This is a genomic window from Streptomyces olivochromogenes (genome assembly GCF_021538895.1).
GTDB classification, from domain to species: Bacteria; Actinomycetota; Actinomycetes; order Streptomycetales; family Streptomycetaceae; genus Streptomyces; species Streptomyces olivochromogenes_A.
Genome location: NZ_JADDRL010000034.1, coordinates 1 through 57,671 on the forward strand (window position 1 = coordinate 1; position 57,671 = coordinate 57,671).

45 protein-coding genes and 1 pseudogene (1 of these 46 running past the window's edge) are annotated in these 57,671 nt (G+C 73.4%); 32 read left to right on the forward strand and 14 right to left on the reverse strand.

All coding sequences use genetic code 11. The features are described 5' to 3' along the window. Both IPZ69_RS18860 and IPZ69_RS18865 read right to left on the reverse strand, forming a co-directional pair. Positions 1 to 672 (reverse strand): annotated as a pseudogene (locus IPZ69_RS18860) (hypothetical protein); the annotation flags it as partial. Positions 673 to 786: 114 nt separating this feature from the next. After that, positions 787 to 1,368: an Rv1733c family protein gene (locus tag IPZ69_RS18865; RefSeq protein ID WP_235455312.1), complete on the reverse strand. Its 582-nt coding sequence runs from the start codon at positions 1,366 to 1,368 to the stop codon at positions 787 to 789. Between the two features lie 328 nt (positions 1,369 to 1,696). On the opposite strand from IPZ69_RS18865, the gene IPZ69_RS18870 reads away from it, so the two are divergent. The 4 genes from IPZ69_RS18870 (at position 1,697) to IPZ69_RS18885 (ending at position 4,978) form a co-directional block, all read left to right on the forward strand. Further along, the gene (locus IPZ69_RS18870) at positions 1,697 to 2,764 is read left to right on the forward strand and encodes a zinc-dependent alcohol dehydrogenase family protein (RefSeq protein WP_235455313.1); all 1,068 of its coding nucleotides are present in this window, start codon (positions 1,697 to 1,699) and stop codon (positions 2,762 to 2,764) included. 19 nt (positions 2,765 to 2,783) lie between these two features. Next, a complete protein-coding gene (locus IPZ69_RS18875) occupies positions 2,784 to 3,500 on the forward strand; it encodes a helix-turn-helix domain-containing protein (protein ID WP_235455314.1) in 717 nt (238 codons plus the stop codon). A gap of 111 nt (positions 3,501 to 3,611) precedes the next feature. Next, positions 3,612 to 4,052 (forward strand): pyridoxamine 5'-phosphate oxidase family protein, encoded by a 441-nt coding sequence (locus tag IPZ69_RS18880; protein ID WP_235455315.1) that lies wholly within the window; start codon positions 3,612 to 3,614, stop codon positions 4,050 to 4,052. A gap of 188 nt (positions 4,053 to 4,240) precedes the next feature. Next, positions 4,241 to 4,978 (forward strand): universal stress protein, encoded by a 738-nt coding sequence (locus IPZ69_RS18885; protein ID WP_235455316.1) that lies wholly within the window; start codon positions 4,241 to 4,243, stop codon positions 4,976 to 4,978. 21 nt (positions 4,979 to 4,999) lie between these two features. On the opposite strand, the gene IPZ69_RS18890 is transcribed toward IPZ69_RS18885, so the two are convergent. Further along, positions 5,000 to 5,488: a pyridoxamine 5'-phosphate oxidase family protein gene (locus IPZ69_RS18890; protein WP_235455317.1), complete on the reverse strand. Its 489-nt coding sequence runs from the start codon at positions 5,486 to 5,488 to the stop codon at positions 5,000 to 5,002. A gap of 562 nt (positions 5,489 to 6,050) precedes the next feature. Then, positions 6,051 to 8,738, reverse strand: a complete 2,688-nt coding sequence (gene ppdK / locus IPZ69_RS18895) for a pyruvate, phosphate dikinase (protein ID WP_235455318.1) — start codon at positions 8,736 to 8,738, stop codon at positions 6,051 to 6,053. A 178-nt stretch (positions 8,739 to 8,916) separates the two neighbouring features. Here ppdK and IPZ69_RS18900 point away from each other — a divergent pair, with 178 nt between their 5' ends. The 3 genes from IPZ69_RS18900 to IPZ69_RS18910 all read left to right on the forward strand — a co-directional run bounded on the left by IPZ69_RS18900 (position 8,917) and on the right by IPZ69_RS18910 (position 12,165). Beyond that, complete coding sequence (locus IPZ69_RS18900) at positions 8,917 to 10,665, forward strand: sensor histidine kinase (RefSeq protein ID WP_235455319.1); 1,749 nt, start codon at positions 8,917 to 8,919, stop codon at positions 10,663 to 10,665. A 108-nt stretch (positions 10,666 to 10,773) separates the two neighbouring features. After that, the gene (locus IPZ69_RS18905) at positions 10,774 to 11,490 is read left to right on the forward strand and encodes a CBS domain-containing protein (RefSeq protein ID WP_235455320.1); all 717 of its coding nucleotides are present in this window, start codon (positions 10,774 to 10,776) and stop codon (positions 11,488 to 11,490) included. A 42-nt stretch (positions 11,491 to 11,532) separates the two neighbouring features. Then, positions 11,533 to 12,165: an Rv1733c family protein gene (locus tag IPZ69_RS18910; RefSeq protein WP_235455321.1), complete on the forward strand. Its 633-nt coding sequence runs from the start codon at positions 11,533 to 11,535 to the stop codon at positions 12,163 to 12,165. 221 nt (positions 12,166 to 12,386) lie between these two features. On the opposite strand, the gene IPZ69_RS18915 is transcribed toward IPZ69_RS18910, so the two are convergent. Then, on the reverse strand, positions 12,387 to 13,040 hold the full coding sequence (locus IPZ69_RS18915) for a CBS domain-containing protein (protein ID WP_235455322.1): 654 nt from the start codon (positions 13,038 to 13,040) through the stop codon (positions 12,387 to 12,389). A 432-nt stretch (positions 13,041 to 13,472) separates the two neighbouring features. Here IPZ69_RS18915 and IPZ69_RS18920 point away from each other — a divergent pair, with 432 nt between their 5' ends. Next, positions 13,473 to 15,866: a glycoside hydrolase family 65 protein gene (locus tag IPZ69_RS18920; RefSeq protein ID WP_235455323.1), complete on the forward strand. Its 2,394-nt coding sequence runs from the start codon at positions 13,473 to 13,475 to the stop codon at positions 15,864 to 15,866. A gap of 14 nt (positions 15,867 to 15,880) precedes the next feature. Here the strand turns inward: IPZ69_RS18920 and IPZ69_RS18925 are convergent, their stop codons facing one another. Continuing rightward, positions 15,881 to 16,138 carry a DUF1876 domain-containing protein gene (locus IPZ69_RS18925; protein WP_374293440.1) on the reverse strand — a complete coding sequence of 86 codons (258 nt, stop codon included), beginning with the start codon at positions 16,136 to 16,138 and terminating at the stop codon, positions 15,881 to 15,883. 148 nt (positions 16,139 to 16,286) lie between these two features. Here IPZ69_RS18925 and IPZ69_RS18930 point away from each other — a divergent pair, with 148 nt between their 5' ends. Continuing rightward, a complete protein-coding gene (locus IPZ69_RS18930; protein WP_235455325.1) occupies positions 16,287 to 16,730 on the forward strand; it encodes an RpiB/LacA/LacB family sugar-phosphate isomerase in 444 nt (147 codons plus the stop codon). Positions 16,731 to 16,777: 47 nt separating this feature from the next. Here IPZ69_RS18930 and IPZ69_RS18935 read toward each other — a convergent pair whose 3' ends face one another. Next, complete coding sequence (locus tag IPZ69_RS18935) at positions 16,778 to 17,146, reverse strand: DUF6479 family protein (RefSeq protein ID WP_235455326.1); 369 nt, start codon at positions 17,144 to 17,146, stop codon at positions 16,778 to 16,780. A gap of 121 nt (positions 17,147 to 17,267) precedes the next feature. Between IPZ69_RS18935 and IPZ69_RS18940 the strand changes: the two genes are divergently transcribed. The 7 genes from IPZ69_RS18940 to IPZ69_RS18970 all read left to right on the forward strand — a co-directional run bounded on the left by IPZ69_RS18940 (position 17,268) and on the right by IPZ69_RS18970 (position 25,723). Beyond that, a complete protein-coding gene (locus IPZ69_RS18940; protein ID WP_235455327.1) occupies positions 17,268 to 17,645 on the forward strand; it encodes a ferredoxin in 378 nt (125 codons plus the stop codon). Between the two features lie 87 nt (positions 17,646 to 17,732). Next, the gene (locus IPZ69_RS18945) at positions 17,733 to 18,911 is read left to right on the forward strand and encodes an acyl-CoA dehydrogenase family protein (protein ID WP_235455328.1); all 1,179 of its coding nucleotides are present in this window, start codon (positions 17,733 to 17,735) and stop codon (positions 18,909 to 18,911) included. A 9-nt stretch (positions 18,912 to 18,920) separates the two neighbouring features. Then, a complete protein-coding gene (locus IPZ69_RS18950; protein WP_235455329.1) occupies positions 18,921 to 19,790 on the forward strand; it encodes an oxygenase MpaB family protein in 870 nt (289 codons plus the stop codon). Between the two features lie 109 nt (positions 19,791 to 19,899). Then, positions 19,900 to 22,128 (forward strand): serine/threonine-protein kinase, encoded by a 2,229-nt coding sequence (locus IPZ69_RS18955; protein ID WP_235455330.1) that lies wholly within the window; start codon positions 19,900 to 19,902, stop codon positions 22,126 to 22,128. Between the two features lie 285 nt (positions 22,129 to 22,413). Beyond that, a complete protein-coding gene (locus tag IPZ69_RS18960; protein WP_235455365.1) occupies positions 22,414 to 23,757 on the forward strand; it encodes a S8 family serine peptidase in 1,344 nt (447 codons plus the stop codon). Between the two features lie 9 nt (positions 23,758 to 23,766). Then, positions 23,767 to 24,057, forward strand: coding sequence for a hypothetical protein (locus IPZ69_RS18965; RefSeq protein WP_235455331.1), 291 nt, complete (start codon positions 23,767 to 23,769; stop codon positions 24,055 to 24,057). A gap of 91 nt (positions 24,058 to 24,148) precedes the next feature. Continuing rightward, a complete protein-coding gene (locus IPZ69_RS18970) occupies positions 24,149 to 25,723 on the forward strand; it encodes a phytoene desaturase family protein (RefSeq protein WP_235455332.1) in 1,575 nt (524 codons plus the stop codon). A gap of 29 nt (positions 25,724 to 25,752) precedes the next feature. On the opposite strand, the gene IPZ69_RS18975 is transcribed toward IPZ69_RS18970, so the two are convergent. Beyond that, positions 25,753 to 27,555, reverse strand: coding sequence for a serine hydrolase domain-containing protein (locus tag IPZ69_RS18975; RefSeq protein ID WP_235455333.1), 1,803 nt, complete (start codon positions 27,553 to 27,555; stop codon positions 25,753 to 25,755). Between the two features lie 202 nt (positions 27,556 to 27,757). On the opposite strand from IPZ69_RS18975, the gene IPZ69_RS18980 reads away from it, so the two are divergent. The 6 genes from IPZ69_RS18980 (at position 27,758) to IPZ69_RS19005 (ending at position 35,771) form a co-directional block, all read left to right on the forward strand. Next, on the forward strand, positions 27,758 to 28,867 hold the full coding sequence (locus IPZ69_RS18980; RefSeq protein ID WP_235455334.1) for a nitronate monooxygenase: 1,110 nt from the start codon (positions 27,758 to 27,760) through the stop codon (positions 28,865 to 28,867). Beyond that, positions 28,864 to 30,414, forward strand: a complete 1,551-nt coding sequence (locus tag IPZ69_RS18985) for an acyl-CoA synthetase (RefSeq protein WP_235455335.1) — start codon at positions 28,864 to 28,866, stop codon at positions 30,412 to 30,414. Before IPZ69_RS18980 ends, IPZ69_RS18985 begins: the two co-directional genes overlap by 4 nt. A gap of 80 nt (positions 30,415 to 30,494) precedes the next feature. Then, on the forward strand, positions 30,495 to 31,991 hold the full coding sequence (locus IPZ69_RS18990; RefSeq protein ID WP_235455336.1) for an acyl-CoA synthetase: 1,497 nt from the start codon (positions 30,495 to 30,497) through the stop codon (positions 31,989 to 31,991). Between the two features lie 132 nt (positions 31,992 to 32,123). Further along, positions 32,124 to 33,359 (forward strand): MFS transporter, encoded by a 1,236-nt coding sequence (locus tag IPZ69_RS18995; RefSeq protein ID WP_235455337.1) that lies wholly within the window; start codon positions 32,124 to 32,126, stop codon positions 33,357 to 33,359. A 117-nt stretch (positions 33,360 to 33,476) separates the two neighbouring features. Further along, positions 33,477 to 35,042: a purple acid phosphatase family protein gene (locus tag IPZ69_RS19000; protein WP_235455338.1), complete on the forward strand. Its 1,566-nt coding sequence runs from the start codon at positions 33,477 to 33,479 to the stop codon at positions 35,040 to 35,042. A 9-nt stretch (positions 35,043 to 35,051) separates the two neighbouring features. Continuing rightward, on the forward strand, positions 35,052 to 35,771 hold the full coding sequence (locus tag IPZ69_RS19005; protein WP_235455339.1) for a class I SAM-dependent methyltransferase: 720 nt from the start codon (positions 35,052 to 35,054) through the stop codon (positions 35,769 to 35,771). Positions 35,772 to 35,782: 11 nt separating this feature from the next. On the opposite strand, the gene paaK is transcribed toward IPZ69_RS19005, so the two are convergent. Next, positions 35,783 to 37,081 carry a phenylacetate--CoA ligase PaaK gene (paaK, locus tag IPZ69_RS19010; protein WP_235455340.1) on the reverse strand — a complete coding sequence of 433 codons (1,299 nt, stop codon included), beginning with the start codon at positions 37,079 to 37,081 and terminating at the stop codon, positions 35,783 to 35,785. 200 nt (positions 37,082 to 37,281) lie between these two features. Between paaK and IPZ69_RS19015 the strand changes: the two genes are divergently transcribed. Continuing rightward, positions 37,282 to 38,118, forward strand: a complete 837-nt coding sequence (locus IPZ69_RS19015) for an alpha/beta fold hydrolase (RefSeq protein WP_235455341.1) — start codon at positions 37,282 to 37,284, stop codon at positions 38,116 to 38,118. Positions 38,119 to 38,128: 10 nt separating this feature from the next. On the opposite strand, the gene IPZ69_RS19020 is transcribed toward IPZ69_RS19015, so the two are convergent. After that, positions 38,129 to 40,015, reverse strand: a complete 1,887-nt coding sequence (locus tag IPZ69_RS19020) for a sulfatase (RefSeq protein WP_374293432.1) — start codon at positions 40,013 to 40,015, stop codon at positions 38,129 to 38,131. 151 nt (positions 40,016 to 40,166) lie between these two features. After that, complete coding sequence (locus tag IPZ69_RS19025; protein WP_235455342.1) at positions 40,167 to 41,786, reverse strand: acyl-CoA synthetase; 1,620 nt, start codon at positions 41,784 to 41,786, stop codon at positions 40,167 to 40,169. A 175-nt stretch (positions 41,787 to 41,961) separates the two neighbouring features. Between IPZ69_RS19025 and IPZ69_RS19030 the strand changes: the two genes are divergently transcribed. The 8 genes from IPZ69_RS19030 to IPZ69_RS19065 all read left to right on the forward strand — a co-directional run bounded on the left by IPZ69_RS19030 (position 41,962) and on the right by IPZ69_RS19065 (position 51,086). Then, positions 41,962 to 42,762: a crotonase/enoyl-CoA hydratase family protein gene (locus IPZ69_RS19030; protein WP_235455343.1), complete on the forward strand. Its 801-nt coding sequence runs from the start codon at positions 41,962 to 41,964 to the stop codon at positions 42,760 to 42,762. A gap of 22 nt (positions 42,763 to 42,784) precedes the next feature. Then, positions 42,785 to 43,774, forward strand: a complete 990-nt coding sequence (locus tag IPZ69_RS19035; RefSeq protein WP_235455344.1) for a Zn-ribbon domain-containing OB-fold protein — start codon at positions 42,785 to 42,787, stop codon at positions 43,772 to 43,774. Then, positions 43,771 to 44,841 (forward strand): thiolase domain-containing protein, encoded by a 1,071-nt coding sequence (locus IPZ69_RS19040; protein WP_235455345.1) that lies wholly within the window; start codon positions 43,771 to 43,773, stop codon positions 44,839 to 44,841. The genes IPZ69_RS19035 and IPZ69_RS19040 overlap by 4 nt, the downstream gene beginning before the upstream one ends. After that, the gene (locus IPZ69_RS19045) at positions 44,838 to 46,004 is read left to right on the forward strand and encodes a thiolase domain-containing protein (protein WP_235455346.1); all 1,167 of its coding nucleotides are present in this window, start codon (positions 44,838 to 44,840) and stop codon (positions 46,002 to 46,004) included. Before IPZ69_RS19040 ends, IPZ69_RS19045 begins: the two co-directional genes overlap by 4 nt. An 82-nt stretch (positions 46,005 to 46,086) precedes the next feature. Then, entirely contained in the window at positions 46,087 to 46,329 is a 243-nt protein-coding gene (locus IPZ69_RS19050) for a DUF397 domain-containing protein (RefSeq protein WP_235455347.1), read from the forward strand. 150 nt (positions 46,330 to 46,479) lie between these two features. Beyond that, positions 46,480 to 47,382 carry a universal stress protein gene (locus IPZ69_RS19055; protein ID WP_235455348.1) on the forward strand — a complete coding sequence of 301 codons (903 nt, stop codon included), beginning with the start codon at positions 46,480 to 46,482 and terminating at the stop codon, positions 47,380 to 47,382. Positions 47,383 to 47,582: 200 nt separating this feature from the next. Continuing rightward, the gene (locus tag IPZ69_RS19060; protein WP_235455349.1) at positions 47,583 to 50,504 is read left to right on the forward strand and encodes an ATP-binding protein; all 2,922 of its coding nucleotides are present in this window, start codon (positions 47,583 to 47,585) and stop codon (positions 50,502 to 50,504) included. 84 nt (positions 50,505 to 50,588) lie between these two features. Beyond that, positions 50,589 to 51,086, forward strand: coding sequence for a hypothetical protein (locus IPZ69_RS19065; RefSeq protein WP_235455350.1), 498 nt, complete (start codon positions 50,589 to 50,591; stop codon positions 51,084 to 51,086). A gap of 12 nt (positions 51,087 to 51,098) precedes the next feature. On the opposite strand, the gene IPZ69_RS19070 is transcribed toward IPZ69_RS19065, so the two are convergent. Together IPZ69_RS19070 and IPZ69_RS19075 are read right to left on the reverse strand one after the other, a co-directional pair. Continuing rightward, positions 51,099 to 53,069, reverse strand: coding sequence for an N-acetylmuramoyl-L-alanine amidase (locus tag IPZ69_RS19070; RefSeq protein ID WP_235455351.1), 1,971 nt, complete (start codon positions 53,067 to 53,069; stop codon positions 51,099 to 51,101). A 296-nt stretch (positions 53,070 to 53,365) separates the two neighbouring features. Next, a complete protein-coding gene (locus IPZ69_RS19075) occupies positions 53,366 to 54,505 on the reverse strand; it encodes an aminoglycoside phosphotransferase family protein (RefSeq protein WP_235455352.1) in 1,140 nt (379 codons plus the stop codon). Between the two features lie 257 nt (positions 54,506 to 54,762). On the opposite strand from IPZ69_RS19075, the gene IPZ69_RS19080 reads away from it, so the two are divergent. Continuing rightward, on the forward strand, positions 54,763 to 56,259 hold the full coding sequence (locus tag IPZ69_RS19080) for a DNA-binding protein NsdB (protein WP_235455353.1): 1,497 nt from the start codon (positions 54,763 to 54,765) through the stop codon (positions 56,257 to 56,259). Between the two features lie 74 nt (positions 56,260 to 56,333). On the opposite strand, the gene IPZ69_RS19085 is transcribed toward IPZ69_RS19080, so the two are convergent. Further along, positions 56,334 to 57,671: the 3' portion of a PP2C family protein-serine/threonine phosphatase gene (locus tag IPZ69_RS19085; RefSeq protein ID WP_235455354.1), read on the reverse strand. Its footprint extends 87 nt past the window's final position; 1,338 of the gene's 1,425 nt are visible here — the last part of the coding sequence; its start codon lies off the right edge, out of view; the stop codon is at positions 56,334 to 56,336.

Genomic DNA, 57,671 nt, shown 5'->3' on the forward strand with positions numbered 1-57,671 from the left:
CTGGGGTGCGTCGTGACGGTCGGGGTGGGTCTGGGCGTCGCTGTTGTGGCGGGTTGGGGTGTCGTTGTCCGGCTGTGTCGCGGGGTTGTTGTCCGGCCGAGGTACATCGTCACTGTCGGGCTGGGGTACGCGGTCGCTGTCCGGCCGGGTCAGGGCGTCGTTGTCCGGCCGTGGGACGGGGTAGTCGTCCGGCCGGGGCACGCCCTCACAATCTGGCCGGGACGGGGCCTCGCCATCGGGCTGGGGCGGGGTGTCGCCATCGGACCGGGTCACCCGGTCGTCGTCCGCCCGGCATACGCCCTGGTCGTCCGGCCAGGGCAGGTCCCCGGCGTCCGGCCAGGGCAGGTCCCCGGCGTCCGGCCAGGTCACGCCTCCGCCATCTGCCCGGCTTGCGCCGTGGCCCTCCGGGCGGCTTGCGCCCCGGCCCTCCGGGCGGCTCACGCCCCGGCCTTCCGCGCGGCTCACGCCCCGGCCCTCCGGGCGGCTCACGCCCCCGCCCTCCGCCCGGCTCACGCCGAGGACCACCGCCGCCGTCCCGTCCGGGTCCGGTGGCGAACCGTCGGTCAGTACCTGGAGGGGCAGACCGCGTAGGCGTGCCTCCAGCCTGGCCCAGTCCGCCGCCGCTCTGCCGTCCGTCGCCGGGCCGGCGCTTGCGAGCACCACTCGTTCCATGAACCTACGCCTCTCTGCCACGCGTCCTCGCCCCGCGGGAGCGAGCCCCCTCCAGCCCCGTCAGCCCTCCAGCCCCCGACCCCCTGCTTCCCGGCCGGTAGGCCAAGCGTCGAGTCAGCCCGTCCGGTGGCCCCAGCGGGGGCCGATCCGGTCCCACTCGCGGTCCCACCCGTCCAGGCGCCGTCGGTCGAGCCGTCGCCGCGCCACCGTGCCGGCGGCGAGGGCGGCGCCGGCCAGGGCGCAGGCGGCGCCGGTGCCGGCCAGTCCCGCTTCGACGGCCGCCTGCGTGCGGCCCGCCGGTTCGGGGACGAGCCCGCCGGTGTCGTCCTGCCAGACCCGGACCTCGGACCCCGCCTTCAGGCCGGTGTCCACCCGGGCCTCTCCGGTGCGAACGGTGCCGTCCGGCGCCGTCCAGCGCGCCGAGGCCGGGCTCCGGTCCTCCGCCCGCCGGGACGCGGCGGCGTTCCCGGCGGCGTCGGCGAGAAGTACCGCCCGCACGGGATGCCGCTCGGCACGCTGCCGGGCGAACGCCGCCTCCGTGGCCTGGGCCGTCACCAGTCCGGCCGCGGCGCCGCCCAGCAGGACGACCGCCCACACGACCAGCACGGTCCAGGCCTCGACGACGTCGTCGTGCCGTCGCAAGGGGTTGGTCCGCCACCGCCACAGCCGCTTCCTCGCGCACTGGCTGCCGCGCATGGGTCCGCCCTCCCCTTCGTCACCGTCGTCACCGTGCCGTCCTCACGTCCACGCTGACAGCCGGGGCGTCGGCGCGGCATGGGCCGACCAGGGGCCGCCGCAGGGCCGGTCGGGCTCCGGTCCCGAGCGCCGTACAGGGGGCCGTTCAGCCCTGGAACGGGACGGCAACCGGGTGTGCCTGGGCGGGGACAGATTCCGTCCGGTCGGTCATGGGGGCCGGTCGGCCCAAGCGCGATCCGCCGAGACCGGACAAGCTGGAAGAGCGCGGCAAAACGGGCAAGGCTCCCGCACGCGCGCGACGCAGGACCACGAGGAGGCTGAGGAGCGCATGAAAGGCTTTGTCTTCCACGGCCCCGGGCAGTCCGCCTGGGAGGAGGTTCCCGACCCCGCCCTCAAGGAACCCACCGACGTGATCGTGCGGGTCGACGCGGTCTCCATCTGCGGGACCGACCTGCACATCCTCAAGGGCGACGTCCCCGAGGTGCAGCCCGGCACCGTGCTCGGACACGAGGCCGTCGGCGAGATCGTCGAGGCCGGCGACGACGTTCGGTCCGTACGTCCCGGAGAGCGGGTCCTGATCTCCTGCATCAGCGCCTGCGGACGCTGCCACTACTGCAGAGAGGGTGTCTACGGCCAGTGCCGGGACGGCGGCGGCTGGATCCTCGGGCACCTGACCGACGGCACCCAGGCCGAGTACGTGCGCGTCCCGTACGCCGACCTGTCCGTGCACCCGCTGCCCGCCACCGTGGACAACAGGGACGCGGTCCTGCTCGCGGACATCTTCCCGACCGCCTACGAGGTCGGCGTGCTCAACGGGCGGGTCTGCCCCGGCGACACCGTGGCCGTCGTCGGAGCCGGCCCCGTCGGACTCGCGGCGATCGCCACCGCCCGCCTGTTCGCGCCCGAGCGGATCATCGCCGTGGACCTGGCCCCGGCCCGGCTGGAGGCGGCCCGGCGGCTGGGCGCCAACGCCGTGGCGGACGTCGAGGAGGCTCCGGCGCAGCTGGTCGCCGACCTCACGGACGGGCTCGGCGCGGACGTGGTCATCGAGGCGGTCGGCACACCGGAGAGCTTCGAGCTGTGCACCGAGATGGTCCGGCCCGGCGGCCACGTGGCCAACGTCGGCGTGCACGGCAGGCCCGCCACCCTGCACCTCGAAGACCTGTGGAACAAGAACGTCACCATCACCACCGGCCTGGTCGACACCCGCTCCACGCCCACCCTGCTGCGCATGACCGCCGCCGGCCGGCTGCCCACCGAGCGCATGGTCACCCACACCTTCCCGCTCGACCGCATGGAAGAGGCGTACGACGTCTTCGGCCGGGCCGCCGAGACCGGCGCGCTCAAGGTGGTACTCGGCGGGGAGCAGCACGAAGTGGCCGTCCGGGCGGCCTGACGAGAGGACGTGACGTGCCATGGCCGAGCGGACTCGGGCACACCCCGAACAGACGCGGGCGCACCCCGAACAGACTCCGACGCACAGGGTCGAGGGCGTTCCGCTGGGCGATCTCGGCCGCCGGCTGGCCACCCGGCGCTCCCAACTCGGCCTGACCCGGCGGGAGACGGCCACCCGCGCGGGCATGGCGCCCAGCTATCTCGCCTACCTGGAGGAGCACCCCGGCGCCGCGCCGGGCCCCGGCCCCCTGCTCCGGCTCGCCGAGGCGCTGGAGACGACCGTCAGCGAGCTCACCGGCGGCGAGATCGACCTGCCGCCCGGCCCCGCGCGCGCCGCCCGCACGCCGGAGTTCACGCAGCTGGAGCCGCCCGAGTGCCGGGCCCTGCTCGCGACACACGGCGTCGGCCGGCTCGCGGTGTCCACGGAGTCGGGGCTCGTGATCGTGCCGGTCAACTACAGCGTGATCGAGGGTTCCGTCGTCTTCCGCACCACGCTCGGCGCGACACCGGCGCTGGCGGCCGGCTCCCGGGTCGCCTTCGAGGTCGACCGCATCGACGACGCGTTCAGCCGCGGCTGGAGCGTGCTCGTGCGCGGGGACGCCCGCGCCGTGACCGACGCCGACGAGCAGCGCCTGCTCGACTCGCAGGCACACAGCACCCCGTGGCCGGGCGGCCGGCGCGATCTGTGGGTGCGCATCGGGCTCGACACCGTCACCGGCCGCCGGATCAGCCTCTGACGCGGGCCCTTCTCCGGCCCGACCGGGACCGATGGCCCTCGTCGCGGGGCCCCCGCCGCCGGAGGATGGAGGAGTCAGTGCCGCTGTACCCGGCGAGAGACGAGACGGCTGATGTACCCCAACGATGGTTTCCGCGAGCTGGACCGGGAGGAGTGCCTGCGCCTGCTGGCGAAGGTGCCCCTCGGCCGCATCGTGCACACGCGTCACGCCCTGCCCGCCGTGCTTCCGGTGAACTTCGGCCTGGACGAGGACGGCGCGGTGCTGCTGCGCACGTCGGCGGCCTCGGAGCTGGTGCGGGCGATCGACGGCGCGGTGGTCGCGTTCGAGGCCGATCAGGTCGACGCCGTCGCACAGTCCGGCTGGAGCGTCGTCGTCACCGGGCCCGCGACCGTCGTGACCGACCCCGCCGAGCACGAGCGGCTGGTGCGCAGCGGTCCGCGCTCCTGGGTGCCCGCGCCGCAGGAGGTCTTCGTCCGCATCGAGCCCGAGCTGGTCACCGGCCGGGAGCTGGTCGGCGGCCGCACCCTGTACGGCGTCGACCTGCGCACCTGACCCTGACCCCCGAACGACCCCCGAACGGCCCCGCCACAAGGGGCCGTTCGGCGTGTCCGGGGGGCTTTCGGCACCTCGGCCCGCCGTCGGCGGACGACGAACATCGTCCGCGTGAGCGCCGTCCCGGCCCGCCCCGGCCGGGATGCCGCCCCCGAGCGGTGCGGACGCCGACAGGAGGGACACGGGACATGACTGCCGATCACGTGGTCGTCGGAGTGGACGGCTCAGTGGTCTCCGTACAGGCCCTGGACTGGGCCGCCGAGGAGGCGGCCCGGCGTGGTGCCGGGCTGCGTGTGCTGTACGCCGTGCCGGACCGCGACGAGGCGGCACCGGTGCTCGGCTCGGCCGCGGCGCGGGTGTGCGCCCGGCATCCGGGGCTGCCGGTGGAGAGCGTGGCGGCGGAGTGCGGCGCCGTGCGGGCGCTGGCCCGCGCGAGCGAACGGGCCGCCCTGACCGTCGTGGGCACCCGGGGCCTCGGGCGGCTGTCCGGCGCGGTGTTCGGCTCGGTCGGCCGCCGGCTCGCCGCCCACGCGCGCGGCCCGCTGGCCGTGGTGCGCGGCGACCACCCGTGCGGCGGCGGGGCGGCGCGGGACGTACTGCTCGGTCTGGAGGGCGACACGGACGGCCGGGCGGCCGCCTACGCCGTCCAGGAGGCCGAGCGGCGCGGTGGCCGGTTGTGTGTCCTGCACCCCGTCACGCGCCTCGTCCTGGCCAGGCTGCGGGAACAGCATCCGTACGTCGCGTTGGAGTCCCGGGCGGTCCCCGTCCGCCCGCCGAACGCGCTCCTGGACGCGACCGGCGCGGCCGCGGTCGTGGTCATCGGCTCCCGGCGGCCCGCCGGACGCTCCGGCCGCCGGCCGGGCCCGGTCGCCCGGTCCCTGCTGCACCGCGCGCGCTGCCCGGTGGTCGTCGTGCCCGCCACGTGAACGGCGGCGGGTGAGCCGCTCTCAGCCGTCCCCGGGACAGTCGTCGGGCCCGTTGCCGGGGCCGTCGTCGGCCGTGAGGAGGACGCCGGTGACCAGGTCGGGGCGGATGCGCACCGCCAGGTCCATGGTCTGGTCGATCCAGGGGCGCAACAGCGCCTGGTAGCGGGCGAGTTCCTCCGGGTCGGTGACCAACTGCGCGAAGCCCGTCACCACCACGCTCCAGCCCAGGTGCGTGTCCGGGTCGATGACGTCGGCCTCATACGCGACGACCACCCCCGGGCCGTCGGAGCGCCGGGTGTGCGAGGTCAGGGCCGCGCCCTCGTGGGTGCGGATGACGATGTCGCCGCCGTCCAGGACGTGGTTGACCGGGCGGACGGTGGGCAGCGCCTGGCGGGTGAACACGATCCTGCCGAGGGACACGCTGCCCAGCAGGCGGAGGGCCTCGGCGCTGTCGAGGTCGATCCTGCGGCGCGGGCCTGGGCCGGCCGGTCGTTCGTCGTCGCGGGCCATGGGGGGAATCCGTACGGGTGTGACGGGTGTGTCGCTCACTGCTCTCGGTCTCCGGCCGGTACTCCGGGGTGGTCGTGTCGCACGCCGCCGGGTGCGGCCTCGGACGCTTCGATCAGACCATTGGAGCCGCGGCGGCCCGCTCGGCGCCAGGGCCGTTCGGCCCTGACTCGCGTCCGGCCGGTCCCGTGCCCGGTGTCCGGGCGGACGGGCTTCGGGCCGGGCCACGGCAATCCGGTGCCGTGCCGGGGCACGGACGCAGGACGGAGCGACACCGCGGGGGATCGGTGCCGCTCCTGACTCCACTGTCCCGCGATCCCGTCCCGGATCCAAGGGCCGATCGGTTCTCGCGCCGGTCCGGACGGCCCCGACCGGCCGAATCGGGGCGGTGCGCCGGTGGATCCGGCGCCGACGGGGACGTCCGCACGGGCTGGCCAGGGGATGACCGGCGCCGCGCGGCCGGGCCGGGCGGGGCGGCCGCTCGGTTGGCCGGTTCGCCCGCCGCTCGTGGGCCGGATCACCCGGTGATCGACCGGTCGTGTCACCGGCCGCCCGGCGGGCCGTGTCACCAACGAGCGCCTCCGCCGGTCCGTTCCAGCGCGGCCCGGCCCGCCTCCAGCCGGGCCACCGGGACCCGGAACGGCGAGCAGGAGACGTAGTCCAGGCCGGCCGCGTGGAAGAAGTGCACCGAGTCGGGGTCGCCGCCGTGCTCGCCGCAGACGCCGATCTTCAGGTCCGGGCGGGCCGCACGGCCCTCGTCCACGGCGATACGGACCAGCCGGCCCACGCCGTCGCGGTCGAGCGTCTCGAACGGGGAGATGGCGAAGACACCCTTGTCGAGATAGGCGGAGAAGAACTCCGCCTCGACGTCGTCCCGGGAGAAACCCCAGGTGGTCTGGGTCAGGTCGTTCGTACCGAAGGAGAAGAACTCCGCCTCCTGGGCGATCCGCCCCGCCGTGAGCGCCGCCCGCGGCAGCTCGATCATGGTGCCGACCGGGCAGGGCAGCGGCACACCCGTCTCCGCGGAGACCTCCGCCAGTACCCGCTCGACCTCCGCGCGCTCGATCCGCAGCTCCTCGACCGCGCCGACCAGCGGCACCATGATCTCCGCCCGCGGGGAGCCCCCGGCCCGCACGCGCGCCACGACCGCCTCGGCGATCGCCCGGACCTGCATCGCGACCAGCCCCGGCACCACCAGCCCCAGCCGCACGCCCCGCAGGCCGAGCATCGGGTTCTCCTCGTGCATGCGGCCCACGGCCTCCAGGAGCTCGGTGTCCCGCAGGGACGGCAGCTCCCCGCGGGCCTCGGTGGCGGCGACGCGGACGGCGAGCTCGGTGTGGTCGGGCAGGAACTCGTGCAGCGGCGGGTCCAGCAGCCGGACGGTGACCGGCAGGCCGTCCATCGCCGCCAGGATCCCGGTGAAGTCCACCCGCTGAAGCGGCAGCAGCGCCGCGAGGGCCCGGTCCCGCTCGCCGTCCGTGCGGGCCAGGATCATCTCCTCGACCAGGTGCCGCCGCTCGCCCAGGAACATGTGCTCGGTGCGGCACAGCCCGACGCCCTGGGCCCCGAACCGGCGGGCGCGCGCCGCGTCCTCGGGCGTGTCGGCGTTGGCCCGCACCTCCAGCCGCCGTACCGCGTCGGCCTGTTCGAGGGCGCGGGCGACCGCGGCGACGACGCCCGCCGACTGCTCGCCGGTCTCCAGGTACCGCATGACCGTCGACGGAACGAGCGGTGCCGCCCCCGGGTAGACGGCGCCGGTGGAGCCGTCCACCGAGATGACCGTGCCCTCCTGGACGACGGTGCCGTCCCGGGTGGCGAAGCAGCGGTTCTCGGTGTCCACGGTGAGTTCCTCCGCGCCGCACACGCAGACCCTGCCCATGCCGCGGGCGACGACGGCCGCGTGGCTGGTCTTGCCGCCCCGGCTGGTCAGCACCGCCTGCGCGGCCACCATGCCGGGCAGGTCGTCGGGCGTCGTCTCCTGCCGTACGAGGACGACCCGCTCCCCGGCGGCGGCGCGCCGTACGGCCTCCGCGGAGTCGAACACCGCCGCGCCGACGGCCGCCCCCGGTGAGGCCGGGATGCCGTGGGCGAGCGCGGCACCGGTCACCGAGGTGTCGAAGCGCGGGAACATCAGCCGCGCGAGCCCCTGCCCGCCGACCCGGATCAGGGCCTCGTCGGGAGTGATGAGCCCCTCCTCGGCCAGCTCGGCGGCGATGGCGAAGGCGGCCTCGGCGGTGCGCTTGCCGACCCGGGTCTGCAGCATCCACAGCCGCCCGCGCTCGATCGTGAACTCGATGTCGCACAGGTCGCGGTAGTGCCGCTCCAGGGTGAGCATGTGGTCGCGCAGCTGCCGGTACGACCGCGGGTCCAGCCGTTCCAGCTCGGCCAGCGGCACGGTGTTGCGGATGCCGGACACGACGTCCTCGCCCTGCGCGTCGGCCAGATAGTCGCCGTACAGGCCCGGCCGCCCGGTGGCCGGATCGCGGGTGAAGGCGACACCGCTGCCGGAGTCGGCGCCGAGGTTGCCGAACACCATGCGCTGCACGGTGACCGCCGTGCCCAGGTCGTCGGGAATGCCCTCGCGCCGCCGGTACAGGCGGGCGCGCGCGCCGTTCCAGGAGCGGAACACCGCGAGGACCGCCCGGCGCAGCTGCTCGGCGGGGGACTGCGGGAACTCCTCGCCCGTCCCGTCGAGGACCAGGTCCTTGTACGTGTCCGTCAGCCCGGCCAGGTCGCTCGCGTCCAGGTGCAGGTCGTCCGGGGCGCCGCGGGCCTCCTTGAGCCGCGTCATGGCCTCCTCGAACCGGGACGCGTCGACGCCCATGACCGTACTGCCGAACATCTGGACGAGCCGGCGGTACGAGTCCCAGGCGAAGCGCTCGCTGCCGGACGCCTTGGCCAGGCCCAGGACGGAGTCGTCGGTCAGGCCGACGTCCAGGACCGTCTCCATCATGCCGGGCATGGAGAACCGGGCGCCGGAGCGGACGGACAGCAGCAGCGGATCGTCCGGTGCCCCGAGCGGACGCCCGGCGGAGTCCTCCAGCGCGGACAGGTGCCGGGCGACCTCCTGCGCCATGCCCTCCGGCTCGGCACCGGTGGCCAGGAAAGCGCGGCAGGCCTCGGTGGTGACGGTGAACCCGGGCGGGACGGGCAGCCCCAGCCGGGTCATCTCGGCCAGGTTCGCGCCCTTGCCGCCGAGCAGGTCGGCCATGTCACGGCCGCCTTCCGCGAAGTCGTACACGTAACGGGCCATGGCGTCGGTCTCCTCGGTCCGGGGACTCGTTCCGCCTCCAGTGTCGAACGGGTGGGCCCGGCAGGTCAGATCCTGCGCGATCCGGTACCGTCCCTGCGCCCCGGCCATTACGGTGGCACATGACCGGACCGGTCGGGTTCTGTGAAGATCCGTGTAGAGGGGACCTGGAGGAGCGCGGGTGGGAAGCCCCGAGGAGGCGCGTGTACGGCTGCCACAACTGAGGCTGGACGAGCTGCTGGAAGAGCTGCAGGCCCGGCTGGACGCGGCCCGCGGCACGCGGGACCGGGTGCACAGCCTGCTGGAGGCGGTGCTCTCGGTCGGCCGGGAACTGGACCTGGAACAGGCCCTGCACAGCATCGTGGAGGCCGCCGCCGCACTGGTCGACGCCGAGTACGCCGCCCTCGGCGTGATCGGCCCCGACGGCAGACGGCTGTCGGCCTTCCACACGGTCGGCGTCGGCGAGGAACAGATCGCCGCGATCGGCCCGTTCCCGGAGGGCCACGGCATCCTGGGGGAGCTGATCCGGCACCCGGAGCCGCTGTGCCTGGCGAAGATCTCGGAGCACCCGGCCTCGTACGGCTTCCCGCCGCACCACCCGCCCATGAACACGTTCCTGGGCGTCCCGATCCGCGTGCGCGACCAGGTGTTCGGCAACCTGTACCTGACCGAGAAGCGCGGCGGCGGCGAGTTCGACGAGGAGGACGTCTCGGTCACGCTGACCCTGGCCGTGGCGGCCGGTGTCGCGATCGACAACGCCCGGCTGTACGCCGAGTCCCGGCTGCGCGAGCGCTGGCTGCGGGCCAACGCGGAGATCACCCACAGCCTGATGTCCGGAGCCGGCCACGCCGAGGTGCTCGGACTGATCGCCGAGCGCGCCAGGGAGATCACCGGCGCCGCTTTGGCCGTTGTCGCGATGCCCATGGCCGAGGACACCGGCCCGCTCAGCGTGGAACTGGCTCTCGGACAGGGCGCGGACGCCCTGCGCGGCCTGGTGCTGCCCGAGGACGGCAGCCTGGTCGGTGAGGCGTTCGCCCGCGCCGCCGCCGTCACCTGCGAGGACGTCACGGACGACGAACGCTTCGCGGCCGGTTTGCCGCAGCTCACCGGCCTCGGCCCGGCCGTGGCCGTCCCCATCGGCACGGTCGGCGGAGGCGTGCGCGGCGTGGTCCTGCTGGTCCGCGAGACCGGTCACACCCCGTTCACCGACAAGGAGACCGAGCCCCTTCAGGTCTTCGCGGCGCAGGCGGCCATCGCGATGGAGCTGGCCGAACGCCGCCGGGACGCGGAGGAGATCGCGGTGCTCAAGGACCGCGACCGGATCGCCCGGGACCTGCACGACCTGGCGATCCAGCGGCTGTTCGCCACCGGCATGACGCTGCAGAGCGCGGGCCGCTTCATCGAGCACCCCGAGGCGGGCGAGCGGGTGCTGCGGGCGGTGGACGACCTGGACGAGACCATCAAGATCATCCGGTCGACGATCTTCGGCCTGCGGGCCCGTGAGGGCACCGCCGGGACCGGCCTGCGGGCCCGCGTCGTCCGCGTGGCGGGCGAGGCGGCGCCGGTGCTGGGCTTCGCCCCCAGCGTGCGGATGGAGGGCCTGCTCGACACCGACGTGCCGCGCGAGATCGCCGACCACGTCGTCGCCGTCCTGTCCGAGGCCCTCACCAACGTCGCCCGGCACGCCCGCGCCGGCCGTGCCGACGTGGCCCTCGCCACCGACGGCCACGAGCTGAGACTGTCGGTCACCGACAACGGCGTGGGCATCCCGCCCGACGGCCGCCGCAGCGGACTGCGCAACATGGCCGAGCGCGCACAACAGCTCGGCGGCGAGCTGACGTTGGACACGCCCGACGAGGGCGGAACCGCGCTGGTCTGGCGCGTGCCGCTGCCCGAGCGGGAGGCCCCCGGCGCCGTCTTCGAGGCGTAGGCTCGGCAGCGCGCAGCGGTCTGGACCGTTCGGCCCATGCGATCACCGGACTCTTGACCGAGCCTGGAAGTGTCGGACGCAGGGACCTGAGCCCCCCCGGAGGTCGCCATGCACGACACCAGGTACCGCGACACGCGGTACATCGTGAGCGATGTGATGACCCACACCGTCGTGGCGCTGCGCCCAGGAGCGGCCTTCAAGGACATCGTGAAGACCATGCGGCAGTGGGACATCAGTGCCCTGCCGGTGGTGGACGACGATCAGCGGGTCGTCGGTGTCGTCTCCGAGGCGGACCTGCTGCGCAAGGAGGAGGTCTCCGACGGCGGTCTCGACGCCTACGTCGACCCGCTGCGCCGGCCCGACCTCGCCAAGGCCGCCGCCGTGACCGCGGGGGAGCTGATGACCACCCCGCCCGTCACGGTGCCACCGGACGCCACCCTCGCCCGGGCGGCACGCACGATGGCCCGCGGCGGCGTGAAGCGGCTGCCGGTGGTCGACGGCGACGGTGTGCTGAAGGGCATCGTCAGCCGGTCCGACCTGCTCAAGGTCTTCCTGCGGGAGGACCGGGGCATCGCCGAGGAGATCCGCCGCGAAGTTGTCGCCCACCTGTTCGACGGGCCGTACGACGCGGTCGAGGTCGAGGTGCGCGACGGCGTCGTGACCCTGACCGGCCGCATCCGCGACACCGCGCTCGTGCCCGTCGCCGTACGGCTGGTGCGCACCGTCGAGGGAGTGGTGGACGTGGACTGCGCGCTCGCCGGACCGCGCCGCCAGCCCAACCTCGACCCGGACCTTCCTCAGACCGAAGGAGCCCGGCCGGCCTGACACACCCGGACGGCCGGCGACGCGGGAAGGAGGCGACGGCCGATGGCGAGAACACGCCGAACGAAGCGAACGAAGCGGACGAAGACGGCCGGGCCAGGGCCGCGGCGATGGGCCTGGCGCTGGCGCAGCAACCCGCTGCGGCGCCGCAGCGACGCCGTCGAGGCCTGGATCGTGCTCGGCACCTGGGTGTTCACCGTGCTGGGCGCGGTGTTCGCCGGCGTGCTGGCGGCGGCGGTGGTGGACCACACCCTCGCCGAGCGCCGCGCGCAGGTGCACGCCGTCTCCGCCGTGCTCACCCGGTCCGCGGCGGACTCCGTGCCCGCGGCGAGCGGATACGACGACGGCCGGGTGTGGGCGACCGTGCGCTGGACCGACAAGGACGGCTCCGTGCACCAGGACCGGGTGAAGGTCGTCCCGGGGGTCGACAAGGGCAGCCGGATCACCGTGTGGGCGGACCGCGCGGACCGCGCCGTCTCCAAGCCGCTCACCCCGGCGGAATCCATGCTCCAGGCGGCCGTCACCGGTGTGCTCGTGGCGCCGGTCGCCGCGGTCGCGGTGTGGGCCGGGGGCCGGCTGGTGTGCGGGCGCCTGATGCGCCGGCGCATGGCCGAGTGGGACGAGGAGTGGAAGCGGATCGGCCCGCAGTGGCGCAACCTCAGCGGAGGAAGAGGGTGACCCACGGCCGGGGAACGACGTCATGACCATCAGGGTCCGGGGCCCGGAGGAGAAGACGGGTACCAGGACCAGTCCGGTGCGGCACGCCTGAACGGCGGTTCGGGCCGACGCGCACCCGTGTGCGCGGCCGGGGTTTCCCGGCCGCGCACACCGATGTCCGGCCCCGCACGCCCTGTCCCGCCCGCGCCCACCGCCGTCCGCGGCGCGGCGGTCCTCGTCGGTCACCCCACGCGCGCGACGGCGAGGTGGCAGTCGACGTTCACCACGCCTTCCACGCTCCGCACCAGACGGACGGCCAGCGGGATCCGCGCGACGTCCGGGACCCGTCCGGTGAGGGTCACCACGCCTCTGGCCACCGCGATCCGCACGGGTTCGAGAGGAGCCGGGAAGAGGACGTCGACGACGTCGCGCCGGACCTCCTCGGCGATCTCGTCGTCCGGCCGCAGGAACACCTTGAGCAGGTCGCCCCGGCTGACGAGCCCTTCGAGGGTCCCCTCGGCGTCGAGCACGGGCAGCCGCTTGACGTGGCACAGGGCCATGATCCGGGCGGCCTCGGCAAGGGTGGCCTCGGCGTGCACGGTGACGGCCGGCGAGGTCATCAGCTCCTCCGCGGTCAGCGCACCCGCCTTGGCCAGGTCGGCCATCCGCAGCCGCTGCGTGAGCCGGTCCGGGTCGCTGTCCCGGAACTCCTCCTTGGGCAGCAGGTCCGCCTCGGAGACCACACCGATCACCCGGCGCTCGCCCTCCAGCACCGGAACGGCGCTGATCCTCCACTGCCCCATGAGGCGGACGATGTCCTTGAACGCGGCCTCGCGTCCCACGGTGACGACGTTGCGTGTCATCACGTCGCTCACGATGTGCGGGCTGCCGTACACGGTGTCCTCCTCGGAGAAGTCCGGTGCGCTCGACGGTGACTCCCAGCCTCCGGCCGGCGGGCACCGGGCACCACAGGCCGCTCGGTCCCGACAAGGGGTCGTTCGGCCCTGTGACGGACGGTGCGAAGCGCGTACGGCGACGGCGGGGCCACGGGCGCCCACGGCACGGCGCGAGGAGCCGGGCGGCACGTACGGCGCGGCACGACAGGGCGGGAAGGATGCCATCCGCTTCTCGCGGATCCTGATTGCGCGGTGCGCGGCCGACGGCCGCTTCCCCGCGTCCGAAGCTGTCCTTCCCGCCACCTCCAGCACACCACGCCGACCGGCGCGGCGCCAGGGCCGACCGGACCCGATGTCGAAGCGCTCCGGTGGCGGCCGCGCCCGGCGTCGCCGTATCCGCCCCGGCGCCGACGCCCGGCAGAGGAGGCCACCGTGACGGGCTGGACCTGGGAGTACGAGGGATACGAGCCGGCGGACGAACGCCTCAGGGAGTCGCTGTGCAGCCTGGGCAACGGCTATGTCGCCATCCGCGGCGCGCTGCCCGAGTGCGCCGCGGACGACGTGCACTATCCGGGCACCTATGTGGCCGGCTGCTACAACCGGCTCACCTCTGATGTGGCGGGACGCCGGGTCGAGAACGAGGACATGGTCAACCTGCCGAACTGGCTGCCGCTGCGGTTCCGCCTCGCCGGGCGGGAGTGGCTCACCCCGGACACCGCGCCGGTGCTCGACCACCGGCAGACGCTGCGACTGGACAGGGGACTGCTGGAGCGCCGGACCCGCTACGGGCTCGGTGCGGGCCGCGCGCTGAGCGTGCGGCAGCGGCGCCTGGTGCACATGGGCGACCCCCATCTGGCCGCCCTGCGCACCGAGTTCACCGCCGAGGGCGTCACCGGCGACCTCGGCCTGGACGTCGAGGCCGCGCTCGACGGCGGTGTCACCAACGCCGGGGTCGCACGCTACCGCGACCTGGACGGCCACCACCTGGTCCATGTGCACACCGGCAGTGCCGCCCCGGACACGGTGTGGCTGCGCTGCCGCACCCGCACCTCCGACATGGGCGTCGGCATGGCGGCCCGGCTCACCGCCGACGCCCCGGTGACCGACCGGCACGAACCGCCCCGCGCCGTGCAGCAGACGTGCCTGCGGCTGGCCCCGGGCCGCACCGTCACCGTCGACAAGACCGCCGCCGTCCACACCTCGCGCGACCGGGCGATCGGCGACCCGCTGCGCGCCGCCGTCGACCGGGTGACGGCCGCGCCCGGCTTCGACGACCTGCTGGAGACCCATCGCACGGCCTGGGACCAGCTGTGGCGCCGGGCCGCACTGGACGTCCCCGGCGAGGCGGGCCGCATCCTGCGGCTGCACCTCTTCCACGTCCTGCAGACCCTCTCCCCGCACACCGCCGATCTGGACGTCGGAGTACCGGCCCGGGGGCTGAACGGCGAGGCGTACCGCGGCCACGTCTTCTGGGACGAACTGTTCGTCCTGCCCTACCTCAACCTGCACTTCCCGGAGGTGTCACGGGCGCTCCTGCGCTACCGGCACCGGCGCCTGGAGCGGGCCCGCGCGGCGGCCCGGGCGATCGGCCGGCGCGGCGCGCTGTACCCGTGGCAGAGCGGCAGCGACGGCCGCGAGGAGACGCAGGAACTGCACCTCAACCCCCGCTCGGGGCGCTGGCTGCCGGACCACTCCCGGCTCCAGCGGCACGTCGGCTCGGCCGTGGCCCACAACGTGTGGCGCTACTGGGAGGCGAGCGGCGACACCGAGTTCCTGCACACCCAGGGCGCGGAGATGCTGCTGCAGATCGCCCGCTTCTGGGCCGACTCGGCCGTCTACGACGACGGCCTGGGCCGGCATCGCCTGCGGGGCGTGGTCGGCCCCGACGAGTACCACGACGCCTACCCCGGCGCGGACGGGCCCGGCCTCGACGACAACGCGTACACCAACGTCACGGCGGCGTGGGTGCTCGCCCGCGCCCTGGAGCTGCTCCCCGTCCTGCCCGAGCCGCGCCGGCGTGAACTCGTCGAGCGGACCGGCCTGGAGGACGGCGAGCTCGGGCGCTGGGAGGAGGTCTCCCGCACCCTCCACGTGCCCTTCCACGACGGTGTCATCAGCCAGTTCGAGGGCTACGCCGACCTCGCCGAACTCGACTGGGACGCCTATCGCGCGCGGTACGGCGACATCCGGCGCCTCGACCGGATCCTGGAGGCCGAGGGCGACACGGTCAACCGCTACCGGGCGTCCAAGCAGGCGGACGTCCTGATGCTCGGCTACCTCTTCTCGCCCGCGGAACTCCGGTGCCTCTTCGAGCGGCTGGGCCACCGACTCGACGACCGGACCTGGCAGCGCACCGTCGACTACTACCTGCCGCGCACCAGCCACGGATCGACGCTCAGCGGCCTGGTCCACGGCTGGATCCTGGCACGGGCCCGACGCGCTCGGGCGTGGGAGTTCTGCCAGGAGGCCCTGCGGGGCGACATCGCCGACGTCCAGGGCGGCACCACCGGCGAGGGCATCCACCTGGGCGCCATGGCGGGCACCCTCGACCTGGTCCAGCGCGGACTGACCGGGCTGGAGACCAGGCAGGGGGCGCTGTGGCTCGATCCCGCGCCGCTGCCCGAACTCTCGTCGTTCGGGTTCTCCCTGCGCTACCGCGGGCACTGGGGCGTACGACTGCGGTGGGAGCACGGGCTGCTGGAGGTGACGGTGCCCCCGTCCGACCGTTCACCGATCGAGCTGAGGCTGCCGGACCGCACGCTCCACGTCCGGCCGGGCGGGACGTCCCGGCTGCGGCTCGGGGACCCGGCGCCGCCCGGCGCGTGACGCGAACCGCTCGGTCAGGCCTCTATCGGGCCGGTCAGCTGGACTATGTCGTCCGAGGCCACGTCGTGCAGGCGGACGGCGAGGTCCTCCAGGGCTCGGCTGGCGGCGAGTTCGTCACCGATCTCGGGGATCGGCCGGTCCAGCGGATTGCGCCGGGCGTGGCCCCGGCCGGTGACGGTCGCCGTGTCGCGGGTGGTCAGCACGGCACGCGCCTGCGTGTCGTCGCCGTCCTCGGTGATGAAGATCTGCACGGTCCACTGCTTGGCATCCACCGTGGTCACCTCCGTAGGCGAAACCCCCACTTACCAGGCTGCGCCCGCGCGCGGTCGCGGTCCAGAGCCGGCCGGCCCTTTCCGGCGCCGGGGCACCGGCGACGTTCCCGGCCCCCGCGACGGAACGGCAGGCCGTAGGCTCCGAGGCATGCGGATCTCCGTCTCCTCGGACATGGACGAACCCGTGGCGCGCTTCCTCGTCGAGGAACTGCGGCGCCGCGGCCACGAGGTGCGCACGTACGGCGCGCTGGAACCCGGGGTGGACCCGCAGTGGGCGGTCTGCTCCGAGGCGGCGGCCCGTGACGTGCCCGCCGGGGCGGCGGACCTGGCCGTCGTCTGCTGCTGGACCGGCACGGGTGCCTCGATCGCCGCGAACAAGGTGCCCGGCGTACGGGCGGCCCTGTGCGCCGACGCGTACACGGCGGACGGCGCCCGCCGCTGGAACGACGCCAACGTGCTCGCCCTCAGCCTGCGCCTGACCTCCGAGCCCGTCCTCAAGGAGATCCTCGACGCCTGGTTCGCGGCCGAGCCCAGCGCGGACACCGAGGACCGCGCGAACGTGGCCCACGTCGGACGTCTCGACGCCCGCTGACGGACCTTCGGCGGCGCGGCTCCCCGGCGGTGTTCGGTGAGCGGTGTTCAGTGAGCGCCGAGTCCGCCGCCGCCGAACGAGCCGCTCGTGCCCTTGCTCCAGCGCGGGCGGTCCTGCGACGTGCTGGGCTTGGTGCCGAAGTTGCCCACGTCGTACGGGGTGAGCGGGCGTTCGCCCTTGGGGATCAACGGAATCTCGTCGGGTTCCCGGTTCTCACGGATCTCGTGCACCGCGCCCTCCGGCGGCAGCTTCGGCTGCTCCTCGGGACGCGGCCGGAGCGACTCGCTGTACTTCACCCGGGAGGTCATCCAGTAACCCCCGGCGAGCACGGCCAGTACGGCGACGGCCACCACGAAGAAGAAGAGACCCATCAACCCGCCGCTCGCCGCGGCCAGCTGTATCGATTCGGTACTCATAGGACAGGAATACCCTACTCAGAACGGGGCGAACCGGACACTTTGTGTGGTCGGTCGTCGACACAGGGTCACCGGGAAAGAGGCGGCGTTTGGTCGCGGCGACTCCGGTTACTCGCCGGGTGTGACACCGACGACGACTTCCCAGCAGGAGCTGTACCGGTTCCTGGAGGACCGTTTCGCGTGCGCACAGGCATGTACGGAGTGCGCCCGGGCGTGCGCGCTGCGCGCGAGCCTGATGGACCCGGGTGAGGTCGACGGGCAGGAAGGGGTGCGGCGGCACGCCATCATGTGCGCCGAGGTGTGCGACGCGACCTGCCGCGTGCTGTCCGAGCAGAACTGCCAGGACGAGGCCGGCATCCGCATCCAGCTGGAGTGGTGCCGCACGGTCTGCGTCGAGTGCGCGCACGCCTTCGACGGACACTCCGGCGCCGAGGAGGCCGCCGCGGTGTGCCGGGCGTGCGCCAGGGCCTGCACGGACTTCATCGGGATCCTGTACTGAGCCACTGCCCCGTCGCCATTCCCAATTTCTGGAACACGTTCTACGGTGTGCGCCGTCAGGACCGGCCATCGGGAGCCTGGAGGCGCCGTGCATCTCGACCACACGCCCGAACAGCAGCGGCTGCGCACCGAACTGCGCGCCTACTTCGCGGACCTGGTACCGGACAACGCCTATGCCCGCTACGCCGACCCGGCGGCGCAGAAGCGCTTCTACCGCGACACCATCCGGCGGCTCGGCACCGACGGCTGGCTCGGCGTGGGCTGGCCGAAGGAGTACGGCGGGCGCGGCCTGACCCCCATGGAGCAGTTCATCTTCTTCGACGAGGCCGCGCAGGCCGGCGTACCGCTGCCGCTGATGGCGCTCAACACGGTCGGCCCGACACTCATGCGTTTCGGCACCGACGAGCAGAAGGCGTACTTCCTGCCGCGCGTCCTGTCCGGCGAGATCGACTTCGCGATCGGCTACAGCGAGCCCGACGCCGGTACCGACCTCGCCGCGCTGAAGACCCGGGCCGTACGCGACGGCGACGAGTACGTCGTCAACGGGCAGAAGATCTGGACGACCAACGGCGACACGGCGGACTGGGTGTGGCTCGCGGTGCGCACCGACCCCGCGGCGCCCCCGCACAAGGGCATCACCATGCTCCTCGTGCCGACCTCCGACCCCGGCTACTCCTGCACCGTCATCAACACCCTCGCCTCGCACGACACGACGGCCAGCTACTACGAGAACATCCGCGTCCCCGTCTCCCGCCGGGTCGGCGCCGAGAACCAGGGCTGGCGGCTGATCACCAACCAGCTCAACCACGAGCGCGTCACCCTCGCCGCCCACGGCACCATGGCGATCCGCGCCCTGCACGACGTCCAGCGCTGGGCGATGGAGACCAAGCTGGCCGACGGCCGCCGGGTCGTCGACCTGCCCTGGGTGCGCCGCCGCCTCGCCCAGACCCACACCAGGCTGGACGCGATGAAGCTCCTCAACTGGCAGATGGTCACCGCCGTCCAGGACGGCACCCTCACCCCGCACGACGCCTCCGCGGTCAAGGTCTACGGCTCCGAGGCCCGCCGCGAGGCCTACGCCTGGCTGATGGAGATCGTCGCTGCCGCCGGCCCGCTCAGGGAGGGCTCGGCGGGCGCCGTCCTGCACGGCGAACTGGAACGCGGCTATCGCTCCGCGGTGATCTTCACCTTCGGCGGCGGCAACAACGAGATCCAGCGCGAGATCATCTCGTGGATCGGCCTGGGGATGCCGCGGGTACGGCGCTAGCCTGCGGGTATGCCTGCGGCCATGGGTGACCACCACATACCTGACCCCGGGCTGTTCGGACCGTCCTCGGTGACCTGGCAGATGCACGGCGACCCGATGATGTGGGTCGCCGGGATCCGGGCGCTCTACCTCCAGGCGCTGCACCCGCGCGCGGTGCGCGGCGTGCTGCAGAACTCCGACTTCCGGCGGGACGCCTGGGGCCGGCTGCTGCGCACCGCGAACTTCGTCGGTACGGCGACGTACGGCACGACCGAGGCCGCCGAACGGGCCGGAGCCCGGGTACGGAAGATCCACAGCATGCTCCGGGTGACGGATCCGGACACGGGGGAGCGGTACGGCGTCGACGAACCCGAGCTGCTGCTGTGGGTGCACTGCGCCGAGATCGACTCCTATCTGCACGTCATGCGCCGCTCGGGCTTCGCGCTCACCGACGCGCAGGCCGACCGGTACATCGCCGAACACCGGGTCAGCGCCCGCCTGGTGGGCCTCGATCCCGACGCCGTGCCCGGTGACCGGCAGGAGATGGCCGGCTACTTCGACACGGTGCGCCCGCAACTGGCCGCGGGAGACGAGGCACGCGCGGTGGACGACTTCCTGCTCCGTCCGCCGACGCATCCCCTGCTGGTCCCGGCGCGGGAGGTGCTGTGGCGGCGTGTGGCGCAGCTGGCGTACGCCTCTCTGCCGCCGTACGCCCACGAGCTGTACGGCAGACCGGCCCCCGCACCCGCCACGGTCACCCGGCGACTGCGTGCCACCGGCACCGTCCTGCGCGGTGTTCCCGCACGTCTGCGCTGGCAACTCCCGCCCAAACACATCCTGCGCGCCATGGACCGACTCGGCCCAGGCGCACGCCCGGCACCGTACAAAGTCGGGCGATAGGCCGCCATACTGGACGAGCAGGGGGGTGTGTCACGGATCGGGCCGACCCGGCACGGCCGCGCCTGAAGCATCCCCCGGGGGCGGACGGCGACGGGGGCGACGGCGCGCGATGGCGGACACCAGGCTGATCCAGGGCCGGTACCGGCTGCTCGACCTGATCGGGCGGGGCGGAATGGGCGAGGTGTGGCGGGCCCGTGACGAGTCCCTGGGGCGGCACGTCGCCGTGAAATGCCTCAAGCCGCTGGGCCCGCAGCACGACCAGGCCTTCACCCGCGTGCTGCGCGAGCGGTTCCGGCGCGAGGCCCGGGTGGCCGCGGCCCTCTCCCACCGCGGGGTCACGGTCGTCCACGACTTCGGCGAGTACGAGGGCGTCCTCTACCTCGTCATGGAACTCCTGGAGGGCCGCAACCTCTGCCAGATGCTGGAGGACAACAAGCACCACCCGCTGACCGTGCCGGACGTCGTCGACATCGCCGAGCAGGTCGCCGCCGCCCTCGGCTACACCCACCAGCAGGGCATCGTGCACCGGGACCTGAAACCCGCGAACATCATGCGGCTGACCGACGGCACGGTGAAGATCTGCGACTTCGGCATCGCCCGGCTCGGCCACGACATCGGCTTCACCTCCCGGCTGACCGGCACCGGCATCGCGATGGGCACCCCGCACTACATGTCGCCGGAGCAGATCAGCGGCGGCGAGGTCGACCGGCGCAGCGACCTGTACTCGCTGGGCTGCGTGCTGTACGAGATCGCCACCGGGGTACCGCCGTTCGACCTGGACGACGCCTGGGCCATCCTCGTCGGCCACCGCGACACCCCGCCCCGCCCGCCACGCGGCCACCGCGCCGAGCTCCCCGAGTACCTGGAGCGGATCATCCTCGACCTGCTCGCCAAACGGCCGGAGCAACGCCCCGACGACGCGCGCGAGGTGGGCCGCCGGATCACGGCCGGCCGGACGGCACCCGCGTACGTGCCGACAGTGGTGACGCCCCAGCCGCGCCTCGTGCCCCCGGAGCCCACCGCCCGCGAGGTCCGGCTGCCGTCCTGGACCCGGGGCATGACCACCGGCCACAAGGCCACCGGCGCCGGGCTGCGCACCACCCCGCCGGACGCGGCGGCCGGACTGACCACCGAGTGGACGGCCCGCCCGGCCGGCGGCCCGGCCCCGGTGCCGGTACGTTCCGGCCCGTCGCCGCAGGCCGTCACCGCGCTCGTCGGCCGGCACAACGCGGCCCTCGCGCTGGGGCGGCTCGGCCGCTGGGCCGATGCGGGCGAGGCGCACCGCGCGGTCGCCGCCGACCGCGCCCGGCTGCTCGGCGCCGACCACCCCGACACCCTCGCCAGCCGCTACGAGCTCGCCTTCACGCTCAGCCGGACCGGCCGGGCCGCCGACGCCCTGCGCGAGTACACCGAGGTCGCCGCGGCGAGAGAGCGGGCGCTGGGCGCCGACCACCCCGACACGCTGGCCGCCCGCCAGGAAACGGCCTTCGTCCTCGGCCAGTTGGGCCGGCACTTCGACGCCCATCAGGCCTACACCGCGGTGCTGGCCGCCCGGGAACGCGCCATGGGCCCCGACCACCCCGACACCCTGCGCTGCCGCCACAACCTCGCCTTCAACCTCAGCAGACTCGGCCGCCTGGACGACTCGTACCGCATGGCCCGCGAGGTGGCCGTCGCCCGCGCCCGGGTGCTCGGCGCCAACCACCCCGACACCCTGGTCACCCGGTACGAAGTCGCCTACGCGCTCGGTCAGTTGGGCCGCTGGGAGGAAGCCCTGCGCAGCTACCGCGAGGTCGCCGAGGCCCGTGCCCAGGCCCTCGGCCCGGACCACGCCGACACGCTCGCCGCCCGCTACGAGGTCGGCATCAGCCTCGGCCGCCTCGGCCGCAGCGCCGAGGCGCTCACGCTCTACCGCCAACTGGTCGACGACCGCACCCGGGTGCACGGCCCGGCCCACCCCGAGACGCTGCGCGCCCGGCACGGCCTCGGCGTCAACCTCGGCCGGCTCGGCCGCTGGGAGGAAGCCCTCGCCGAGTCGCGTGACGTGTGCGCCATCCGCGGCCGGATCCTGGGCCCCGACCACCCCGACACCCTGGTCAGCCGGCGGGAGGTCGCGGTGGGCCTGGGCTGGCTCGGCCGCTGGCCGGACGCGCTCGCCGAGTACCGCCGCGTCGCCACCGCCCGTGAGCGCGTGCTCGGCGCCGACCACCCCGACACCCTCGCCAGCCGCAACGACGAGGCCCACTGCCTGGAACAGCTCGGCCGCGGCGCCGAGGCCGACGAGCTGTACCGCAGGGTGGCGGTACTGCGCCGGCAGCGGGCGTCCGGCGGCCGGTGAGACACCCGTCCCGACGGGTGCATCACGCGCCCTGACCCGCTTCCCCCGCACGGCGTCCGGGCTGCCGCTGGCATGTGCCCGGGGTATTTCGCCTGATTGGCGGTGCCCAGAGCCGTGCCCGGCCTGAGAGCGTGGCGCCTGTCCCGGTGGAGTCAGCCCCGGTGACCGGCCACTCGGCCACCGGTGAGATCCCTCCCCCCCACACACACAGGCGTCGCCCGCGCCGGTTTCCCCTCTTCGGCCCCGCGACCGCCCGCACAGCACCAGGAGTCAAACGTGCGTGTCATGATCCAGATGCGTCCCGCGCCCGATGTGGTCGAGGCCGTCATCGATCCCTCCGTCAGAACCACCGCCGCCGACGTCGCCGGCCCGATCCCCGGCGTCGCGCTGGACCCGGACTACGAGCCCGTGCCGGTGCCCCGGCCCCAGCCCGCCGCACCGGGCGGCGACCCCCTGTCCCTGGAGTCCATGACCTTCTCCATGACCCCGGAGCGGGCCACCGTCCTCGTGCGCGGCGAGATCCAGGACTACGACGTGGCCAGCCGCTACGCGATGCTCGGCCTCGCCCGCCCGGACATCGTCGCCATCTCCTCCGACCCGGTCATCGAGTCCATGCCGACCTGCGGCGGCGACGGCCCGGTGGGGGACTGGCACGACGTCCAGAACAAGCTGACCGACCACCTGAAGTCGGAGGGCATGGACGGCGAGGGCGTCGCCCTGGCCATCCTCGACACGGGCATCAACGTCGCCCACGTGTCCGAGGTGCTCGGCCAGCCGGTCACCGTCGACGAGAGCCGCAGCTGGAAGCCCTCCGGGGTCACCGGCAACTTCGGCCAGTTCCCGGTGGACCACGGCTCGATGTGCGCCTTCGACACCCGGATCACCGCCCCGCGGGCCACGCTCCTCGACCTGCCCGTGCTGCTGTCGACGAAGCCCGTCATCCTCGGGCTGCTCTCCGACGCCGTCGCGGCCTTCGCGCACCTGCGCAACGTGCTGGACGCGATGCCGCAGGAACAGCGCGCGCTCGTGGTCAGCAACAGCTGGGGCTCCTTCAAGCCCACCTGGGACTTCCCGCCCGGTCACCCCGGTAACTACTCGGACAACCCCGCGCACCCCTTCAACCTGTCCGTCAGCGCCCTCGAACAGGCCGGGGCGGACATCCTGTTCGCGGCCGGCAACTGCGGCCGGGAGTGCCCCGACGGCCGCTGCGGCTTCCCCGACCGCCCCATCAACGGGGCCAACTCGCACCCCCGCGTCCTGTCCGTGGGCGGCGTCGACACCCGGGGCGCCCGGGTCGGCTACTCCTCCCAGGGCCCCGGACGGCTCAGCCGACGCAAGCCGGACATCTGCACGTACACCCACTTCGCCGGATCCAAGGCGTTCGGCCCGAACGAGCCGGACTCCGGGACCTCGGCGGCCACCCCCGTCGCGGCCGGTGTCGTGGCCGCGATCCGCTCCCAGCTGCCGGTCGGCGAACTCTCCCCGGCCGAGATGCGCACGCTGCTCCGCCGAACGGCCGACGACCTCGGGATGGCCGGCTACGACTTCGACTACGGCTACGGCACGATCGACGCGGCGGCCATCGTCGAGGCGGTGCGCCGGCGCAGGAAGAACGGCCGTCATCACTGAGGAGCAGCCATGACCCAGGGTCCCGTCGTCCTCGTCACGGTGACGCTGCCGGCCGGGGCGACGCTCGGCGACGCCCTGCGCCGGTACGACCTCACCCCTGACCAGGTCGACCAGGAGTACGGACTCGTGTCCGTGGATCCGGCCCAGGGTCTGTACGCCCTGCTGGTCACCGCCGACGCCGCCGAGCGCATCACGGGCACTCCCGGCACCCCCGGCGCGGCGGGCCCGTACGCCAATCCGAGCATCGAGCCGTACGGCCCGCCGCAGCCGGGACCCGCCCGCGGCGACGACGAAGGGTGACCGGCCCGCCCGCGGGCCCGGCCGATCATGGCCGGGCCCCCGGGCGCACCGTGCTCTCGCCAGCGCGGATCATCGCGTGTTACCAAGAACCATGCCTGCACACGAGGGAAACCGGACGTACGACGCCGTGATCGTCGGCGGTGGCCACAACGGCCTGGTCGCCGCCGCCTACCTGGCCCGGGCCGGACGGTCCGTGCTGGTCCTGGAACGGCTGGACCACACCGGCGGCGCGGCCGTCTCGACGCGACCCTTCGCCGGGGTGGAAGCCCGGCTGTCCCGCTACTCCTATCTGGTCAGCCTGCTGCCGCAGAAGATCGTGCGCGACCTCGGCCTGGACTTCCGTGTCCGGGGCCGCACCATCTCCTCGTACACCCCGGTGGAGCGGGACGGCCGTCCCACGGGGCTGCTCGTCGGTGGCGGGGAGGGACGCACCCGCGAGGCCTTCGCCCGGCTGACCGGCGGCGAGCGCGAGTACGCGTCCTGGCAGCGCTTCTACGCCATGACGACCCGGGTCGCCGAGCGCGTCTTCCCCACCCTCACCGAACCCCTGCCCACGCGCGAGGAACTGCGCCGTCGCGTCGACGACGAGGACGCCTGGCAGGACTTGTTCGAGCGGCCGATCGGCGCCGCGATCGAGGAGAACTTCACCGACGACCTGGTGCGGGGCGTGGTCCTCACCGACGCCCTCATCGGCACCTTCGCCGACGCGCACGACGCCTCCCTGCGGCAGAACCGCTGCTTCCTCTACCACGTCATCGGCGGCGGCACCGGCGCCTGGGACGTGCCGGTCGGCGGCATGGGCGCCCTGACCGACGCGCTGGCCGCCGCCGCACGGGCCGCCGGCGCGGTGATCGCCACCGGTCACGAGGCGCTGCGTATCGAGACGGACGGGCGGACGGCCGAGATCACCTACCGCACCGCCGACGGCGAGGGCGTCGCCGCCGCCCGGCACGTCCTGGTGAACGCCTCCCCGCAGGAACTGGCCGCCCTCACCGGCGACGAGGCGCCCACGCCCACCGAGGGCGCCCAGCTCAAGGTGAACATGCTCCTCAAGCGGCTGCCCCGGCTGCGGGACACCTCCGTCGACCCGAGGGAGGCGTTCGCCGGCACCTTCCACATCGCCGAGGGATACGGCCAACTGGCCGCCGCCCACGCCCAGGCCGCGTCCGGCGAGCTGCCCGCCGCGCCGCCCTCCGAGATCTACTGCCACTCCCTGACCGACCCCACGATCCTCGGCCCGGAACTGGTCGAACGCGGCTACCAGACCCTCACCCTGTTCGGCCTGCACACGCCCGCCCGGCTCTTCGCCCGGGACAACGACGCCGTACGCGACGCGCTCCTGAAGTCCACACTCGCCCAGCTCGACGTCCACCTCGCCGAACCGCTCGCCGACTGTCTGGCCACCGACGCCGACGGCCGCCCCTGCATCGAGGCGAAGACCCCGCTGGACCTCGAACGCGACCTGCGCCTGCCCGGCGGCAACATCTTCCACCGAGACCTCGCCTGGCCGTACGCCCAGGAGGACACCGGCCGCTGGGGCGTGGAGACCCGGCACGCCAACGTCCTGCTGTGCGGGGCGGGCGCGGTGCGCGGCGGAGGGGTGAGCGGGGTGCCGGGGCACAACGCGGCGATGGCGGTACTGGAGCCCGCCGCGCCCACGGACTGATCGCCGACGGCCTTGCCGCCGGACAGGACCTAGTCGGCCGACGGCTCCCAGCCGACGGGCACGAGGCGCGCCCCGTCCGTCGGGCGCGCCTCGTCGAACACCACCGTGTCGCCCGCCTCCACCCGCAGGGCGTCCACGTACACGCCCCGGCCGACATAGAGCCGGTCGGTCGTGCCGCGCCAGCGGAGGGCGAGGTGCCGGTCGGCCGGGAGCTCGGCGGTCAGCCGGTGCCAGACGCGCCCGGACCAGCCCGTGACGGTGCCGGCCGGGTGGTCCTGCGGGGCCTCGCCGTGCCGGACGGTCGTGAAGGGGACCGGCCGCCAGGTGGCGCCGTCGTCCGTGGAGGACTCCAGGGCGAGCAGGTCCGAGCGGGGCTCGGTGTCCCACCACAGGGCGCAGCGCAGGCGGGCGGCGCCGGCGGAGGTGTCGAGCGCCGGCAGGGTGAGCGTCGCGGTCGTGGCGTTCACCATGCCCGTGAACCAGGCCGTACGGCCGCGCGCCGGGTGGACGGGCACGGCACGCGCCAGGTTGTTGCCCGCGGCCACCCGGGGAGCGGAGCCGGAGCGCCAACCGCGCACCGGATGCACCGAGTTGCCGAGCACGACGAGGAAGGAGTCGGTCGACGGGTCGAGGACCAGCGAGGTTCCGGTGAAACCGGTGTGGCCCGCCGTGCGCGGGGTGGCCATCGCGCCCATGTACCAGTGCTGGTAGAGCTCGAAGCCGAGCCCGTGCTCGTCACCGGGGAAGGCGGTGTTGAAGTCGGTGAACATCAGCTCCACCGACTCCGGCCGAAGGATGCGCGCCCGGCCGTAGGCGCCGCCGTTGAGCAGGGTGCGGCCGAGTACGGCGAGGTCCCACGCGCAGGAGAACACCCCGGCGTGCCCCGCGACACCGCCGAGGCTGTACGCGTTCTCGTCGTGCACCTCGCCCCACACCAGTCCGCGGTCGAGCCCCGACCACGGCCTGCGCGCGTCCTCGGTCGCCGCGATCCCGGGCTTCCAGGAGGCGGGCGGGTTGTAGCGGGTGCGGCGCAGGCCGAGCGGGGCGGTGATGTCGTCGTGGAGGAGGACGTCCAGGGTGCGGCCGGTGATCCGCTCCAGCACCAGCTGGAGGGAGATCAGGTTCAGGTCCGAGTAGAGGTAGGCGGTGCCGGGCGGATTGAGCGGCGCCTCGTCGTAGATCAGGCGCAGCTTCGCCTCGTGCGTCGGCGCGTTGTACAGCGGGATCCAGGGGCGGAAGCCCGAGGTGTGGGTGAGCAGTTGACGAATCGTCATGCCCTGCTTGCCCGCGGCCCCGAATTCCGGGACGTACGAGGCGACCGGCGCCTCCAGCTCCAGGGCGCCCCGCTCCAGCTGCCGCACGGCGAGCAGCGAGGTGAACAGCTTGGAGACGGAGGCCAGGTCGAAGACCGTGTCCTCGGCCATGGGGATCTGCCCCTCGGCCGGGAACTCGACGCCGGTGTCGGTCTTCTCGTCGTACGCCACGTAGCGCACCGCCATGCCGATGGGCCGGTGCAGGGCCACGGTGCCGCCGCGCCCGGCGAGCAGTACGGCGCCCGCGTACCAGGGGTGTTTGGGGGACGGGCCGAGGAACGTCTCGGCGTCCGTGACGAGTTGCCGCAGGTGCGGGGCGAGGAGTCCGGCGCGCTCCGGTGTGCCGTGGCGCAGGGTGGGGTGGCCGGACGCGGACTTCGGCGCCGCCGCGGCGGCGGGGCCGGCCGGGAAGGGGGCGAGCGTCAGCGCGCCGCCCAGGGCCAGGGCGGCACGGCCCAGTTGGCGGCGTGTCGGCCCGCGGCCGTCGCCCGTGTCCCGGTCCGCCGCGTCTTCGGCCATCGAGGAGCCTCCCGTCGTAGCGCCGCTGAAACCCTCGTGCCGCCTGTGCAGGGTGTCAACAGGGCCGCCCTGAAGTCGACGTGAAGTCGCCGCCCGGACCGCCGCCCGCGACATCCGGCGGCGCGTCGCCCGGACCGCAGAAATCTGACGGTGTATCAGAATAGGCCTTCCGTCGTCCGGAGGACTGCGGCATCCTGCGCCCATGCAGACGGAGCTGAGCAAGCAACTGGGAGTCGAGCACGCCGTCTTCGGCTTCACGCCGTTCCCCGCCGTCGCCGCGGCCATCAGCCGGGCCGGCGGCTTCGGAGTGCTCGGCGCGGTCCGCTACACGGCCCCCGACGACCTCAAACGCGACCTCGACTGGATCGAGGCGCACGCCGAGGGCAGGCCCTACGGGCTGGACGTCGTGATGCCCGCCAAGAAGGTCGAGGGCGTGACCGAGGCCGACGTGGAGGCGATGATCCCCGAGGGGCACCGGGCGTTCGTCCAGGAGACCCTCACCAAGTACGGCGTGCCCGAGCTGGCGCGGGGGGAGGCCTCCGGCTGGCGCATCACCGGCTGGATGGAGCAGGTGGCCCGCACCCAGCTCGACGTCGCCTTCGACTATCCGATCAAGCTGCTCGCCAACGCCCTCGGCTCCCCGCCCGCCGACATCGTGGCCCGCGCCCACGACCGGGGCGTGCTCGTCGCGGCGCTCGCGGGCAGCGCCCGGCACGCCCGCAAGCACCAGGAGGCGGCCATCGACATCGTCGTGGCCCAGGGCTACGAGGCCGGCGGCCACACGGGCGAGATCGCCTCCATGGTGCTGACACCCGAGGTCGTCGAGGCCGTCGACCCGCTGCCCGTACTGGCGGCGGGCGGCATCGGCAGCGGACAGCAGGTGGCCGCGGCCCTCGCGCTCGGCGCCCAGGGAGTGTGGCTGGGCTCCCTGTGGCTGACCACGACCGAGGCCGAGCTCCACTCGCCCGCCCTGACCCGCAAACTCCTCGCCGCAGGGTCCGGCGACACCGTCCGCTCCCGGGCCCTGACCGGGAAGCCGGCCCGCCAGCTGCGCACCGAATGGACCGACGCCTGGGACGACCCCGGCGGGCCCGGCACCCTCCCGATGCCCCTGCAGGGCCTGCTGGTCGCCGAGGCCGTCTCGCGCATCCAGAAGTACGAGGTCGAGCCGCTGCTCGGCACACCCGTCGGTCAGATCGTCGGCCGGATGACCAGCGAACGCAGCGTCCGGGCCGTCTTCGACGACCTCACCCGCGGCTTCGAGGAAGCCGTGGACCGTATCAACCGCATCGCCGGAAGGAGCGGCCAGTGAGCACACCCCCCACCGGCTTCTGGGCCCAGGCCACCGAGGACCCCGACCGCGGCGTCCTCGTCGCCCCCGACGGCGAGGAGTGGACCGCCGGACGACTGCACGCCGCCGCCAACCGGCTCGTGCACGGCCTGCGCGCCGCGGGCCTGGAACGCGGCGACGCGTTCGCCGTCGTCCTGCCCAACGGCGTCGAGTTCTTCACGGCGTATCTCGCCGCCTCCCAGGCCGGGTTCTATCTCGTCCCGGTCAACCACCACCTGGTCGGACCGGAGATCGCCTGGATCGTCTCCGACTCCGGCGCCAAGGTGCTCGTCGCGCACGAGCGGTTCGCGGAGCCCGCCCGGCACGCCGCCGACGAGGCGGGACTCCCGGCGACGCACCGGTACGCCGTCGGCACGGTCGAGGGCTTCAGGCCGTACGCCGAACTCCTTGACGGACAACCGGACTCCGCGCCCGCCGACCGCACCCTCGGCTGGGTCATGAACTACACCTCGGGCACCACCGGCCGCCCGCGCGGCATCCGGCGCCCGCTGCCCGGAAAGGCCCCCGAAGAGTCCTACCTCGGTGGCTTCCTCGGCATCTTCGGCATCAAGCCCTTCGACGACAACGTGCACCTCGTCTGCTCACCGCTGTACCACACGGCCGTCCTGCAGTTCGCGGGCGCGTCGCTGCACATCGGCCACCGGCTGGTGCTGATGGACAAGTGGACGCCCGAGGAGATGCTCCGCCTCATCGACACCCACGACTGCACGCACACCCATATGGTCCCGACCCAGTTCCACCGGCTCCTCGCCCTGCCGCAGGACACCAGGCAGGCGTACGACGTCTCGTCCATGCGGCACGCCATCCACGGCGCCGCCCCCTGCCCCGACCATGTGAAGCGGGCCATGATCGACTGGTGGGGCCACTGCGTGGAGGAGTACTACGCGGCCAGCGAGGGCGGCGGGGCCTTCGCGACCGCCGAGGACTGGCTGAAGAAGCCCGGCACCGTCGGCAAGGCCTGGCCGATCAGCGAACTCGCGATCTTCGACGACGACGGCAACCGGCTCCCGCCCGGCGAACTCGGCACCGTCTACCTGAAGATGAACACCGGCGGCTTCTCGTACCACAAGGACGAGGCCAAGACGAAGAAGAACCGCATCGGCGACTTCTTCACCGTCGGCGACCTCGGATACCTCGACGAGGACGGCTACCTCTTCCTCCGCGACCGCAAGATCGACATGATCATCTCGGGCGGGGTCAACATCTACCCCGCCGAGATCGAGTCCGCCCTGCTCGCCCACCCCGCCGTCGCCGACGCCGCCGCCTTCGGCATCCCGCACGACGACTGGGGCGAGGAGGTCAAGGCGGTCGTGGAGCCCGCGCCGGGCCACGAACCCGGGCCCGACCTGGCCGCCGCGCTGCTCGCCCACTGCGCCGGACAGCTCGCCGGGTACAAGCGCCCCAAGAGCGTCGACTTCATCGCCGAGATGCCCCGCGACCCCAACGGAAAGCTGTACAAGCGACGCCTGCGGGACCCGTACTGGGAGGGCCGCACCCGCCCGGTGTGATCGTCCGCCGCGCAGCCCCTGGCAGCCAGTGGCCCCGGGTCCTTGACCTCGCCCGCGCGGCGGACAGAGGATCATGTGTCATGACGCAGGCACAGGGCAGCACGGTCGACGGGGTGCTGCGGCGCAGCGCCCGGCGCACCCCCGCGCGCGTCGCGGTGGAGTACGGCGACCGCACATGGACGTACGCGGAACTCGACGAGGCCGTCTCCCGCGCGGCGGGTCTCCTCCTGGGCGAGGGCCTCGTCCCCGGCGACCGGGTCGGTGCCTACGGCCACAACTCCGACGCCTACCTGATCGCCTTCCTCGCCTGCTCCCGCGCGGGACTCGTGCACGTGCCGGTCAACCAGAACCTGACCGGGCAGGACCTCGCGTACATCGTCGGCCAGTCGGGCAGCACGCTGGTGCTCGCCGACCCGGGCCTCGCCGGTCAACTGCCGGGCGGCGTACGGGTGATGCCGCTGCGGGACGGCGACGACTCGTTCCTCGCGCGGCTCGCCACGACCGCGCCGTACGAGGGTCCCGAGCCGCGCACCGAGGACCTGGTGCAGCTGCTCTACACCTCCGGCACCACCGCGCTGCCCAAGGGCGCGATGATGACCCACCGCGCCCTGGTGCACGAGTACCTGAGCGCGATCGCCGCGCTCGACCTGAGCGCCGGCGACCGGCCCGCGCACGCCCTGCCGCTCTACCACTCGGCCCAGATGCACGTGTTCCTGCTGCCCTACCTCGCGGTCGGCGCGACCAACGTCATCCTGGCCGCGCCGGACGGGGACAGGCTCTTCGACCTGATCGAAGCCGGCCGCGTGGACAGCCTGTTCGCCCCGCCGACCGTGTGGATCGGCCTCACCCAGCGCCCCGACTTCGCCACCCGGGACCTGGGCGGCCTGCGCAAGGCCTACTACGGCGCGTCGATCATGCCGGTGCCCGTCCTGGAGCGGCTGCGCGAGCGGTTCCCGAAGCTCGCCCTGTACAACTGCTTCGGCCAGAGCGAGATCGGCCCGCTGGCCACCGTGCTCGGCCCCGACGAACACAAGGGCCGCCTGGACTCCTGCGGCCGCACCGTGCTCTTCGTGGACGCCCGCGTGGTCGACTCCGACGGCGAGGACGTGCCCGACGGCACGCCCGGTGAAATCGTCTACCGCTCACCGCAGTTGTGCGAGGGCTACTGGGAGAAGATCGAGGAGACCGTCGAGGCCTTTCGCGACGGCTGGTTCCACTCGGGGGACATGGCCGTGCGGGACGAGCACGGCTACTTCACGATCGTCGACCGGGTCAAGGACGTCATCAACTCCGGTGGCGTACTGATCGCTTCACGCCAGGTCGAGGACGCCCTCTACACACACGAGGCCGTCGCCGAGGCCGCCGTGATCGGCCTCCCCGACGAGCGCTGGATCGAGGCCGTCACGGCGGTGGTCGTGCGGCGCGCCGAGGTCACCGAGGACGAACTCATCGCCCACGCCCGCGAGAAGCTGCCGCCCTTCAAGGCACCGAAACGGATCCTGTTCGTCGACGCGCTGCCGCGCAACGCGAGCGGCAAGATCCTCAAACGGGAACTGCGGGACCGCTTCGGGGACTAGGGCCTCTCGTTTGGATCATGCCGGGCTCGCGAATCGAGCGCCTCGCGAGTGGCGCGGCCGAGGATGGCGCCGACCGGGTCGTCGGCGTACGTCAGTCGGCCATGTGAACCGATTCCCGTGTGAGGTGTCCGCGTGCCCGCCTCCTGCGCACCGCCGACCACGCCCCGGTGGGTGATCCTCGTCCTGGCCCTCGCCTGCGGCGTGGGCGTCTCCACCATCTACTTCCCGCAGGCCATCAGCTCGCTGGTGGCCGCCGACCTGAACGTCACGGCGGGCTCGGCGGCCCTCGTGGTCACCGCGGCCCAACTCGGCTACGCGGCCGGCATCTTCCTGATCGTCCCGCTGGGCGACCGGCTGCCGCCCCGCCGGCTCATCGTCACGCTGCTCGCCCTGACCGCCCTCGGACTGCTCGCCGCCGGAACCGCCCCCACACTCCCGGTCCTGGTCGCCGCGAGCGCGGTCACCGGCGTCACCACGGTCGTGCCGCAGATCATCATCCCGATGGCCGCCGGCCTGGTCCCCGCCGACCGGCGCGGCGCGGTCACCGGCACGCTCCTCAGCGGCCTGATCGGCGGCATCCTGCTGGCCCGCACCTTCAGCGGCACCCTCGGCGCATGGCTGGGCTGGCGCGCCCCCTACCTGGTGGCCTCGGCGGCCCTCCTCGCCCTCGCGGCGGCCCTGTCCCGCGTGGTCCCGGCCACGACCCCGCCGTCGCGGGAGCGCTACCGGGAGCTCATCGCCGCCCCCGTGCGGCTGTGGCGCGAGGAGCCCGACCTGCGCCGCTCCTGCCTCTACCAGGCCATGGTCTTCGCCGGCTTCAGCGCCGCCTGGACCACGCTCACCCTGCTCGTGACCGGACCGGCGTACGGCAGGGGAGCGCAGGCCGTGGGCGTGCTGGGCCTGGTCGGCGCCGCGAGCATGTTCTGCACGCCGTTCGCCGGCCGCGCGGCCGACCGCACGGGGTCCGACGCCGTGAGCCTGTGCTCGCTGCTCGGGGTCATCGGCTCGGCGGGCGTGCTCACGCTCGGCGGCACCGGCGGCGCCGCCGGGCTGGTCGCGCTGGCCGGCGGCATGGTGCTGCTCGACGTGGCGGCCCAGTGCGGGCAGGTCGCCAACCAGGCGCGGATCTTCTCGCTGCGGCCCCAGGCCCGGGCCCGCGTCAACACGGCCTACATGACGTGCGCGTTCCTCGGGGGCAGCGCGGGCTCGTGGCTGGGCGTGCGGGCGTACGGGTGGCTGGGGTGGCCGGGCGTGACGGGGCTGGTGGCGCTGTCGGCGTCGGTCGCGCTGGTCCGGCACGCGACCTGGGACCGGGGCCGCACGGCCAACGCCGCCGAGGAGGCCGTACCGACCGGCCTCACCCGGTGACCCGCCGGCCGCGCCGGTGCGGTCACGCGCGGTGAGGCCACAAGAAGTCCGGTTCCATACCCGACACGGCTGCCGTCACCACGTCCGCCGTTCACGGCGCACGCGCACACAACAGACATGCGCTGCTGCTTCTCCGCTCCCCTCGCCGCCCTCGCGGCCGTCCCCGGTCCCTGTGAGGTACTGCGCTCCGGCCTGCTGCTCGCCCCCGCCCTGCTGCGGGCCGCCGCCGCACACCGCCTCCGTCCCCGTCACCCCCACCCCGTCGCAGCCGTCCACCTGGAACTGGTCACCCTCACCGAGGACCGCGCCGTCATCACCTGGTACACCGGCGTGCCCGGCACCGACGACGGCCTGGGCCGTATGCTGCCCGCCGTCACGGAGGGTGAAGTCGTCTACGGCACCCACCCCGCCCGCCTCCACCGCACCGCGGGCGAGGACCGGCCCACCGCACACCACCACGTAGAGCTCACCGGCCTGGAGCCCGGGCAGACGTACTACTACCAGGCCCGCTCGCGGGGCGTGGCCGCCGTGCCCACACCGCTGCACCTGGTGCGCGGCAACGCCGCGGGCACCTCACGGCACGGCCTCGGCTCGCACGGCGGCCCGTACTCCTTCACCACCCCCGAGCCCCCGCCCGGCCGCCACCTCCTGTCCCTCGCGCTCTGCAACGACCTGCACCTCGGCGAGACCACCGCCGGCCTGGTGGGTGGCATCCCCCTGCTGCGCGGGGTCTCCCAGCGCCCGGGACTCGCCCCGTACCCGGAGATCATGAGCCGGGCCCTGGTCGACGAGGCCCGCCGCCGCGGGGCGGACCTGCTGCTGGCCGCGGGCGACCTCTCGGCCGGCGGCGCGCCGCGCGACCTGGCCGAGGCCAGACGGATCCTGGACGGCTTCGGCGACCACGGGCGGGACTACTTCGTCGTCCGCGGCAACCACGACCGGCCCCGCCCCGAGCGGGGCGGGCGCGCGGGCGACGGCCGCGACGCCTTCCGCCGGGACTTCGGCGAGGAGGACGGCCCCGGATACTTCGCCCGGGACGTGGCCGGACTGCGGATCATCGGCCTGGACACGTACGAGAAACGCGGCAACGGCGCCGACGCGGGCGGGCTCGGTGCCGAGCAACTGTCCTGGCTCCGGCGCCGGTTGCGCGGGAACGCGGAACAGCCCACGGTGGTCTTCGGCCACCACCCGCTGACCGTGCGCGACTCCCTCTTCCCGGTGAGCGCCGGGCAGCGCCTCGGCCGCCGCCAGGCCCGCTCGATCCTGGAGGCCTACGCCGCCGCCCCGGGCGTCTTCCTGCACCACGCCGGCCACACCCACCGCAACAAGCGCACCGTCCTGCCGCTCGCCCCGCATGTCACCCTCCAGGAGGTCGGCGCCGCCAAGGAATATCCGGGCGGGTTCAGCCTGCTGCGGATCCACTCCGGCGGCTACGCCCTGAACTTCTACAAGGCGCGCGGCGCCGAGGCCCTGGACTGGAGCGAGCGCAGCCGCCGGATGGCCGGGGGACTGTGGCCGCACCACGCGCTCGGCCGCTCGGTCGCCGACCGCAACAGCGTGGCGGCCCACGACCTGTCCGGAATCACCCGCCCGGCCGCGCCGCGGGCACCCCGTTCACCCCAAGGGATGACGCCCGCCACGAACCACCGCCCGGCCCTGGCCCAGGGGGCGGCACCTCCGTAACCTCGGCACATGTCGACCCTGTGGGAACTCATGCACGACTGCATCCCCGACGACCACGCTCGCCAAGTCAATTCCCGCTACTACCTCGACGAGGCCATGAGCTCCGCGGGGGCGCCGGACCGGGTGGTCGACCTCGGCTGCGGCAGGGGCACGTCCGCCGGTCTCTTCCGGCGACACGATCCGAAGGTGCGCTGGGTGGGAGTCGACATCCGCGACTCACCGGAGGCCCACCAGCGCCGGCCCGGCCAGGACCCGGTGGTGTACTACGACGGCGTCCGCCTCCCGTTCCGCACGGACGGCGTGCCGCTCATCTACTCGCACCAGGTGTTCGAACACGTCGCCCGCCCCAGGGAGCTCCTGCGGGAGGTGGGCCGGGTCCTGCGACCGGGCGGGCTGTTCATCGGCAGCACCTCGCAGTTCGAGCCCTACCACTCCTTCAGCCTGTGGAACTACACGCCGTACGGATTCCGCGTGCTGGTCGAGGAGGCCGGGCTCGCCCTGGACGAGATCCGGCCCTCCCTCGACGGCGTGACCCTGATCATGCGCACCTACCACCCCACCCGGAAGAAGCAGTACGGCCGCTACTGGGAGGAGGAGTCCCCGCTCAACACGGAGATCGACACCTGGGCGCGAAAGACGCGGCGGCGGACGGCGCTGGTGAACCTGCGCAAGCTCACCTTCTGCGGCCAGTTCGCGTTCCGGGTGACCAAACCCGCCTCCCGCGCCTGACGCCGCCGCCCTCAGCCACGCTGCCGCAGGTCCACGATGCGCCGGATCTTGCCCACGGACCGTTCCAGGGACTCCGGCTCGACGATCTCGACCGCGACGGACACGCCGATGCCGTCCTTCACGGCGGCGGCGATGCTCCGGGCGGCCGACTTCCGCGTCTCGGCGCTCGCGTCGGGCCGCGCCTCGGCCCGCACCGTGAGCGCGTCCAGACGGCCCTCCCGGGTCAGACGCAGCTGGAAGTGCGGCGCGACCCCCGGCGTACGCAGCACGATCTCCTCGATCTGCGTCGGGAACAGGTTGACCCCGCGCAGGATCACCATGTCGTCGCTGCGCCCGGTGATCTTCTGCATCCGCCGGAACACCCGGGCCGTGCCCGGCAGCAGCCGGGTCAGGTCCCGGGTCCGGTAACGGATGACCGGCATGGCCTCCTTGGTGAGCGAGGTGAAGACCAGTTCGCCCTCCTCGCCCTGAGGCAGCACCTCGCCCGTGATCGGGTCGACGACCTCCGGGAAGAAGTGGTCCTCCCAGATGTGCAGGCCGTCCTTCGTCTCCACGCACTCCTGGGCGACACCCGGGCCGATCACCTCCGACAGCCCGTACAGGTCGACCGCGTCGATCGCGAACCGCTCCTCGATCTCGCGCCGCATCTGCTCGGTCCACGGCTCGGCGCCGAACACGCCGACCCGCAGCGAGGTGCTCCGCGGGTCCACACCCTGCCGTTCGAACTCGTCGAGCAGCGTCAGCATGTACGAGGGGGTGACCATGATGATGCCGGGTTCGAGGTCCTGGATCAGCTGCACCTGGCGGGCCGTCATGCCGCCGGACGCGGGGACGACCGTACAGCCGAGGCGTTCGGCGCCGTAGTGGGCGCCCAGACCGCCGGTGAACAGCCCATAGCCGTACGCCACATGAACGGTGTCGCCGGGCCGGCCGCCCGCCGCCCGGATCGAGCGCGCCACCATGTCCGCCCACATGGACAGGTCGTTCTCCGTGTAGCCGACCACCGTGGGGCGTCCGGTGGTGCCGCTCGACGCGTGGATGCGGCGAATACGGTCGCGGGGCACGGCGAACATGCCGTACGGGTAGTTCTCCCGCAGGTCGGCCTTGGTGGTGAAGGGGAAGCGGGCCAGGTCGTCCAGCGAGCGGCAGTCCTCCGGCCGGACTCCGGCCTTGTCGAAGGAGGCCCGGTAGAAGGGCACGTTCTCGTACGCGTGCCGCAGCGAGGACCGCAGCCGCTCCAGTTGCAGCGCTCTGAGTGCCTCCGCGTCCAGCCGTTCCCCCGGGTCGAACAGCTCCGTCGCATCCGCCATGGGGGCCACTCCCTCGCCGATCGTGCCGATTCGGGCGACCGATCATTCGGTCGATCTGTCCGGGACAGTAATCCAGGCCACCGGGACCCGGGCAAGAGGTCCGCTCGCACTTCTTGACCTTGCCCCGGCCGCCGGAGGGGACACGCGTCCCGGGGAATGGGCGTTGCGGTCGGCCGCGGTGGGCGTCCATGATCGGCGGCATGCCTACGTTCACCGCGCCCGACGGGACCGAGCTCGCCTACCACGTCCGCGGCGAGGGTGAGCCCCTCGTCGTCCTGCCCGGAGGAGCGATGCGGGCCTCCGTCTATCTCGGCGACCTCGGCGGCCTGACCGCCCACCGTCGGCTGGTCCTGCTCGACCTGCGGGGCACCGGTGACTCCGCGATACCGGCCGATCCGGCGACGTACCGCTGCGACCACATGGTCGACGACGTGGAGGCGTTGCGAGCCCACATGGGGCTGGAACACATGGATCTGCTCGCGCACTCGGCGGGCGGCTGCCTGGGGACGCTGTACGCGGCGCGGTATCCGCGGCGCGTGCGGCGGCTTGCGCTGATCACCGCCAACCCGTCGGCCCTCGGTCTGCGGGCCACCGCCGAGGACCGGCTGGCCGCGGCGCGGCTGCGCGCGCACGAGCCCTGGTTCGCGCAGGGGTTCCCGGCCCTGGAGGCCTGGCTGGCGGGGGAGGGCGACTTCGACCCGGCGTTCGCCCCCTTCTTCTACGGCCGGTGGGACGCCGCCGCCGAGGCGCACGACGCGGCCGCCGAGGAGCAGACCAACGAGGAGGCGGCAGGCGTCTATTTCGCCGACGGCGCCTTCGACCCGGACGCGACCCGTGCCGCGCTCAAGGCACTGACCGCCCCGGTCCTGGTGCACGCGGGCGAACTCGACGGTGGCCCCAGCCCCGACCTCGCCCGCCGCGCCGCCGATGCCTTCCCGGCCGCCGAGTTCACGGTCCAGCCCGGTGCCGGCCACTTCCCGTGGCTGGACGACCCGGAGTGGTTCGTGGGCCGGGTCGTCGCCTTCCTGGACCGGTGAGGCGGGCGGCTCAGCCGCCGCTGGGGCCGTACGCCGTCATGAAGCGGTCCCGGAACCGGTTCATCGGCCAGATGGGCGCGTCGTGGGCGGGCCTCAGGCCCTCCGTCCAGCCCCAGTCGGAGATCCGGTCGAGGATCTTCGGATCGCGGGCGACGATCGTGACCGGCACCTCGCGGCTGGTGCTGCCCGCGGTGACGGTCGGCACCGGCTGGTGGTCGCCGAGGAAGACCAGGACGGTGTCGTCGTCGCCGTAGCGGCGCAGGAACCCGGTGAGGCTGCGCAGCGAGTACTCGATGGCGCCCCGGTACTCGGCGCGGACGCTCTCCGGGTTCTTCCAGACCTCCTTGGGGTCCTTGCCCTCCTTCTTGATCCGTTCGAAGACCGAGCCGTCGCCGAGGTCGTTCCAGTCGATCATGTGGGCGACGGGGGCCCAGGGGTTGTGGCTGGAGGCCAGGATGATCTCCGCCATCATCGGGCCCCGGTCCTTCTTGCCGAACTCCAGCCGCTGGAAGGCCTCCAGGCTGAACTGGTCGGGCACGGGCGTCCAGCTGAAGTACGGGCCGTGGTAGCCGAGGTGCTCGGAGTCGTAGATGTGGTCGAGGCCGAAGAACCTGCCCTCGGGCCAGGCGCGGCGCACGCCGGGCACGATGCCGACCGTGCTCCAGGCACCGGTCCTGCGGAAGTAGCGGGTCAGGGTCATGCGCTCGCTGGAGGTGAGGTTGCGGTAGCGCTGCTGGTTCTTGATCCACAGGCCGGACAGGAAGGTGGAGTGGGCCAGCCAGCTGCCGGCGCCGGTCACGGGGGACCGGAGCCAGCCGCTGCGCGCGTCGAACCCGGCCGCCTTCAGGTCGGCGGTGCCCTCCTTGAGGACCGCGTCGATGCGCGGTGCCATCGCCGGGTCCTCGATGGCGGTACGGCCGTAGCTCTCGATGAACGTGAACAGCACGTCCTTGCCCCGCAGTCCGGTCAGCAACCGGTCCGGCGGCGTGTTTGCGAAGGCGTCGACCGCGGCCTGTCTGCGGAAGACGTCGGCGTCCCGCAGTCCCGCCTGCACCTGCTGGACCCGGTTGTCGACGAGTTCGGCGTCGATCTTGGAGGCGACCGGGATGTCGCCGAACTGCACGCCGAGCGTGACGCAGGTGATCCAGGCGGTGCCGAGGATCAGCGTGGTGCGGGCGGCCACCGGGCGGTGGCGGACCATCAGGTTCGTCAGCCGCACCGTCGCCAGCGTCGTCAGGACGAGCACGGCGACGACGAGGAGGAGCGCCCCGGCGACGGCGAGCACCTCGCCGGTCCGGCCGAACGACTCCCGCACCCACGCGGCCGCGTCGTCCAGCAGGACCCAGTCGAGGACCAGGTCGAAGGGGCGGACCAGCACCGAGTAGAAGCCCATGTCGAGGGCCTTGACGAGGGTCAGCGCCCCCAGCAGCAGGCCCGCGACGACCGCCGTGACGCGTCTGGCCCGGGACGGCAGCGCGAGCAACAGTCCCGCGAGCAGGATCCCTTCGGCCGGGATGCGCAGGAAGGCGGTGAAGGTGATCCGTTCGAGCTGGTTCGGCAGCAGCAGCGCGCCGAGCACGAGGAGACCGGCCAGAACGCTGGTCCCCACGCTCACCCCCCGCCCGACCCGCGGGTACCTGCGCCGCCACCCGAACAGCCCGGGCCGACCGGGGACGGGGCCCTCCGGGCGGACTTCCGGGGAGCCTTCGTCGGCGTCGCGGTCCCCGGTGTCGCCCCCCTCGGCGTCCGTGGCCGTGGCAGTGGCCGTGGCCGTGTCCGAGTCCGGCCCGGTGCGCGGTGGTCGGTGCGGAGGGGGGAGGTGCGACACCCGAAGGTCCTTCCGTGCGTGGCCCTGTGCTGGCGGGGCGGGCCGGGCTCGGAGGGCCAGGACCGTCATCCCCCGTACGGCCCCATGTCACTGCTTGTTCAACAAAGGGCCGGACGTGCGCACAGAGTACGCCGAGCTCCCTGGCGCGCGGCCGATGCACCGGCCCGCCGTCCCACCGGCCCGTCGAGCTACCGGTCCGCCGAACCAAGGGCCCGCCGGTCTACCGGTCCGCCGACAGGGCCACGTCCCGCGCCCACCGGTAGTCCGCCTTGCCGCTCGGCGACCGCTGGATGGTCTCGGTGAGCACGAGCTGACGGGGAATCTTGTACCCGGCCAGATGCGCGCGGCAGTGGTTCTGGATGTCGGTGAGGGAGAGCCGGTCCGCGCCCGCGCGCAGTTGGACGACCGCCGCGACGTGGTTGCCCCACTTCGCGTCCGGGACCCCGGCCACCAGCGCGTCGTACACGTCCGGATGGGACTTGAGCGCCTGCTCGACCTCCTCCGGGTAGACCTTCTCGCCCCCGGTGTTGATGCACTGCGAACCGCGCCCCAGGACGGTGACGACGCCCTCCTCGTCGACGGTCGCCATGTCGCCGAGGAGTACCCAGCGCCTGCCGTCCCTCTCGAAGAAGGTCTCCGCGGTCTTCTTCGGGTCGTTGTAGTAGCCGAGCGGCACGTTGCCGCACTGGGCGACCCGGCCGATCTCCCCCACGGCGACCGGCTCGTGGGTGGCCGGATCCACCACCCGGGTACGGAAGTTGACGCGGATCCGGAAGCCGCGCTCGGGACCGGAGTCGTCCGTCGCCGTGCCGTTGAACCCGGACTCGGAGGAGCCGAAGTTGTTGAGCAGCAGGGCGTTCGGGACCAGCTCACGGAACTGCCTGCGCACGGTCTCCGACATGATCGCGCCCGACGAGGACACGCTGAACATCGAGGAGCAGTCCGTGCCCTTCAGCGGCCCGTTCAGCGCGTCGATCAGCGGCCGCAGCATCGCGTCGCCCACCAGCGACACACTGGTGACCTTCTCCCTCTCGATCGTCCGCAGCACCTCCTCGGGCACGAACTTGCGGTGGAGCACGACCCGTTGCCCGAAGTTGAAGGCGATGAACGCGGTCAGGGTGGAGGTGCCGTGCATCAGCGGGGGAGTGGGGAAGAAGGTGATCCCCGAGCCGCCGGCCGCGACCCGCTCGGCCAGCTCCTCCGGCTTCTGTACGGGCTCCCCGGTCGGTGCCCCGCCCCCCAGACCCGCGAAGAACAGGTCCTCCTGGCGCCACATCACACCCTTGGGCATCCCGGTCGTACCGCCGGTGTAGATGATGAACTGGTCGTCCGCCGACCGTGCCGGAAAGCCCCGCCCCGGTGACCCCGCCGCCTCGGCCGCGGCGAAGTCCACGGCGGTCACCTCCGCCGCCCCGGACCGGGCGGTCCCCACCCGCACCAGGTGCCGCAGCTTCTCCGTACGCGGCAGCGCCGCGGCCACCCGGTCCGTGAACTCCGCGTCGAAGACCAGGGCCGCCAGGTCGGCGTCCCGGTAGAGGTACACCAACTCCTCTTCGACGTAGCGGTAGTTGACGTTGACCGGCACGACCCGCGCCTTCAGGCAGCCGAGCACCGTCTGCAGGTACTCGACCCCGTTGTAGAGGTGGAGCCCGAGGTGCTCGCCGGGCCGGATCCCGCTGTCGATCAGATGGTGGCCGATGCGGTTCGCGGCCGCGTCGAGCTCCGCGTACGTCAGCCGGCGCTCCGCGCCCGTGCCGGGGTGGTCGAGGTACACGAGCGCCTCGCGGTCCGGGACCGCGTCGACGACCGACTCGAACAGGTCGGCAAGGTTGTACTCCACCGCTCCTCCTGACCCCGGGCGTGCCTGGTATCCGACGGTTCGCCGGTCATCAGAGCAAAGGGCACGGCAACTGTGAAGAGTCCGCGCGAAGAAATCTGACTGCCTGTCAGAAAACCCTTGAAGTGCTCCCCCGCCTACTGCAACCTGTTCTCGTTCTGTCAGAGGGGAGACGGTCATGGGTGGGACGGAACACCTCACCGTGCGGCGCGAGGGCGCCACACTCGTACTCACGCTCAACAGGCCCGAAGCCAAGAACGCGCTCTCGCTGCCGATGCTCGTCGGCCTCTACGACGGCTGGATCGAGGCCGACGAGGACGACACGGTCCGCTCGATCGTGCTCACCGGCGCCGGCGGCGCCTTCTGCGCCGGGATGGACCTCAAGGCGCTGGCGGGCGACGGGATGGCGGGCGAACACTACCGCGACCGGCTCAAGGCCGATCCCGACCTGCACTGGAAGGCGATGCTGCGCCACCACCGGCCCCGCAAACCGGTGATCGCCGCCGTCGAGGGGTACTGCGTCGCGGGCGGCACCGAGATCCTTCAGGGCACCGACATCCGGGTCGCGGGCGAGTCCGCGACCTTCGGTCTGTTCGAGGTGCGGCGCGGGCTGTTCCCGATCGGCGGCTCCACCGTCCGGCTGCAACGCCAGATCCCGCGCACCCACGCCCTGGAGATGCTGCTGACCGGACGGCCGTACAGCGCCCGCGAGGCCGCGGACATCGGGCTGATCGGCCATGTCGTCACCGACGGCGACGCGGTCGCCAAGGCCCTGGAGATCGCCGAGCAGATCAACGCCTGCGGCCCGCTGGCCGTCGAGGCCGTCAAGGCGTCGGTGTACGAGACCGCCGAGCTGACCGAGACCGACGGCCTCGCGGCCGAACTGGGACGCGGCTGGCCGGTGTTCGACACCGCGGACGCCAAGGAGGGGGCCCGCGCCTTCGCGGAGAAGCGGCCCCCCGTCTACAAGCGCGCCTGACCCGCACAAGGAGAGAGCCGCGATGCCCGAAGTCCTCAAAGCCCCGCTGGTCGTCGAGTTCCCCTTCACCCGCTCCGTCGGCCCGGTCCAGAGCGCCTTCCTGACCGGGCTGCGCGAGCGCGTCGTCCTCGGGGTGCGCACCCGCGACGGCCGTACGCTCGTCCCGCCCGTCGAGTACGACCCGGTCACCGCCGAGGAACTCCGCGATCTCGTCGAGGTCGCCCCCACCGGCACCGTCACCACCTGGGCCTGGAACCACGAACCCCGCCGCGGCCAGCCGCTGACCAGCCCCTTCGCGTGGGTCCTGGTCCGGTTCGACGGCGCCGACACCGCCCTGCTGCACGCCCTGGACGCCCCGGGCCCCGAGGCTGTGCGCACCGGCATGCGCGTGCGCGTCCGTTGGGCCGAGGAGCGCGCCGGCGCCATCACGGACATCGCCTGCTTCGAACCGTACGAGGGCGAGGGCGCGGGCGAGGACGCGCGCGTGGGCAGGGGGGAGCACGCGGGCGGGGCAGCCGCGGGCGCCCGCCACAGCGGCGAGTTCGAGGACGCGATCAGCGGGATCGTCGCCCCGGCCCGGCTCGACTACACCTACTCGCCCGGCCGCGCCCAGACCGCCTACATCAACGCCCTCTCCGGCCGGCGCACGGTCGGCGAGCGCTGCCCGTCCTGCCGGAAGGTGTACGTCCCGCCGAGGGGTGCGTGCCCCACATGTGGTCTCGCCACAGCCGAACAGGTCGAGGTGGGTCCCCGCGGCACGGTCACCACCTTCTGCATCGTCAACATCAAGGCGAAGAACCTGGACATCGAGGTGCCGTACGTCTACGCGCACATCGCCCTCGACGGCGCGGGCCTCGCGCTGCACGGCCGCATCGGCGGCATCCCCTACGACCAGGTGCGCATGGGCCTGCGCGTCGAACCGGTGTGGACCGACGGGGCCCGCTACCCCGACCACTACCGGCCTTGCGGTGAGCCCGACGCGGACTACGAGACGTACAAGGAGCTGCTGTGACCCGGGAAGAAGCACCGGCGCGCCGCGAGATCGCCGTCGTCGCCTTCGCCCAGACCGACCACCGGCGCACCAGCGACGAGTTCTCCGAGGTGGAGATGCTCATGCCGGTGCTGCACAACGTCCTCGGGCAGACCGGCCTGCGGACCGCCGACATCGGCTTCACCTGCTCCGGCTCCAGCGACTACCTCGCCGGCCGGGCCTTCTCCTTCACCCTCGCCCTCGACGGCGTCGGCGCCTGGCCGCCGATCTCCGAGTCGCACGTGGAGATGGACGGCGCGTGGGCGCTGTACGAGGCGTGGACCAAGCTGCTCACCGGGGACGCGGACACCGCGCTCGTCTACGCGTACGGCAAGTCCTCGCCCGGCTCCGTGCGCGACGTCCTGACCCGGCAGCTCGACCCGTACTACGTGGCGCCGCTGTGGCCGGACTCCGTCGCGCTGGCCGCCCTGCAGGCCCAAGCCCTCATGGACGCGGGCGACACCGACGAGCCCGCCCTCGCCGCGGTGGCCGCCCGCAGCCGCGCGGACGCGTCCGCCAACTCCCATGCCCAGCTGCGCGGTCCGGTGCCACAGGGCGACTATCTCGTACGGCCCCTGCGCACCGGCGACTGCCCGCCCATCGGCGACGGCGCCGCCGCCGTCGTCCTCGCCGCCGGGGAACGGGCCCGTGAGCTGTGCGCGCGGCCCGCCTGGATCCGGGGCATCGACCACCGCATCGAGGCGCACGGCCTCGGCGTGCGTGACCTGACCGACTCGCCCTCCGCCCGGCTCGCCGCCGAACGGGCCGGTGCCTTCGAAGGGCCGGTCGACACCGCCGAGTTGCACGCGCCGTTCAGCTCGCAGGAGGTCGTCCTGCGCAAGGCGCTCCGGCTCGGTGACGACGTGCGCGTCAACCCGTCCGGCGGCGCCCTCGCCGCCAACCCGATCATGGCCGCGGGGCTGATCCGGATCGGCGAGGCCGCCGCCCGCATCCACCGGGGCGAGTCCGACCGGGCGCTCGCCCACGCCACCTCCGGCCCGTGCCTGCAACAGAACCTGGTCGCCGTACTCGAAGGGGATCCGCGATGAGCAAGGAACCCGTGGCCGTCGTGGGAATCGGCCAGACCAAGCACGTCGCGGCCCGCCGGGACGTGTCGATTGCCGGGCTCGTCCGGGAGGCGGCCGCACGGGCACTCGCCGACGCCGAGCTGACCTGGGCCGACATCGACGCCGTCGTCATCGGCAAGGCGCCCGACTTCTTCGAGGGCGTCATGATGCCCGAGCTGTACCTCGCCGACGCCCTCGGCGCGGTCGGCAAGCCCATGCTGCGGGTGCACACGGCGGGCTCGGTCGGCGGGTCCACCGCGCTGGTCGCGGCCAACCTCGTCGCGGCCCGCGTCCACGGCACGGTCCTCACCCTCGCCTTCGAAAAACAGTCCGAGTCCAACGCCATGTGGGGCCTGTCCCTGCCCATCCCCTTCCAGCAGCCGCTGCTCGCGGGCGCCGGCGGCTTCTTCGCCCCGCACGTGCGCGCCTACATGCGGCGCAGCGGCGCCCCCGACACGGTCGGCTCCCTGGTCGCCTACAAGGACCGGCGCAACGCCCTGAAGAACCCCTACGCCCACCTCCACGAGCACGACATCACCCTGGAGAAGGTCCAGGCCTCCCCGATGCTGTGGGACCCCATCCGCTACTCGGAGACCTGCCCGTCCTCCGACGGCGCCTGCGCGATGGTCCTCACCGACCGCGCCGGAGCGGCCCGCGCGCCGCGGCGCCCCGCCTGGATGCTGGGCGGCGCCATGCGCAGCGAGCCCACCCTGTTCGCCGGGAAGGACTTCGTGTCGCCGCAGGCCGGCAAGGACTGCGCCGCCGACGTCTACCGGCAGGCCGGCATCGCCGACCCGCGCCGGGACATCGACGCCGTCGAGATGTACGTGCCGTTCTCCTGGTACGAGCCGATGTGGCTGGAGAACCTCGGCTTCGCCGAGGAGGGCGAGGGCTGGAAGCTCACCGAGTCCGGGGTGACCGAGCTCGACGGCGACCTGCCCGTCAACATGTCGGGCGGGGTGCTGTCCACCAACCCCATCGGCGCCTCCGGCATGATCCGCTTCGCGGAGGCCGCGCTCCAGGCGCGCGGGCTCGCCGGAGAGCACCAGGTGGAGCGGGCCCGGAAGGTCCTCGGGCACGCCTACGGCGGCGGCTCGCAGTTCTTCTCCATGTGGCTCGTCGGGGCCACACCGCCCGACTCCTGAAAGGTCCTCCCGACGTGGCCTGTCGGCCGTCGGGACCGGTCGCTAGGCTGGCCGCGGACGACGAATCGGGAGGAGCACGGACGTGGCCGAGAGCACCACCCAGCAGAAGCCGCTCGTGGGCTGGGACAAGCCGGAGCTGGACCTCAGCAACGCCGACTGGCAGTCCAGCAGCCGAGGCCTGGGGGATGTCCAGATCGCCTTTGTCGAGGGATTCATCGCGATGCGCAACAGCGGCAGCCCACAGAGCCCCGCCCTGATCTTCACCCCCCCGGAGTGGGGTGCGTTCGTGTCCGGCGCGCGGGAAGGGGAGTTCGACCTGACCTGAGCCCCCGGCGCCAAGGCCGCGCCGGCGAGCCGAACCGGTGGGTGTTCCTCCCTGATTCACGGACACGCGACGAGCAGGGCCTCCTGGGGCCGGTGCCTGAGCGAGGCTGGCCCCAGCAGAGGCAAGGTCGTGTTCCGGAGGTGAGGGACCATGAGCACATGGCCGGTCGTCGCCGCGGTCGACGGTTCGGACGACAGCCTGCGCGCCCTTGACTGGGCCCTCGACGCCGCCCGCCGGCGAAGGGCCCCGCTGCGCGTGGTGAACGTACGGCCGTACGCCGCCTGGGCGGAGCCCGACATCCTGGTCGCCGGGCCGGCCGAACCGAAGGACGACCCCGTGCGCGAACAGGTGCGCGCCCATCTGGAGGGCCGCACCGAGCGGGTGACCGTCGGCTACGCCGCCCTGGCGGGGGCGCCGAGCGCCGTCCTGCCCGAACAGGGCGCCGACGCACAGCTGTTGGTGCTGGGCTCCCGGGGACGCGGCGGCTTCGCCAGCCTGCTGCTCGGCTCCAGCGGCCTGGCCGCCGCGCGCGACGCCGCCTGCCCCGTCGTCGTGGTGCCCCGGCCCGGCCGCGAGGTTCACGGCGAGGCACCGGGCGAGCCCGGACCCCGGGTCGTCGTCGGCGTCGACGTGGACAGCCCGGACGAGGCCACCCTCGCCTTCGCCGCCGACGAGGCCGCCCTGCGCGGCGCCCGCCTCCAGGTGATCGCCGCCTACCGCTGGCCGGTGACCGGCCTGGCCGCGCCCGGCGAGGTGATCCCGCCGCCCATCGACCAGAACGCCGTCGAGACCGAGACCCGGGCCCTCGCCGAGGGCTTCCTCGATCCGCACCGCACCCGGCACCCCGATGTCCGCTGCGAGGCCCACGCATTGCCCGGCGACGCGGCCGGCAACCTCGTCGCCGCCTCCCGGGACGCCGAACTGGTCGTCGTCGGCCGCCACCGCCGGCGCCTCCTCGCGCCCGCCCGCATGATGGGCTCCGTCACCCAGGCCGTCCTGCTGCACGCGGCGAGCCCCGTCGCCGTGGTCCCGCCGGCCCCCTCGGGGGACTGAGACCGGCGCCGCCGAACTCCCCGAACACCACGGGCCGGACACCGGTGCGGACGTGCCGGAACCGTGGTGTCCCCCGGACCGGTGGCAACCCGGACCTCGCCGCCCCGCACGGGCTCCGGGAGGCGTACGCTGAGGTGCCTGACGGTCACGGTACGCGCCTGCTCCCCGTGCGGGCACGGCACCGTGGCGGGGGGTGCGTGATGGGACAGCGGATCGTACGGAGCCGTAAGACCCTCTTCGAGCGCGAGAGCGAACTCGCGACCGTGGACGAGGTGTTGGGCGAGCTCACCAGCCTGCGCGCGGACGGAGCCGAAGCCGGTGGCCCGCCGGGCGGCGGGCTGCTCGCGTTCGCCGGGCGCGCCGGGATCGGCAAGACGACCCTGCTGGCCGAAGTCCGCCGCCGCGCCGGCGCCCTGGGCTGCACCGTGCTGTCCGCCCGCGGCGGCGACCAGGAACAGCGCGTCGCCTTCCACGTCGCCCGCCAGCTCCTGCAGCCGCAGCTGGCCGGCGTACCGGAGACCGAACTGCGCTCCGCGCTGGGCAGTTGGTACGACATCGTCGGCCCCGCCCTCGGCCTGTGCGCCCCCACCGAGGGCGCCCCGCCCGACCAACAGGGCCTGCGCGACGGCCTCGACTGGGTCCTCACCCATCTCGCCGTGCGCCGCGCCCCGATGGTCCTCGTCCTCGACGACGCCCACTGGGCCGACCCCGAATCCCTGCACTGGCTCGCCGCGTTCGCGCCCCGCGCCGAGGAACTCCCGCTGCTGCTCGTCGTCGCCTACCGGCCCGACGAACTCCCCGACCACGCCGAGTCGTTGCGCGGACTGCCCGGACGCGCGGGCGGACGCCCCCTCGGTCTGGAACCCCTCAGCGCCTCAGCCGTCGCCCGCCTCGTGCGGGAGTCCCTCGGCACGCACGCCGACGACGCGTTCTGCCGCGAATGCTGGGCCGTCACCGCCGGCAACCCCTTCGAGACCGTCGAGCTGACCGCCAAGGTGCGCGACCGCGGCCTCACCCCCAACGAGGCCGGCGCCCGCCTGCTCCGCGACCTCGCCGCCGCCGTCAAGGGCAGCGGCCTGATCGCCCGGCTCGAACGCCTCGGCACCTCCACCGTCCGCTTCGCCTGGGCGTGCGCCGTCCTCGGCACGGAGATCCAGCAGCGGCTCGCCGCCGCCGTCGCCGGACTCGGCCCCGAGGAGGCCGCCGACGCCGCCGACGCGCTGCGCGGCGCCCGCATCCTCACCGGCGCGGTGACCGCCGAGGGCACCCTGGAATTCATCCACCCGCTGATCGCCACCGCCGTCTACCGCGCCATCCCGCCCGGCGTCCGCGTCGCCCTGCACGGCCAGGCCGCCTGGTGCGTGATCGACGACGGGCAGGGCCCCTCCGCCGCGGCCCGCCACCTCCTGGAGACCCACCCCGAGGGCGACGCCTGGGTCGTGCAGCAACTGCGCGCCGCCGCTGGCGAGACCCTGCGCGCCGGCGCCCCCGACACGGCCCGCGACTGCCTCGCCCGCGCCCTGCGCGAACCCCCGGCCCCCAAGGACCGGGCCGCCGTCCTGTACGAACTGGGCTGCGCCTCCCTGCTCACCGAACCCGCCACCACCGTCAACCACCTGCGCGCCGCCCTCGAAGAGCCCATCGCCGACCCCGAGCTGCGCCACCACATCGTCTACCGGCTCTCCCAGGTCCTCGCCCACAGCGACCGGCTCGCCGAGGCCTCCGACACCCTCGCCCACGAGATCCGCCTCACCGGGGACGCACGGGTCAGGCTGCGCATGGTCGCCGAGCAGTTCATGTGGGACGCCTTCCGCGCCGACGAACCCGACCACCCCTCCCGCTCCCGCCGCCTCGGCCGGCTCGCCGACCGCCTCAAGGGCCGCGACCTCACCGAGCGCTACATCATCGGGCTGCGCACCTGGGACGCGATCCAGCGCGGCGAGCCCGCCCCGGTCGCCCTGCACCACGCCGAGCGCGCCCTCGCCGGCGGCCTGCGCTGGGCGGAGCCCGACCGCGGCTTCGAGGTGCCCGTCCTGGTCTCCCTCGCCTTCATGTACGCCGACCGGCCGGGCCGCACCGAGGAACTGTTCGCCGCCGGGATCGCCGACTACGAGAAACAGGGCTGGCGCGGCGCCCACCTCTCCTTCGCGTACACCCTCCTCGCCTACGTCCGCTACCGGCGCGGGCGGCTCGCCGAGGCCGAGGACTTCGTCCGTGCGGGCCTCAGGCTCGCCGAACGGGTCGGGCCCGGCACCCCCGCCCACTGGTACGCCGTCGGCATCCTGATCGAGGTCCTGCTGGCGAGGGGCCGGCTCGCGGAGGCGACCCGGACCGCCGACGACTTCTGCTTCGGGGAGCCCTTCCCGGCCGCCGTCGTCTTCCCCGACGCCCAGACGGTGTACGGCGAGCTGCTCCTCGCCCGCGGCCTCACCGAGGCGGCGGCCGCCCAGCTCTCCGCCGTCGGGCGCCGCCTCGACGCGCGGGGCATCCGCAACCCCGCCTGGTGCCCCTGGCAGATCCACCTCGCCCGCGCCGAGAACCACGAGGCCCCCGAACGGGCCCTGGCCACCGCCCTCGAAGCGGTGGGCCGCGCCCGCCAGTTCGGCGCCCCGTCCACGATCGGACAGGCCCTGCGCGCGGCCGCGGAGGTCTCCTCCGGCTCGGCCCGCGTCAAGTACCTCGAAGAGTCCGTCGCCCACCTGGAGCGCTCCCCGGCCGCCTACGAGCTCGCCTGCGCACTGGTCGCCCTGGGCACCGAGCTGCGCCGGGCCGGCCGCCCCAAAGAGGCCGGCGACCACCTCTACCGGGGCCTCGACACGGCCCTCCAGTGCGGCGCCGACGGTCTGGTCGACACGGCCCGCGCCGAACTCGCCGCCGCCGGACTGCGCCCGCGCCGGCTGCACGACGCCGGGACCGACACGCTCACCACCCGCGAACGCATGGCCGCCGCCCTCACCGCCCACGGCCGCACCGAGGCGGAGACCGCCGCGGAACTCCACACCGACGAGCAGACCGTCGTCCACCTCTTGTCGGCCGTGTATCGCAAGCTGGGCACCGACGCCTCGGGACTGGCGGCGGCGCTGGGGGAGAGAGCACCGGACCAGCCGGACCTGCCGGACTAGCGACACGGCGGACGGCGGTGGCCGGCGCCCGCCCACCCGTCGCCCACACGTCGCCGATTACGCCCGGACACGTACCATGGCGGCATGTCGTTCCTCCGCCGCCGCAGCGCCACTCCCGCCGGGCCAGACTTCGACGTACTGGCCATGGACCCGGGCGACTGGCCCGGCAATCTGGGCGCGGGGCTGCTGCCCGCCCCCGACGGCACCTGCCAGGGCGTTTTCCTGCGCTACGACCTGTTCGGCGGCCGCGGCCCCGCCATGATCATCGGCAATCTGCCGGAGGGCTCCCCGGCCCGCGAGGTCACCGAGGGCGAGGTCCCCTTCGAGGTGGCCCAGCTGCTGCTGGCGCTGGAGAACGACGAGGAGGTGACCGTCACCGAGACCGAGGACATGCCGGTCCTCCAGGGTGACAACCTCCTGATCGTGCGGCGCCTGAAGCTCTCCGAGAGCCGGATCGCCTGCGTCCAGTTCGACCGCAGCGACGGCGTCCTGGTCACCATCGCGGCCTGGGACCGCCCCATCACGGACGACCTGTACGCCCTGCTGAAGCCGCTCCCGGCGGAGCTGTTCCAGCAGGGCTGATCCCCGCCGCGGCTATCGGTCCGACGGCTCCACATCGACGTCCGCCGCGCGCACGAACGCCACCCGGTGGCCGTACTGGATCTCGTAGTACAGGTCCGTGCCGGCCACGACCCGGTGCGAGTCGGTGGTGAAGGTGACCGCGTAGTAGTACTCGCCCGGCACCTCGTCACCAACCACGTACTTCTGGCCCGCCAACGCGGTGTACGGCAGCGGTACCACCGACTGGGCCGGCACCCCGGCGGGATAGGCCGTCTTCTCCGGGTACGCGCGCCCGTACACCGGAATGGCGGCCAGGCCCTCCTTGGGCGTGATCACCCGCCCGGACGCGTTGACCGCCGTCGGCTCGTGCTTCGGGTTGAGGAACCAGGCCTTCTGGCCCAGGTACCAGATGGCCGTCCAGCCGCCCCAGCGGTCCGCGACCGCGAACTGCTGCCCGGTGGAGACCCGCGAGGACAGGTCGTTCACCCCGGTGGTGGGGGCGGTGCCCAGTCCGATGTCCTTGATCAGGGCGGAGTTCTGGTCGTGGTCGGAGTACAGCCGCACCTCGCTGGAGCCGTGCGCCGCGCAGGGCTCGCCCTTGGCGGTGCAGCCGGTGTACTCCGGCTGGTTCGCCGCGTAGTCCGGCCGGATCGTCACCAGCCCGCCCTTCTTGCCCGCGGTGCGCTTGAAGGGGTGGCCCAGCAGCTCGAAGTAGTGCCGCCAGTCCCAGTAGGGGCCCGGGTCGGTGTGCATGCCGGGGATCGTCGACGTGGTCGGGCCCGGCACGTTGTCGTGGCCGAGGATGTGCTGCCGGTCCAGCGGGACGCCGTACTCCTTGGCGAGGTACTTCACCAGCCGTGCCGACGACCGGTACATCGCCTCCGTGTACCAGGCGTCCGGCGAGGCCAGGAAGCCCTCGTGCTCGATGCCGACCGACTTCGCGTTGATGTACCAGTTGCCCGCGTGCCAGGCCACGTCCTTCGCCTTGACGTGCTGGGCGATCAGACCGTCGGTGGAGCGGATCGTGTAGTTCCACGACACATAGGTGGGGTCCTGCACCAGCTTCAGGACGCCGTCCCAGGTGCCCTCCGTGTCGTGGACGACGATGTACTTGATGCTCTGCGACGCCGGCCGGTCGCCGAGGTCGTGGTTGCCGTAGTCGTTGTCCCCGAACTCCGCGTACGGGGCCGGGATCCACTGGCAGGACACCTTCTCGGGACACTCGGTGTCGCCGGCGGGCACCGTGCGCAGACCCGTGCGCCGCAGCTGCGCGGTGTTCGCGCTCAGGTGGGGCCGGCCGGGCAGCGCGACCCGCTGCCCCGCGTCCGTGGTGCGCTCCTCACCGGTGCGCAGCACGTCGTACACGTCGTCGGCGTACGCCGCAGCGGTCGCCGTGTCGTCCGCGCCGGAGAAGCGGGCCACCGCGCCGTACCAGTCGGCCGGGTCGGAGCTGAGCGGCTCGCGCAGGTCCTTCTGGGCGGCGGCGAGCAGGGCGGCCCCGCCGGCCACATTGGCCCCGGGGTCGGTACGCAGCCGCTCGGCCGGCATCCCGGACAGCTCGGCCGCTCTCGGCAGGGTCCTGAGGCGGGCCGGGAGCGCGGAGTTCGCCGGCACCCGGACGCCCGGGTGCCGGGCCGCGCGGGCGCTGTCGCCGCGGGCGTCCTCGGTGCCCTCGGCCAGGTGCTCGGTCGTGGCGAGCGCGGTGCGCGCGTCCGTGAGGTGCATCGGGCCGTAGCCGCCGGTCACGCTGGGCGCCCCGGCGTGCGTGTCCCAACGGGACTGGAGGTAGGAGACGGCCAGCAGAACGCTCTGCGGCACGTGGTACTCGGCCGCGGCGGAGGCGAACGCCTGTTGCAGGGTGCCCGCGGAGGACTCGCCGGCGGTGGGGGAGGGGGCGGCGCCCAGCAGCGGCAGGATCAGGACCGCGCCGGCCACGGCACCGGCCGCCCTCCGGGTTCGTCTGCTGCCTGGCGTCGACGTCGGGTCGGTGGCGGATCCTCGCAATGCGGCCTCCTGTGACGGGCGGGCGTGGCGGGGCGTGCGGCGCCGAGCTGGGTCAGTGGTACCGGCTTGCCGACGATCCGTCAATGATGCCCGGGCACAGGCGATTTCCCATGTCACACAGGGGTTCGGCGAGTTTCGCCAGGGCGGCGCGCGGGCCTGCGGGGCGTCAATGGCGTACACCAATGGACGGCGTTCATCGACTGGGTGGCGTCCACCGGTGGGCGGCCGCCGACGGGCCCGCGCACACGCGAGGTCCGCGGCACGCCGCTCAGGCGCACCGCGGACCGACGTCCCCGTCAGCGAGTGCCGACCGCCGCGCGCACGGCCCTGCGGGCCAGCTGGCAGTCGTCGTGCAGCCGCCTGAGCAGCAGCCGCTGTTCCTCGCCGGACGGCGCAGCACCCGGGTGGGCCACTCCCGATGCCGCCGGGGTCGCGTCGTGCATCGAGCGCTGCACGGCCGTCTCGTACGTACGGATCTCCCGGGTGAGGACGAGCATCAGGTTCACCAGGAAGGCATCCCGTGAGGCCGGGCCCGCCGACTGCGCGATCTGGCTGATCTGCCGCCGTGCCACCGGCGCGTCCCCGAGGACCGTCCACAGCGTGGCCAGGTCGTAGCCCGGCAGGTACCAGCCCGCGTGCTCCCAGTCCACCAGCACTGGACCGGCCGGTGAGAGCAGGATGTTCGAGAGCAGGGCGTCGCCGTGGCAGAACTGGCCCATCCCCTGGCGCCCCGCGGCATGGGCGATACCGTGCAGCAGCTTCTGCAGGTCGCCCATGTCCCGGTCGGTGAGCAGGCCCAGATCGTGGTACCGGGAGATACGGGCCGCGTAGTCCAGCGGGGCGTCGAAGGTGCCCGCCGGAGGCCGCCAGGCGTTCAGCCGGCAGATCGCGCCGAGCGCCGCCCGGATGTCCGCGCGCGGCGGGGCCTCCACGGGGTGGCGCTGGAACGCCGCCACCCGGCCCGGCATGCGCTCGACCACCAGGGTGCAGTTGTCCGGGTCCGCCGCGATCAGCCGCGGTGCCCGCACCGGCGGGCGGTGCCGGACGAACGACCGATATGCGGCTATCTCGTGCCGGTACCGCTCGGCCCACGCGGGCGAGTGGTCCAGCAGACATTTCGCGACGGCCGTGCTGCGCCCGGTCGTCCCGACCAGGAGCACGGACCGCCCGCTGCGGCGCAGTACCTGCACCGGAGCGAACTCCGGGCAGATCCGGTGCACCGCGGCGATCGCCGTGCGGAGCTGCGCGCCCTGGGGGCCGGACAAGTCGAGTCTCCCGCTGAGCGGTTGGGTGCCGAGCCCCGCGGCACGCCGCGGCCGGCCCGCACCCAGTACGGGGGGCCCCGGACGCGCGGGGTCGAGATACGGTCCGCTGCCCGCCGGGCGGGGGCGCAGCGACCGGGGCGGGGCGGACACGGAGGACGATGCTGCGTACATGGGCGAAACAGATCCCTTCGTGTGCCTGCAGTGCCTGCCTGTACAACCAGGCGCCCACCCGGCCCGGACGCCCGGGTGCACCCTGGGGAATGCACCCGTCACATCAAGGGGCGACCGGGTCGGGGTGGCGCGTTCCTACCTGACACCCGATGTCCACTGGCACACCATCTGGCGCACCCTGGCGAACCGTGGCGAATAGTCGCCCGGCAACTCTCAGCGGGCTACTGTCAACTCAGCCGAGAACCTGGGGGCTTGATGTGAGCGGACAACCCAACACCCGGCTCGCCGACCTGTTCGGCCTGGCCGGCTGGTCCAAGGGCGAACTCGCGAGGCTGGTCAACAAGCAGGCGACGGCCATGGGTCACCCCCAGCTGTCGACCGACACCTCGCGGGTGCGGCGGTGGATCGACATGGGAGAGATCCCGCGCGATCCGGTGCCGCGGGTGCTGGCGGCTCTGTTCACCGAGCGTCTCGGCCGTGTCGTGACCATCGAGGATCTAGGTCTGGTACGACACGGGCGTACGGGGAAACGGCAGGGCGGCGGGAATGCGGAACCTCCCGACGGTGTGCCGTGGGCGCCCGAACGTACCGCCGCGGTCCTCACCGAATTCACGGGAATGGACCTCATGCTCAACCGACGCGGCTTGGTGGGCGCGGGTGCCGCGCTCGCCGCGGGATCCGCACTCAGCAACGCCATGTACGACTGGTTGCACTCCGACCCCACCCTCAGGGCCGACGCCCCTGTCCTCGACGACCCCCTGCACGCCGACCCCGCTGGGTTCGACCGCTACGAGGCCGCCCCCATCGGATCGCAGGAGATCGAGGAGCTGGAGCGCTCGGTCGAGGTGTTCCGAGCCTGGGACGCGGCCCGCGGTGGCGGGCTGCAGCGCAAGGCGGTGGTGGGCCAGCTCAACGAGGTGGGCGGCATGCTCGCCTACCGTCATCCCGACCATCTCCAGCGGCGCCTGTGGGGCGTCGCCGCCAACCTCGCCGTCCTCGCGGGCTGGATGTCGCACGACGTCGGCCTGGAACCCACGGCCCAGAAGTACTTCGTCATCGCCGCCCACGCGGCCCGTGAGGGCGGCGACCGGCCGCGCGCCGGGGAGGCGCTCTCCAGAGCGGCTCGCCAGATGGTGCACCTCGGCCGGCCCGACGACGCACTCGATCTCATGAAGCTCGCCAGGTCCGGTTCGGGCGACGAGGTGCTGCCGCGCACCCGGGCGATGCTCTACACCATCGAGGCCTGGGCGCAGGCGTCGATGGGCAAGGGCCAGGCGATGCGCCGCACCCTCGGACAGGCGGAGGACCTCTTCGTCTCCGACAAGGGCGACGTGCCGCCGCCGAGTTGGATGCAGACCTTCAAGGAGGAGGACCTGTACGGCATGCAGGCCCTCGCCTACCGCACGCTGGCCGAGTACGAGCCGGGCGCGGCCGCGCACGCACAGCACTACGCGGAGAAGGCCCTGGCCCTGCGGATCGACGGCCGGCAGCGGTCGAAGATCTTCGACTTCCTGTCCATGGCGTCCGCCTGCTTCATCGCGGACGACCCCGAACAGGCGGACCGGTACGCCCGCCTCGCCCTGGTGTCGATGGGATCGAACTCCTCCCACCGCACCTGGGACCGGCTGCGTCAGATGTACCGGCTCACCGCCGAATACTCCAGCTACCCGAAGATCAACGAGCTGCGGGAGGAGATCAGGCTCGCCCTGCCCAAGATCAGCAAGGGCGGGGGCGTCAACAGCGCACAGGCATAGGGGGCCTGTGACGCTGTCGATTCCACGACACCGTCACCTTCGTCTTCACCTTCTCAGGCAGTTACCTGGGCTTCTCAGGCAGTCACCTGGGCGACGAGCACGCAGGCGTTGTCCTCGCGCTCCCGCTCGCCGAACTCCTCCACGACCGTCCGCACGCAGTCCTGTGCGGTGCGCGCCGTGCCGAACCGCGCGGCCAGGTCGAGGAGCCGGTTTACGGCCGCCGTCCCGCCCTGCCCGGGCACCAGTCCGTCGGTGTGCAGCAGGAGCAGGTCGCCCGGTTCGAGGGTCACTTCGGCCTGCCCGTAGGCGGCGGCGGAGGTCGCGCCGAGCAGGACGCCGTCCGGTGAGGTGAGCACGCGCCCCGTCCCGCCGCGGAACAGCAGCGGGGCGGGGTGTCCTGCTTGTGCCCAGGTCAGGGTGCGGGTCGCGGGCCGGTAGCGGCAGCACAGGGCGCTGCCCAGGGCCGGTTGCACGGTGGCGTCGAGTAACTGGTTGAGCCAGGCCAGCAGTTGGCCGGGGCCACTGCCGGCCATGGCCATGCCGCGCACGGCGCCGAGCAGCATCGCCATGCCCGAGGTGACACTGACACCGTGGCCGGTGAGGTCGCCGACGCTCAGGAGCGTGTCGCCGTCGGACAGTTCGAGGGCGTCGTACCAGTCGCCGCCGATCAGTGTGGTCGTGGCGGCCGGCAGGTAGTGGGCCGCGAGGTCGAGGGTCTGCGGTCCGCGGCGCGGGAGCCGCAGGGAGCCGCGCCAGGGGGGCAGCACGGCTTCCTGCAGCTCGACCGCGAGCCGGCGCTCCGTCTGCATATGCTGCCGGTGACGCTGCAGGGAGTCACGGGTTTCGTGCACCGTCCGCCGGCGGTGGCGCAGTTCGGTGACGTCGCGCAGCACGGCCCACATCGAGGTGGTGCCGCCGTCGGCGTCGAGCACGGGTTCGCCCATCATGTGCACGGTCCGCACCAGCCCGTCGGGCCGCAGGACGCGGAACTCCCCGTCGATCGGCTTGGCGTCGACGAGGCAGTCCGTCACCATCGCCGTCAGCCGCGGCCGGTCCTCGTCGAGGATCAGGGCCGGCAGTTCGTCGAGCGTGAGCGGGGGCGCGGCCGGGTCGAGTCCGAGGATCTGGTAGAGCTCCCCGGACCAGCTGGCCTCGTCCGTCAGCAGGTTCCACTCGGCGCTGCCGACCCGGCTGAGCAGCGAGCCGCTCGGCCGGCCGCCGGGGGCGGTCCCGCCCGCCGGCGGTGCCGGGGCGGGCGGGACCGGCGGGGGGCCGTCGCGCAGCTGTGCCAAGTGCTCGTCGAGGTCGTTGAGTTGGTGCAGCGCCAGCTCGCACAGCGCGCGCTGCCAGCGTTCCCGGGGGTCCGAGTCGTCGCTCCGCGCGTCCCGCCGTACGGCGTCCACGTCACCCTT

Bases quoted from the DNA above. Each gene is read 5' to 3' on its own strand.
- IPZ69_RS18935 (WP_235455326.1), bottom strand. From the start codon at position 17,146: ATGAGTACCGAATCGATACAGCTGGCCGCGGCGAGCGGCGGGTTGATG.
- IPZ69_RS18970 (WP_235455332.1), top strand. From the start codon at position 24,149: ATGCCTGCACACGAGGGAAACCGGACGTACGACGCCGTGATCGTCGGC.
- IPZ69_RS19060 (WP_235455349.1), top strand. From the start codon at position 47,583: ATGGGACAGCGGATCGTACGGAGCCGTAAGACCCTCTTCGAGCGCGAG.
- IPZ69_RS19015 (WP_235455341.1), top strand. From the start codon at position 37,282: ATGCCTACGTTCACCGCGCCCGACGGGACCGAGCTCGCCTACCACGTC.
- IPZ69_RS18930 (WP_235455325.1), top strand. From the start codon at position 16,287: ATGCGGATCTCCGTCTCCTCGGACATGGACGAACCCGTGGCGCGCTTC.
- IPZ69_RS18955 (WP_235455330.1), top strand. From the start codon at position 19,900: ATGGCGGACACCAGGCTGATCCAGGGCCGGTACCGGCTGCTCGACCTG.
- IPZ69_RS18890 (WP_235455317.1), bottom strand. From the start codon at position 5,488: ATGGCCCGCGACGACGAACGACCGGCCGGCCCAGGCCCGCGCCGCAGG.
- IPZ69_RS18980 (WP_235455334.1), top strand. From the start codon at position 27,758: ATGCAGACGGAGCTGAGCAAGCAACTGGGAGTCGAGCACGCCGTCTTC.
- IPZ69_RS19035 (WP_235455344.1), top strand. From the start codon at position 42,785: ATGCCCGAAGTCCTCAAAGCCCCGCTGGTCGTCGAGTTCCCCTTCACC.
- IPZ69_RS18975 (WP_235455333.1), bottom strand. From the start codon at position 27,555: ATGGCCGAAGACGCGGCGGACCGGGACACGGGCGACGGCCGCGGGCCG.
- IPZ69_RS18875 (WP_235455314.1), top strand. From the start codon at position 2,784: ATGGCCGAGCGGACTCGGGCACACCCCGAACAGACGCGGGCGCACCCC.
- IPZ69_RS18905 (WP_235455320.1), top strand. From the start codon at position 10,774: ATGCACGACACCAGGTACCGCGACACGCGGTACATCGTGAGCGATGTG.
- paaK (WP_235455340.1), bottom strand. From the start codon at position 37,081: ATGGCGGATGCGACGGAGCTGTTCGACCCGGGGGAACGGCTGGACGCG.
- IPZ69_RS18910 (WP_235455321.1), top strand. From the start codon at position 11,533: ATGGCGAGAACACGCCGAACGAAGCGAACGAAGCGGACGAAGACGGCC.
- IPZ69_RS18880 (WP_235455315.1), top strand. From the start codon at position 3,612: ATGTACCCCAACGATGGTTTCCGCGAGCTGGACCGGGAGGAGTGCCTG.
- IPZ69_RS18965 (WP_235455331.1), top strand. From the start codon at position 23,767: ATGACCCAGGGTCCCGTCGTCCTCGTCACGGTGACGCTGCCGGCCGGG.
- IPZ69_RS18950 (WP_235455329.1), top strand. From the start codon at position 18,921: ATGCCTGCGGCCATGGGTGACCACCACATACCTGACCCCGGGCTGTTC.
- IPZ69_RS19005 (WP_235455339.1), top strand. From the start codon at position 35,052: ATGTCGACCCTGTGGGAACTCATGCACGACTGCATCCCCGACGACCAC.
- IPZ69_RS19045 (WP_235455346.1), top strand. From the start codon at position 44,838: ATGAGCAAGGAACCCGTGGCCGTCGTGGGAATCGGCCAGACCAAGCAC.
- ppdK (WP_235455318.1), bottom strand. From the start codon at position 8,738: ATGGCCCGTTACGTGTACGACTTCGCGGAAGGCGGCCGTGACATGGCC.
- IPZ69_RS18865 (WP_235455312.1), bottom strand. From the start codon at position 1,368: ATGCGCGGCAGCCAGTGCGCGAGGAAGCGGCTGTGGCGGTGGCGGACC.
- IPZ69_RS18870 (WP_235455313.1), top strand. From the start codon at position 1,697: ATGAAAGGCTTTGTCTTCCACGGCCCCGGGCAGTCCGCCTGGGAGGAG.
- IPZ69_RS19030 (WP_235455343.1), top strand. From the start codon at position 41,962: ATGGGTGGGACGGAACACCTCACCGTGCGGCGCGAGGGCGCCACACTC.
- IPZ69_RS19065 (WP_235455350.1), top strand. From the start codon at position 50,589: ATGTCGTTCCTCCGCCGCCGCAGCGCCACTCCCGCCGGGCCAGACTTC.
- IPZ69_RS19000 (WP_235455338.1), top strand. From the start codon at position 33,477: ATGCGCTGCTGCTTCTCCGCTCCCCTCGCCGCCCTCGCGGCCGTCCCC.
- IPZ69_RS18885 (WP_235455316.1), top strand. From the start codon at position 4,241: ATGACTGCCGATCACGTGGTCGTCGGAGTGGACGGCTCAGTGGTCTCC.
- IPZ69_RS19020 (WP_374293432.1), bottom strand. From the start codon at position 40,015: ATGACGGTCCTGGCCCTCCGAGCCCGGCCCGCCCCGCCAGCACAGGGC.
- IPZ69_RS18960 (WP_235455365.1), top strand. From the start codon at position 22,414: ATGATCCAGATGCGTCCCGCGCCCGATGTGGTCGAGGCCGTCATCGAT.
- IPZ69_RS19075 (WP_235455352.1), bottom strand. From the start codon at position 54,505: ATGTACGCAGCATCGTCCTCCGTGTCCGCCCCGCCCCGGTCGCTGCGC.
- IPZ69_RS18990 (WP_235455336.1), top strand. From the start codon at position 30,495: ATGACGCAGGCACAGGGCAGCACGGTCGACGGGGTGCTGCGGCGCAGC.
- IPZ69_RS19055 (WP_235455348.1), top strand. From the start codon at position 46,480: ATGAGCACATGGCCGGTCGTCGCCGCGGTCGACGGTTCGGACGACAGC.